This is a genomic window from Veillonella montpellierensis DSM 17217, from assembly GCF_000426745.1.
Taxonomy (GTDB): domain Bacteria; phylum Bacillota; class Negativicutes; order Veillonellales; family Veillonellaceae; genus Veillonella; species Veillonella montpellierensis.
Map to the genome: position 1 here is coordinate 57672 of NZ_AUFY01000007.1, position 57671 is coordinate 115342.

Annotated in this window: 53 protein-coding genes (2 of these 53 cut by a window edge); 45 read left to right on the forward strand and 8 right to left on the reverse strand. The window is 38.0% G+C overall.

Going from position 1 to position 57671, the window contains the following annotated elements; translation table 11 throughout:
- The 8 genes from K357_RS0103455 to rpmF all read left to right on the forward strand — a co-directional run.
- Window positions 1-397: the 3' end of a phosphoribosylaminoimidazolesuccinocarboxamide synthase gene (locus K357_RS0103455; RefSeq protein ID WP_028257471.1), read on the forward strand. 470 nt of this gene lie to the left of the window's left edge; 397 of the gene's 867 nt are visible here — the last part of the coding sequence; the start codon falls outside the window, past its left edge; its stop codon occupies window positions 395-397.
- Window positions 398-974: 577 nt separating this feature from the next.
- Window positions 975-2162, forward strand: a complete 1188-nt coding sequence (locus K357_RS0103460; RefSeq protein ID WP_028257472.1) for an SAM-dependent methyltransferase — start codon at window positions 975-977, stop codon at window positions 2160-2162.
- A gap of 215 nt (window positions 2163-2377) precedes the next feature.
- Window positions 2378-3592, forward strand: coding sequence for a pyridoxal phosphate-dependent aminotransferase (locus tag K357_RS0103465; protein ID WP_028257473.1), 1215 nt, complete (start codon window positions 2378-2380; stop codon window positions 3590-3592).
- A 567-nt stretch (window positions 3593-4159) separates the two neighbouring features.
- Window positions 4160-4714, forward strand: coding sequence for a LemA family protein (locus K357_RS0103470; protein WP_028257474.1), 555 nt, complete (start codon window positions 4160-4162; stop codon window positions 4712-4714).
- 18 nt (window positions 4715-4732) lie between these two features.
- Complete coding sequence (locus K357_RS0103475) at window positions 4733-5512, forward strand: TPM domain-containing protein (protein ID WP_051212051.1); 780 nt, start codon at window positions 4733-4735, stop codon at window positions 5510-5512.
- 267 nt (window positions 5513-5779) lie between these two features.
- Window positions 5780-5914: a rubredoxin gene (locus tag K357_RS0103480; RefSeq protein WP_028257476.1), complete on the forward strand. Its 135-nt coding sequence runs from the start codon at window positions 5780-5782 to the stop codon at window positions 5912-5914.
- Window positions 5915-6013: 99 nt separating this feature from the next.
- A complete protein-coding gene (locus K357_RS0103485) occupies window positions 6014-6535 on the forward strand; it encodes a YceD family protein (RefSeq protein ID WP_028257477.1) in 522 nt (173 codons plus the stop codon).
- Between the two features lie 35 nt (window positions 6536-6570).
- Complete coding sequence (rpmF, locus tag K357_RS0103490) at window positions 6571-6747, forward strand: 50S ribosomal protein L32 (RefSeq protein ID WP_028257478.1); 177 nt, start codon at window positions 6571-6573, stop codon at window positions 6745-6747.
- Between the two features lie 1047 nt (window positions 6748-7794).
- Here the strand turns inward: rpmF and K357_RS0103495 are convergent.
- From K357_RS0103495 to K357_RS08705, 4 genes are all read right to left on the reverse strand, one after another.
- Complete coding sequence (locus K357_RS0103495) at window positions 7795-9885, reverse strand: TonB-dependent receptor plug domain-containing protein (RefSeq protein WP_028257479.1); 2091 nt, start codon at window positions 9883-9885, stop codon at window positions 7795-7797.
- Window positions 9886-10150: 265 nt separating this feature from the next.
- Window positions 10151-10942, reverse strand: coding sequence for an ABC transporter ATP-binding protein (locus K357_RS0103500; RefSeq protein ID WP_028257480.1), 792 nt, complete (start codon window positions 10940-10942; stop codon window positions 10151-10153).
- Complete coding sequence (locus K357_RS08700; RefSeq protein ID WP_081658389.1) at window positions 10939-12012, reverse strand: FecCD family ABC transporter permease; 1074 nt, start codon at window positions 12010-12012, stop codon at window positions 10939-10941. The genes K357_RS0103500 and K357_RS08700 overlap by 4 nt, the downstream gene beginning before the upstream one ends.
- Entirely contained in the window at window positions 12002-12988 is a 987-nt protein-coding gene (locus K357_RS08705; protein WP_051212053.1) for an ABC transporter substrate-binding protein, read from the reverse strand. Before K357_RS08705 ends, K357_RS08700 begins: the two co-directional genes overlap by 11 nt.
- Before the next feature lie 419 nt (window positions 12989-13407).
- Here K357_RS08705 and fapR point away from each other — a divergent pair, with 419 nt between their 5' ends.
- From fapR to uvrC, 17 genes are all read left to right on the forward strand, one after another.
- The gene (gene fapR / locus K357_RS0103515) at window positions 13408-13968 is read left to right on the forward strand and encodes a transcription factor FapR (protein WP_028257481.1); all 561 of its coding nucleotides are present in this window, start codon (window positions 13408-13410) and stop codon (window positions 13966-13968) included.
- 4 nt (window positions 13969-13972) lie between these two features.
- Window positions 13973-15001, forward strand: a complete 1029-nt coding sequence (plsX, locus tag K357_RS0103520) for a phosphate acyltransferase PlsX (RefSeq protein ID WP_028257482.1) — start codon at window positions 13973-13975, stop codon at window positions 14999-15001.
- A complete protein-coding gene (locus K357_RS0103525) occupies window positions 14985-15980 on the forward strand; it encodes a beta-ketoacyl-ACP synthase III (RefSeq protein ID WP_028257483.1) in 996 nt (331 codons plus the stop codon). The genes plsX and K357_RS0103525 overlap by 17 nt, the downstream gene beginning before the upstream one ends.
- 12 nt (window positions 15981-15992) lie before the next feature.
- On the forward strand, window positions 15993-16937 hold the full coding sequence (gene fabK / locus K357_RS0103530) for an enoyl-[acyl-carrier-protein] reductase FabK (RefSeq protein WP_028257484.1): 945 nt from the start codon (window positions 15993-15995) through the stop codon (window positions 16935-16937).
- Between the two features lie 21 nt (window positions 16938-16958).
- Complete coding sequence (fabD, locus tag K357_RS0103535) at window positions 16959-17900, forward strand: ACP S-malonyltransferase (RefSeq protein ID WP_028257485.1); 942 nt, start codon at window positions 16959-16961, stop codon at window positions 17898-17900.
- Between the two features lies 1 nt (window position 17901).
- Window positions 17902-18645 carry a 3-oxoacyl-[acyl-carrier-protein] reductase gene (gene fabG, locus K357_RS0103540; protein WP_028257486.1) on the forward strand — a complete coding sequence of 248 codons (744 nt, stop codon included), beginning with the start codon at window positions 17902-17904 and terminating at the stop codon, window positions 18643-18645.
- Window positions 18646-18691: 46 nt separating this feature from the next.
- On the forward strand, window positions 18692-18922 hold the full coding sequence (locus tag K357_RS0103545) for an acyl carrier protein (protein WP_004693441.1): 231 nt from the start codon (window positions 18692-18694) through the stop codon (window positions 18920-18922).
- 75 nt (window positions 18923-18997) lie between these two features.
- Window positions 18998-19954, forward strand: coding sequence for an NAD(P)H-dependent flavin oxidoreductase (locus K357_RS0103550; protein WP_028257487.1), 957 nt, complete (start codon window positions 18998-19000; stop codon window positions 19952-19954).
- A 36-nt stretch (window positions 19955-19990) separates the two neighbouring features.
- Window positions 19991-21235 (forward strand): beta-ketoacyl-ACP synthase II, encoded by a 1245-nt coding sequence (gene fabF / locus K357_RS0103555; RefSeq protein ID WP_028257488.1) that lies wholly within the window; start codon window positions 19991-19993, stop codon window positions 21233-21235.
- 27 nt (window positions 21236-21262) lie between these two features.
- Entirely contained in the window at window positions 21263-21979 is a 717-nt protein-coding gene (gene rnc / locus K357_RS0103560; protein ID WP_028257489.1) for a ribonuclease III, read from the forward strand.
- 210 nt (window positions 21980-22189) lie between these two features.
- Complete coding sequence (locus K357_RS0103565; protein WP_081658390.1) at window positions 22190-23323, forward strand: elongator complex protein 3; 1134 nt, start codon at window positions 22190-22192, stop codon at window positions 23321-23323.
- Window positions 23324-23378: 55 nt separating this feature from the next.
- Window positions 23379-26933, forward strand: coding sequence for a chromosome segregation protein SMC (smc, locus tag K357_RS0103570; RefSeq protein WP_028257491.1), 3555 nt, complete (start codon window positions 23379-23381; stop codon window positions 26931-26933).
- Window positions 26933-27850: a signal recognition particle-docking protein FtsY gene (gene ftsY, locus K357_RS0103575; protein WP_028257492.1), complete on the forward strand. Its 918-nt coding sequence runs from the start codon at window positions 26933-26935 to the stop codon at window positions 27848-27850. The genes smc and ftsY overlap by 1 nt, the downstream gene beginning before the upstream one ends.
- 5 nt (window positions 27851-27855) lie before the next feature.
- The gene (locus K357_RS0103580) at window positions 27856-28251 is read left to right on the forward strand and encodes a hypothetical protein (RefSeq protein WP_028257493.1); all 396 of its coding nucleotides are present in this window, start codon (window positions 27856-27858) and stop codon (window positions 28249-28251) included.
- Between the two features lies 1 nt (window position 28252).
- Window positions 28253-30427 carry an excinuclease ABC subunit UvrB gene (uvrB, locus tag K357_RS0103585; RefSeq protein WP_028257494.1) on the forward strand — a complete coding sequence of 725 codons (2175 nt, stop codon included), beginning with the start codon at window positions 28253-28255 and terminating at the stop codon, window positions 30425-30427.
- Between the two features lie 108 nt (window positions 30428-30535).
- A complete protein-coding gene (gene uvrA / locus K357_RS0103590; RefSeq protein ID WP_028257495.1) occupies window positions 30536-33385 on the forward strand; it encodes an excinuclease ABC subunit UvrA in 2850 nt (949 codons plus the stop codon).
- 134 nt (window positions 33386-33519) lie between these two features.
- The gene (uvrC, locus tag K357_RS0103595; protein ID WP_028257496.1) at window positions 33520-35361 is read left to right on the forward strand and encodes an excinuclease ABC subunit UvrC; all 1842 of its coding nucleotides are present in this window, start codon (window positions 33520-33522) and stop codon (window positions 35359-35361) included.
- A 414-nt stretch (window positions 35362-35775) separates the two neighbouring features.
- Here uvrC and K357_RS0103600 read toward each other — a convergent pair whose 3' ends face one another.
- Complete coding sequence (locus K357_RS0103600) at window positions 35776-37146, reverse strand: MATE family efflux transporter (RefSeq protein ID WP_028257497.1); 1371 nt, start codon at window positions 37144-37146, stop codon at window positions 35776-35778.
- Window positions 37147-37536: 390 nt separating this feature from the next.
- Between K357_RS0103600 and K357_RS0103605 the strand changes: the two genes are divergently transcribed.
- From K357_RS0103605 to K357_RS0103650, 9 genes are all read left to right on the forward strand, one after another.
- Entirely contained in the window at window positions 37537-38331 is a 795-nt protein-coding gene (locus K357_RS0103605; protein ID WP_028257498.1) for an ADP-ribosylglycohydrolase family protein, read from the forward strand.
- 306 nt (window positions 38332-38637) lie between these two features.
- Window positions 38638-39300: a YjbE family putative metal transport protein gene (locus K357_RS0103610; protein ID WP_028257499.1), complete on the forward strand. Its 663-nt coding sequence runs from the start codon at window positions 38638-38640 to the stop codon at window positions 39298-39300.
- A gap of 177 nt (window positions 39301-39477) precedes the next feature.
- Window positions 39478-40158 (forward strand): TerC family protein, encoded by a 681-nt coding sequence (locus K357_RS0103615; protein ID WP_038113508.1) that lies wholly within the window; start codon window positions 39478-39480, stop codon window positions 40156-40158.
- Window positions 40151-41593, forward strand: coding sequence for a 23S rRNA (uracil(1939)-C(5))-methyltransferase RlmD (gene rlmD / locus K357_RS0103620; protein WP_071838033.1), 1443 nt, complete (start codon window positions 40151-40153; stop codon window positions 41591-41593). The genes K357_RS0103615 and rlmD overlap by 8 nt, the downstream gene beginning before the upstream one ends.
- Before the next feature lie 359 nt (window positions 41594-41952).
- A complete protein-coding gene (locus K357_RS0103630; protein WP_028257502.1) occupies window positions 41953-42603 on the forward strand; it encodes a DNA-3-methyladenine glycosylase family protein in 651 nt (216 codons plus the stop codon).
- Between the two features lie 2 nt (window positions 42604-42605).
- Window positions 42606-43748: a DNA cytosine methyltransferase gene (locus K357_RS08715; protein WP_051212055.1), complete on the forward strand. Its 1143-nt coding sequence runs from the start codon at window positions 42606-42608 to the stop codon at window positions 43746-43748.
- Complete coding sequence (locus K357_RS0103640; protein ID WP_028257503.1) at window positions 43749-44612, forward strand: hypothetical protein; 864 nt, start codon at window positions 43749-43751, stop codon at window positions 44610-44612.
- A gap of 2 nt (window positions 44613-44614) precedes the next feature.
- Window positions 44615-45595, forward strand: a complete 981-nt coding sequence (locus K357_RS09335; RefSeq protein ID WP_028257504.1) for an McrB family protein — start codon at window positions 44615-44617, stop codon at window positions 45593-45595.
- Window positions 45595-46896 carry a 5-methylcytosine restriction system specificity protein McrC gene (locus tag K357_RS0103650; protein ID WP_028257505.1) on the forward strand — a complete coding sequence of 434 codons (1302 nt, stop codon included), beginning with the start codon at window positions 45595-45597 and terminating at the stop codon, window positions 46894-46896. The genes K357_RS09335 and K357_RS0103650 overlap by 1 nt, the downstream gene beginning before the upstream one ends.
- A 350-nt stretch (window positions 46897-47246) precedes the next feature.
- On the opposite strand, the gene K357_RS0103655 is transcribed toward K357_RS0103650, so the two are convergent.
- The 3 genes from K357_RS0103655 to K357_RS0103665 all read right to left on the reverse strand — a co-directional run bounded on the left by K357_RS0103655 (window position 47247) and on the right by K357_RS0103665 (window position 49129).
- Window positions 47247-47450, reverse strand: a complete 204-nt coding sequence (locus K357_RS0103655; protein WP_028257506.1) for a helix-turn-helix domain-containing protein — start codon at window positions 47448-47450, stop codon at window positions 47247-47249.
- 14 nt (window positions 47451-47464) lie between these two features.
- The gene (locus tag K357_RS0103660) at window positions 47465-47659 is read right to left on the reverse strand and encodes a hypothetical protein (RefSeq protein WP_156004883.1); all 195 of its coding nucleotides are present in this window, start codon (window positions 47657-47659) and stop codon (window positions 47465-47467) included.
- 210 nt (window positions 47660-47869) lie between these two features.
- Complete coding sequence (locus K357_RS0103665) at window positions 47870-49129, reverse strand: hypothetical protein (RefSeq protein WP_028257508.1); 1260 nt, start codon at window positions 49127-49129, stop codon at window positions 47870-47872.
- A 266-nt stretch (window positions 49130-49395) separates the two neighbouring features.
- Between K357_RS0103665 and K357_RS09770 the strand changes: the two genes are divergently transcribed.
- The 11 genes from K357_RS09770 to K357_RS0103720 form a co-directional block, all read left to right on the forward strand.
- Complete coding sequence (locus tag K357_RS09770) at window positions 49396-49536, forward strand: hypothetical protein (RefSeq protein WP_162138911.1); 141 nt, start codon at window positions 49396-49398, stop codon at window positions 49534-49536.
- A gap of 295 nt (window positions 49537-49831) precedes the next feature.
- Window positions 49832-50347, forward strand: coding sequence for a hypothetical protein (locus K357_RS0103675; protein WP_028257509.1), 516 nt, complete (start codon window positions 49832-49834; stop codon window positions 50345-50347).
- Between the two features lie 74 nt (window positions 50348-50421).
- Window positions 50422-51189: a phage antirepressor gene (locus tag K357_RS0103680; protein WP_028257510.1), complete on the forward strand. Its 768-nt coding sequence runs from the start codon at window positions 50422-50424 to the stop codon at window positions 51187-51189.
- 5 nt (window positions 51190-51194) lie between these two features.
- Window positions 51195-51635: a DUF7768 domain-containing protein gene (locus tag K357_RS0103685; RefSeq protein ID WP_028257511.1), complete on the forward strand. Its 441-nt coding sequence runs from the start codon at window positions 51195-51197 to the stop codon at window positions 51633-51635.
- Entirely contained in the window at window positions 51628-53883 is a 2256-nt protein-coding gene (locus K357_RS0103690; protein ID WP_028257512.1) for a phage/plasmid primase, P4 family, read from the forward strand. The genes K357_RS0103685 and K357_RS0103690 overlap by 8 nt, the downstream gene beginning before the upstream one ends.
- 140 nt (window positions 53884-54023) lie before the next feature.
- A complete protein-coding gene (locus K357_RS0103695) occupies window positions 54024-54305 on the forward strand; it encodes a VRR-NUC domain-containing protein (protein WP_028257513.1) in 282 nt (93 codons plus the stop codon).
- Entirely contained in the window at window positions 54286-55647 is a 1362-nt protein-coding gene (locus tag K357_RS08730; RefSeq protein WP_038113510.1) for an SNF2-related protein, read from the forward strand. The genes K357_RS0103695 and K357_RS08730 overlap by 20 nt, the downstream gene beginning before the upstream one ends.
- Window positions 55637-56059, forward strand: coding sequence for an RNA polymerase sigma factor sigma-70 region 4 domain-containing protein (locus tag K357_RS0103705; RefSeq protein WP_028257514.1), 423 nt, complete (start codon window positions 55637-55639; stop codon window positions 56057-56059). Before K357_RS08730 ends, K357_RS0103705 begins: the two co-directional genes overlap by 11 nt.
- 130 nt (window positions 56060-56189) lie before the next feature.
- On the forward strand, window positions 56190-56543 hold the full coding sequence (locus tag K357_RS0103710) for an HNH endonuclease (RefSeq protein WP_028257515.1): 354 nt from the start codon (window positions 56190-56192) through the stop codon (window positions 56541-56543).
- Window positions 56544-56548: 5 nt separating this feature from the next.
- Complete coding sequence (locus K357_RS0103715; RefSeq protein WP_244869371.1) at window positions 56549-57208, forward strand: terminase; 660 nt, start codon at window positions 56549-56551, stop codon at window positions 57206-57208.
- A gap of 2 nt (window positions 57209-57210) precedes the next feature.
- Window positions 57211-57671, forward strand: partial view of a site-specific DNA-methyltransferase gene (locus tag K357_RS0103720; protein ID WP_028257517.1) — the start only. It continues 808 nt past the right edge of the window; the window shows 461 of its 1269 coding nt (coding positions 1-461); its start codon is at window positions 57211-57213; its stop codon lies beyond the right edge, outside the window.

The following is a 57671-nucleotide window of genomic DNA, read 5'->3' on the forward strand; positions in this document are numbered from 1 at the left end:
TATGGAAGAAGGAGAAGCGTGGATTAATCAATTTTTCCCTGGCAAGGGTAAGGAATACATGGATAAGTTGGCGAAATTATCTCTATTGCTTTATTATAAATGTGCGGACTATGCTTTAACACGAGGCATTATTATTGCGGATACTAAATTTGAATTTGGCCTTGATGAACATGGAGAAATCACATTGGGCGACGAGATTTTAACACCTGATAATAGTAGATTTTGGCCACTAAAAGGCTATGAAGTGGGACATGGTCAACCGTCGTATGATAAACAATTTGTTCGCGATTATTTGAAGGCACATCCATCGGATACTTTACCACAGGAAATTATCGATAAAACAATTAATAAATACAAAGAGGCCTATTATTTATTAACAGGGGCCGAATTTGAATAATAGATACTATCATACGATAGGTATTATTAAGCGAAGTACTCGTCCTTTATAAAACAGATTGCTTAGGGGCTGTAAGGAGATTTCAATCACATTTCCTTACAGCCCTTTTTATAGGTTTATGTATATGTAGCTATAAACATGTGTAAATTTGACGATGTACAATGATTGGGACTAGTTAGTATTCGATAGTTTCCTAATTTACACATAATTACTGATACCTAGCAATTTTAAAATAGCGGTTGTATAATAGTTTGTGTAAATGAAAATTGATATCATAAAATGGAAAAATAGAATAGATGATATATCTAATCGATTAGTGATTGTAGTGATAATTGATATGAAATTTGACGACCGTAATATATATGATAAATCTAATATATATGAAAGTTTAGTGTTGTCATATATACGATTATGATTTATAGTTAGTTGATATTTTTTAATCCTTGTTTGAGCATATAAACATATAAAAATTTTTAATAAATATATAATTTTATTCTACCTATTCATTTATTAAAAATAGTTTTATTATATTGATAGACTAAAATTAATTATCAGATAATGAGAAGGTGACCTATATATGTTAAAGAAAGCAATACTGAAAAATGCATTAAAATTATGGAAAAAGGCTAATTTCAACGTAAAATATTGGGATGGAGAATTAGTATCCTATGGAGACAACCCTAAGTTTACAGTGATATTTAATCAAGAACCATCTACAGAAGATTTGCATACAGATTTAGTTCTTACAATCGGGGAAGCGTATATGAAAGGCATCGTCGATTTTGAAGGTAGCATGGATGATATTATTAAAACTATGTATGATAATAATCATAGTACGCTTACTATAAAAGAGTTAGAAGACAAGTTAAAGCTATTTGCAGTAGATGAAAAACAGGAAATAAAAGCAGAAAAAGATAATATTCATAGTCATTATGATTTAGGAAATGATTTCTATCGTTTATGGTTAGACCCAACTATGTCTTATTCGTGTGCATATTTTGAAAACGATACAGATACGTTGGAAACAGCACAATTACAGAAAATTGATCATAGTTTAGGCAAACTTAACTTAAAACCAGGTGAGCATTTATTGGATATTGGTTGTGGTTGGGGCTGGCTAGTTATTCGCGCTGCACAAAAATACGGAGTTAAGGCTACGGGGATTACTCTTAGTGAGGAACAATATGCTGGTGCCACTGAACGAATTAAAAAATTAGGCCTAGAAGACTTAGTCGATATTAGATTACAAAATTATATTGAAATTGATCATACTAAAGAACAGTTTGATAAAATTATCAGTATTGGTATGTTTGAACATGTAGGTAAAAAACGATTGGCTGCCTATTTAGCTAAAGTTAACTTAATGTTAAAAGATAAAGGTGTATTTTTACTTCATGCTATTATGTGCCAAATGGAAAGTGAAAGTAATCCATGGATTGTTAACTATATTTTCCCGGGCGGATATATTCCAAGCTTAAGCGAAACATTGACGGCTGGATCTAACATGGGGTATCAAGTACAACATATCGAAAACTTGCGCCGCCATTATGCTAAAACCTTGGATAAGTGGTATGAAAATTATAAACAAGTAGAAGAAAAGGTTATCCAAACATATGGTAAAGAATTTAGCCGTATGTGGGGACTATATTTGTCAGGCTGTGCTTCTGCATTTAGAATGGGAAATATTGATATTTATCAAATCTTATATACCAAAGGTACTAATAATGATATGCCAATGACCTATGGGTATATGTATAACAAATAAAACTATATTTTTGTTTTGACGATTCTTAGATTTTTTCATGATAGACTATGCGTAGTGTTGCTTAGTAGTATGGTACAAAGGCAAATGGTTTTGAAAGAATGATAAACTATTTTTGGTAAATAGTGTATAATAAGAGATAATTTATTATAGTTTGTTAAGGTATGATTTGTTTTAGTGCCAATCGATTACCCATTGTGAAGTTAGGACTGATATTCGTGAAAGAATTTAATAAATCGCAGAAGTTGGAACATGTAGCCTATGATATTCGTGGCCCCGTGTTAGAAGAAGCCAATCGCATGCGTGCTAATGGAGAAAGCATATTACGTTTGAATACAGGAAATCCCGCAGAATTTGGTTTTGAAGCACCAGATGAAGTGATTCGCGATTTAATTCTTCATGCTCGTGAAAGTGAAGGATATTCTGATTCAAAGGGTTTATTTTCTGCTCGTAAAGCCGTTATGCAATACTGTCAGCTTAAAGGGTTTCCTCATGTTGATGTAGATGATATTTATATGGGAAATGGCGCATCTGAATTAATTTCCTTATCGTTGCAGGCCTTGCTAGATAATGGCGATGAAGTGTTAGTGCCTATGCCAGATTATCCATTATGGACTGCCTGTGTTAGCTTGGCTGGCGGTAATGCGGTTCACTATCTTTGCGATGAACAAGCGGAATGGAATCCTGATATTGAAGATATGCGTAGCAAGGTGACAGATCGGACAAAAGCTATTGTTGTCATTAATCCTAATAATCCAACGGGTGCTTTATACTCGAAAGAAGTGTTAGAAGAGATTATACAAATTGCTAGAGAACATGGCCTTATTTTATTGGTGGATGAAATTTATGACCGATTAGTTATGGATGGACATGAACATATTGCATTGGCTAGCTTAGCTCCGGATTTGTTTGTCGTATCAATCAATGGTTTGTCGAAATCACATCGCGTAGCTGGTTTCCGTGTAGGTTGGATGGTGCTATCTGGCCCTAAAACACATGTAAAAGGATACATTGAAGGCATTAATATGCTCGCTAATATGCGCTTGTGTTCCAATGTGCTAGCCCAGCAAATTGTGCAAACATCCTTGGGCGGGACTCAATCTATTGACAAGCTCTTGTTGCCGGGAGGACGCATTTACGAACAGCGTAACTTTATCTATGAAGCGGTGAATGCGATTCCTGGTTTATCGGCTATGAAACCGAAAGCAGGGCTCTATATTTTCCCTAAAATTGATTTGACCATGTACGATGTGCAAGATGATGAACAATTTGTATTAAACTTTTTGAAACAAGAAAAAGTTATGCTCGTTCATGGGCGTGGGTTCAATTGGAAAGATTCAGATCATTTCCGCATTGTCTATTTGCCAACTGTAGAAGAATTATCGCAGGTACAAAGTAAAATGGCACGATTCTTGCAACAATATAAGAGATAGTATAGTCTGTATCATTGTACTGGATATCGATGATTTGAGGGTAACGCTACTGGTGAGTGGCGTTGCCCTTTTATTACTCTTGGCGTAATTGTTAGTGTTAATTCTATGTTGCCACAGTAGACTAACTTTCAATGGGGGAGAAAATAGGCTATAGGACAAAGCGGTTCTTTTCAATGTCGGTCAAACTAGAGTACACCTAGTGCTATCGGCATTTTATCTTTTTAGTGACCGTAAAGGGTGAACCAATGTGTTGAAAAACAGCTGCAAGACCTTACTTTTACTGGTCTAATATGATGCGATACATACAATGAGCGGATGGGAACTTGTTGAAGCAATGTGATATAATAAATCTAATATGAAAGATTGCGATACTATATATGATATGGATAGAATGATAGAGTAGTATATTATAAGTTATATCTTTAGTGCAGGGTGTTTACTAAGTAGTGAAGTAATCCTGAATAGATACTAGTTTATTGGACTTAGTATACTAGGTATGAATTACTCTAGCATATAGTCTATACCATTTCTCGTAGTATAATTGTATAAGAAAGTAGGTTGGTATATATGAAAAAAACATGGCTAATTATTATTGGTGTCATTGTATTAGTTGGTATTTGGTTAGTTAGTGGCTACAATGGGTTAGTCGCTATGGATGAAGCTACTAATAATCAGTTTTCTCAAGTGCAAACACAGTTGCAACGACGTAATGATTTAATTCCTAATTTGGTAAGCACCGTAAAAGGATATGCTGCGCATGAAGAAAAAAGTATTCAAGCCGTAGCCGATGCGCGTGCTAAATTAGGAGGGGCGAAAACAGTTGATGAAATGGCACAAGCTGATGGTGAATTATCTAGTGCGTTGAGTCGATTGTTGATGGTAAGCGAAAATTATCCGAATTTGAAAGCGGATCAAAACTTCCGTGCCTTACAAGATGAATTGGCTGGTACAGAAAATAGAATTGCGGTGGCACGTAAAGATTATAATAGTTCTGTTAAAGAGTATAATCAAGCAATTCGCACATTTCCAAAATCTATCTATGCAGGTATAATGGGCTTTACACAAAAAGATTATTTCCAAGCTGAGCAAAATGCTAACGCGGCTCCAAAGGTATCTTTCTAACTATGAGGAGAGCGTTATATGATACTAACAAATAAGAAGTGGCGTTGGTGGGGATGTATTGCTCTATTGGTAGTAATTTTTTCTTGTTGTCATGGCATGGGACAAGCGGCGATTCCTGCTAAACCTAGTGCGGGCACTTATGTGGTCGATCAAGCACAAGTGCTATCAGAAACAACGAAACAAACTATCAATGCCATGGCGGCTGAACTTGATGAGAAAACATCGGCACAAGTGGCCGTTGTTACAGTTGACTCATTGGACGGACATACAGCAGATGACTATGCACTGTCTATATTGCGTGATTGGGGCGTAGGCACTAAGAAAGATAACAACGGGTTAGTATTCTTGTTAGCACCTAAGGATAAACGCGTGTATATTAGCGTTGGATATGGATTAGAAGGAATACTTAATGATGCGAAGGCTGGACAAATTATCGATGACTATGGGCTAGCTTTATTTAAAAACAATAAATTTGATGCAGGCACGTTAGCCGTGTCAAAAGTATTGATGTCAGTGATTGCTCAAGATAAAGGCGTTGATTTGACGGGTCATGTAAAAGTTAATAAGAAATATATGGCATCGCCACAGGCACAGCCTCTTTCCATATGGGAACTGCTGATAGGTGGACTCATCGTTGGGTGTTTAGTAGTGGTTGACTTTAAATTCTTTGGCGGTACCATAACGTACTTAATTATTTCCCTCATACTATCTGGCAGAGGCGGTGGCTCTAATCGTGGGTCTGGTCGAGGTTTTGGCGGCGGATCCGGTGGTGGCGGTGGCGCTGGCCGTGGATGGTAACCATGATAGATTATTTTGCACTAGGTATACAGAATAGAATATGAAAAAAACATTAATATGGGTATATATAACCAATGATTGCCCGTATAACAGGTAAATAGAATAGAATATTCGTAAAAGGCATATTCAAATTCATATAAATATATGTATAAAGTATTGGAAAATTTCGATATTATTGTTATACTAAGGTTAGATAGTAAATAGTTTATAAAAGTACTTAGATAAGTATCTTTAGGATATGTTATATGGATGAAGGGAGTTCCTATTATGAAAAAGTACGTATGTGTCGTATGTGGTTGGGTATATGATCCAGAAGTAGAAGGTATGGCTTTTGAAGATCAACCAGATGATTATGTTTGCCCATTATGCGGGGTTGGCAAAGATCAATTTGAAGAAATGTAATCGAAAAAGCTGCTAGAGATTTTCTCTAGCAGCTTTTTAATGGCGTATATTGACAAATAGACGCTTAATCGATATAATATCATAGTCGAGGTAAAAATTATGAAACTGCAAGTAGAGCAAGCAAAAGAACATATGGGAAAGAAATTTCCTTATAGTTATACAGAACCAGCTATTGTGCTTGGGGATGTAACTGCTTTTCCTTGGAGCGGTCATGATATAACCATTAGTGGTGAGTTTTGGTATGATGGTCAGAACTATATTGTTACTGGTACAGTAGGCACTGTAGGCACCTATGAATGCACTCGCTGTTTAACACCGGTGGAACATAGAGCTACAGTCCCTTATGAAGAAGTATTTGTTCCTTTTTCAAAAGAAATAAGAGGTATTAGTGCTGATGTAGAGGCCACTTCATTTGATGGAGAATGCATTGATTTAACAGAACTCATACGGGATACATTAATCATCAATGAACCCTCTCAAGTGTTATGTCAGGATGATTGCAAAGGATTGTGCGTTCATTGCGGAGCAAATTTAAATGTTTCACCTTGTTCTTGTGAATCCTTTGTGGTAGATCCTCGATTGGCAGTGTTACGAACATTGCTTGATACAGATGATGATTAATTTAACCTAATGATTATGTTAAGGAGGTGCAGATAATGGCAGTACCAAAACGTAGATTATCAAAATGTCGTCGCGACCGTCGTCGTGCTAACTGGAAATTGGAAGCTCCTGGTTACGTAGCTTGTCCACAATGCCACGAACCAATGATGCCTCATCGAGTTTGCCCTACATGTGGCTATTATAAAGGAACTCAAGTAGTTGCTAAAGCGTAATACGCCGATATGTATAATCCTTGTAAGCATAGTGCTTACAAGGATTTTTTGCATACTATCGTTGTATGAGTCGTAGCATATCTCGTATACTCTGTAAGAGACAAGAAAATTGATGAGAAGTATTATTTTCACAGCATGCACATTCGTTATACTTTGGGGAATGGATGATATATGTTTTGTAGAGAAACCTTATTATATTGGCTTGTTATAGAAAGGAATAAAAATGAATAAAATAAAAGAGGCTCGCTTAAAAGCGAGTCTCACAATCAGAACAACAGCTGAAAGCTTAGGTATCCCCCAACGCACATATGAATCGTGGGGGGCAACGTAAGCCTACAGAATATGTTTTACGTCATCTTTTAGATGACATAGAAAAGTTAGGAGAAAAAAGGACTATCGAATATGATAGTCCTTTTTTTGATGGCAAAAACTAATTGTATTATATTGATATTTAGTGAATGAATTTTAAATATTGAATTTTGGCCATTAAGTTATTTTAAATAGTTTTATTACATTTTAATGAAATTGGGTTTTACAGTAAAATATATTCAACATATGAGAAAGAGAAAAATATGTTATACTTGATAACTGAAGAAAGTTAGCGATAGATAATAATTATTCATGGTACTTTATCATTGTGGCTTTGAATATATAATGCATTTATATGATTGGATTGGACAGCATAGTGTGATTCGACCATTTTTATTGTATAAACTACAAATAAGTAATCTCTATGACCTGTGAAACAATTCTAATAAAAAGCCTGCCTTGTACATTGCACAAGGCAGGCTTTTGTATGTTTTGTAAATAAGATTAGTATTTTTTTATTATGGATGTATGGGTATGAGATATATGTATTTTAATTAATAGATTTTTATATGATTTATCTATTAACCCTGTGTACTATTTATCAAGTGGGAAGATTAGTAGGAACATATCAACTGATAATAGATCGTAAGAGATTCTATTGATGAAGATAGCTAGTAATTTCAAGATTTATAGAAAGAATGTGTGGATTGAGTCAATTTTTCTAATACGGATGTTTTATCAGAACTTCCATTCAGCACCAATATTCCATTGATATCCATCTAAATAAATATCTTTCACTTTTTTGTTTAAGATATTATCAATGCCAGCATATATAGAAAAATTAGTATTGAATTTTTTGTATACGGATAGATTTAAGGTATTATAGCTATATTGATTATTGTTATAAATATAGTTGCTATAGATTTCATTCCACAATACGGCATGTGTTCCTTGTTTTTTTAGATTATCGTACTCTAGCATAATTTTTGTTAGATGACGTACACGGTTATCTAGTCGCTCGTGCGTATTTTTATTGATAGCGTCAATAAAGTTATGAGTGAATTTTATGGTCCAATGTGGATCTAAGTGGCGACCAACCATAAATTCTAAGCCGTTTATTTGAGCTTTTTCAATATTTTGATATTGATAAACAAGATGAGGCCGTCTCATTGGAGGACGAGCAGGTGAAGAAGGTTGATTTGGAGTACCGTGAGGCATTCCTGTTGAAGGATGAGCAGAAGAAGAGTCTGGTTGTGCTGCGATTAGATTAGTTATTAAATTGTTGTAATAGGTAATCTTACCAAAGCTTTTCCCACGATCTTCTTCAATGCTGAAATCAAAGCTACGAGATTTTTCAGGATTTAAATTTTCGTTCCCAAGAATAGTAACAAATCCATGATCCCAATTCATATATAGTTCACTAATGCTTGGAGCCTTATAGCCATAGCCATAATTTGCTTTGAATCGCGTGTGAGGAGTTATAGTATATGTGATGCCTAATTTGGAGGTAGCGTTGCTACCAAATTGACTATTGTAATCAAAACGAACAGATGGAGTCACAAATAATTTAGAGTTAATGTGCCACATATCTTCAATATAGGCTGCTAATGTAGTAATAGTATGTTTTTTTAGCAAGCCTCGTATTTTTGAAACACGGGTACCTTTGTAAGTACTAGTTTGAATATTTCCACCTGCAGTAATCGTATGCTTATCGTTTACATAGGATGTATTTTTTCCTTCTAAAGCCCAAGTATAATAATTGGCATAATCAATATCGTTAGGATAGAAAATATCTTTTTTTATATCATTCGTATATTTAGTTTCTTTATCCATTTGATTAAAATAAGTTTGAATCTGATAATCGTTATTTTTAGTTTTTCCTGTATAAGTGACATCAAAACTATAACCATTATTATGGAAGATATTAGCGTAATTCTTCTTAGAGTATTTGTTGGTAGATTTTGTTTTAACGTCAGCAAATGTGGTTTTCATTCGCTCTGTAAAATAATTATATCCAACTCGCAACTTATTTTTATTAGTGTTTTGTAAGTCATAAATGAGATCTAGATTATAATAACGTTGTTGTCCAAAATAATGTTGATCATAACCTTCAAATACTTTGATTGTTTTCATAGGTCCATGTGCTTCTTCTACTTCTCCAGATGCATCATGTTTTTGAGGTCTAACATTAGTCAGACGCGTATTGAAAGAAAGTTGCCAAGGTCCAACCTTTCCTGTAGTATAACCAAACGCTAGATTCTGATTGTCTGACCCGGTAGAAATATTAAACCGCGTTTGTTCTGTATGTGGGATTTTAGTGATTATATTAATAACACCACCCATTGCATCTGAACCATAGAGAGAACTGGAAGGTCCACGTACAATTTCGATGCGATCAATGATATCTATATTATTGCGATTCAAGGCGTATACATTGGTGGTAGAGCCGCTATCTTCGCCAGCAATACGTTTACCATCTACTAATAGTAGCGTATGCCTGGTGTCAAGTCCACGAATCATTACTTGATTACCGGTCATCCCTGCTTTTGTGACACTAATGTTATCAGCCATACGTAATGCTTGCCTTACGTCGGTGGCTGAAAATGTATGAATTTTCTCTTGGTCGATTGTTTCTACAGCTTGCGGAACGATTTTGGCTAATTGTTCTGTTCTATTAGCGGTTACAACAATACTATTTAATTGATGGTTGTTTGGTGTAACACTATCCATAGCAGATACTGAAGATGTATAACAAATGGAAGTACCAAGGGCCATAAAAATGCCAGCGTGAAGTATTCTTTTTTTAGACTTATAAGATAAATAATTCATTTTTTACATCCTTTCTATGATAGAAAAATAAGTTATGGAATGTCTATACTTATAAACATAGATTGGAACTGTGATAGTGAATACTTACAATATTGCAATTTTCTATATATACTACATACTTTAATCTTGTTTTGTTAAATACTTATTAGTATAGTTGATAGTAATGCTTATTATATAGTTGTCACCTTATGGTATACTTTCGAGATAGATTATATTATAAGAAGATTTTTTTATAGTTTGTAAATACCTGATTTGGATAGGCAATTTATATAATTTCATAAGGAATACAAACTGGATAGGATATATCTTTTTGCTGTCGCCATAGAATATCTACTCGCAACCCAAACCACTTGGCAATGGCATCTTCTGTTATGAGTGTGGAGGGAGGACCATCTCCAACGATTGTGCCATCCTTGATAGCAATAATGCGATGACTATATTTACATGCTAAGTTTAAGTCGTGTAAGACCATGATAATGGAAATGTTTCTCTTTTTATAGGTTGATTCGATTAGTTTCATTAGTGCTAGTTGATGATATCCATCTAAATATGTAGTAGGTTCATCTAGTAACAGTATCTGAGGTTCTTGAGCTAAACTTAGGGCTAGCCATACTCTTTGTCGTTCGCCACCAGATAATGAGTATAGAGGAGTGTGGCGATACTGAAATACATCTGTTGCACGCATGGCATTATAGATAATCTCTATATCTGCATCATTTATATTTTTGAAAAAGGGTTTATATGGATTGCGTCCCATGGTTACTAATTGCTCTACTGTCATATCTTCAGGTGCTAGTGTTATTTGTGGTAGCAATGCAATTTTTCTTGCTACTTGTTTAGAAGATTCTCGATAAATGTCTCTTTCGTCCAGTAAGACAGTACCACTGTGAGGTTTTAGTAACCGTGCCATTGATTTTAAAAGAGTGGATTTTCCTGAACCGTTAGGACCAATAATTGAAACGATTTCTGGCTTAGTAAATGTTAGTGTTAAATTCTGGAGTACTACTTTTTTGTTGTAGGTAGCAATTAGTTCGTTAATTTCTAGTTTTGTACTCATCGTTTTCCTACTCCTTTTAGTAAATATAAGAAAAAGGGGGCCCCTAGAAAACTCATTAATATGCCAACTGGAATTTCTGCAGGAGGCATGATTAATCTTGCAAAAGTATCAGCAAAAATAATTAATACACCGCCTAATATTGTAGTGGTGGGTAAAAGATAACGATAGTCTGAACCAACTAGTAATCTCGTTACATGTGGGACAATTAACCCAACAAATCCTAGCATTCCAGCCACACTGACTGCAGAGGCGGATAACAGTCCTGCTAATATGAGCAATATGAGCCTAGCACGCTCCACATGTAACCCTAATGTTTTTGATACTTCGTCACCAAGATTTAGTAGCGTTAATGATTGAATAGAGAACATAGAAGCAATAATACCAATAATAGTATAGGGTAAGATTAGCCAAATATCATTCCAACTTCGGCCTACAAAACCACCAGCCATCCAACTAACAGTACCCTGAATACGATCCGGGAAAAATACAGCTAGAATTGTATTAAATCCCCCTAAAAATGTGGCGACTGCAACACCAGCTAAAATTAAGCGTAATGGATTTAAACCACCTTGCCAAGAAATACCATATACTAAAAAAGCTGCTAGTATAGCACCTAAAAAAGCACCTATGGGGACTAAGGATACAAAAGAAGGAAATAGAATCATAATAACCATAGCAGCTAAACCAGCGCCCGAAGTAATTCCAATGATTCCTGGATCAGCAAGTGGGTTTCTTAAAATACCTTGTAAAATACATCCTGCTAATGCTAAATTCATGCCTGTTAAAAATCCGATAATGATGCGAGGTAGTCGTATATTATAGAGAACCTGTGCAGTTTTTGGAGAATCTCCATATATTATTATGTTATATAGATCGGTCCATGAAATAGAAATAGCACCTAATTTTATACTTAAAATTAAGCCTAGCATAAAAAGAAAAATTAATATAGGAAACATAAGTACAGAAGTTTTCTTTGTGCTAAGGCCATAGTCAACATAGCAAGTAGCCCTCTTTTTATAAGATTGTTTTTTCTTAGATCTTTTAGTGTCATATATATTATTATTTTTCATACAATACCTTTTCTGCTGCCCACATTACTTCATCCATTCTTGCGGTTGTAACAAATGTAAATAAGTTGCTTGGGAGTACTTTGAAATTTCCTTTTTGAACTGCTGGAATATTATTCCACGCAGGAGTGCGAAATGCATTTTTAAAGTTGTCAATTTCCTGTTTAGAGTTCCCGTAAACAACTAGATACACTTCATCACAATCTAATAATGCCATCGTTTCTAAGTTTAAAGGAATGAATCCAGACATGATATCGTTGGATTGGGAGGGTTTATTTTTATTGAGTATAAATTGATCAGCCACATTTTCGGCACCAATTTGCTTAAATAAATCACCTATATATGTATTAGATGTTGCTAATTGATAACTAGTAGGACTACCAAAAACAATTATTATTTTTTTCTTTGGTGTATCTTTGTGTTTACTCTGAATATTCTTTAAAACTTTCTGATAATGCGTAACTAATGATTGTGCTTTTTCCGTATATCCCGTTATGTATCCTACGGTGAGAATATGATTAAAACTGTCATTTAAACTATTAGACACATGGAAGATAGTAGGAATATTGTTGGCTTGAAAAATGGGTTTTGCTGCTGTTTGAAATGGAAGGTTAACTCCTAGTAATAAATCTGGATCTGATTGGATAATTTTTTCTATATTGGGAGTTATAGCCGTATTCATGACATTTCGCTTATTAATTTCTTTTTGCACAGAATTAGGTAATTCTTTAGAGTTAACTAGTCCTACAGGTTCGATACCTAAAGCAAGCAATAATTCACTATCTGATGAAGAAATAGCCACTATACGTTTAGTAGGAATATTAACTGTAATGGATCCATTATAGTTGTCCGAAATAGTCGTAATTGTAGTTGCATTTGTTTTGCTCTGAGAATTAGAATGACTTATATTTTGATAATATAGAGAACAAAGGCCTAAAAAAAAAGTGAGGATAGCTAAACAAAGCATTTGCTGATTCATAATAGGCTCCTGTGAGTATTGGAAATAGAATTAAATAATGATAAATTTTATCATTTACAGATAATTATATTTTAATATGAGGAATATGTCTAGATTTTGTTATATTGATTATTAATAGGGCATGATCAATGTATATCTTACTGAAATATATAGAAAATATTAAAAATTATAAAAGTAAAATAGTATCTAGTAAGTGAAAAGAAAAGTTAAATTAATTTACATATAGATTGAGGTAGACTATATATAAGTCCAATTTTTTGATAGGCTTAAATAAAAACTTGTTGATACGTATTATATTCTTTTATTAATTTAGAGATATAAAAAATTTATTATAGTACAATTCTTGTGACTTGCCTTATTCTCAAAATTTTGTTATAGTAAGTAGGAAGTATTATTACTAGGTCATAAAAGGTGGTCTCATGAGTCGGTTAAAAAAACAAGAGCGACAACAGCTGTTAATTGAAAAACTAAATACAGTGCCTTTTGTTACAGATGAAGAGTTAGCAAATACATTTAACGTCAGTGTGCCAACAATTCGTTTGGACCGATTGGAATTAGGGATTCCCGAATTGCGTGAGCGGATTAAAGCTATGGCTCAGGAACATACCGTCGGTTCAACGTTGGCTAACCATGCAGAAGTGGTTGGTGATCTTGTAGACTTGATAGAAGGCGAACAAGGATTATCCATATTAAGAACAACAGACAGTATGCTAGATCAATCAGGCTATATTGATCCTCAATACTTGTTTGCTCAGGCTAATTCGTTGGCTAAAGTGGTAATGGGAGTGCCATCTGCTGTAGCAGGCGTAGGTAATATTAAGCAAAAAACGCTTGTGAAAGCAAATTGTAATTTAGTAGCTAAAGCAGAAGTGGTTCGGCGACGAGGTACTAAATACTTTATATGGGTTACCATTAAAAATCGAGTGAAAGAAGTCTTTAGAGCTAAATTTATTATGGAGTCCGTAGAAATTAAGGTGTAAGAATATGAAAATAGCAGTAGATGCAATGGGTGGAGATTTTGCACCCTTAGAAACCGTACGAGGTGCTATTGCAGCAGTGAGTGAACAGGATGATATTCATGTGGTCCTCGTGGGGAATGAAAAACAGATTTTCGAAATCTTAGAAGCAGAAGGCGAACGAAATAATAGCAGATTGTCAGTACATCATGCTAGCGAAGTTATAGAAATGGACGAGCATCCTGGAGTCGCATTGCGTAAGAAAAAAGATTCTTCAATAGTAGTGGCTACATCGTTGGTTAAAAATAAAGTGTGTGATGCGGTGGTGGCACCTGGAAGTACTGGAGCTGCTGTAGCAGCAGCACTGTTTGGATTAGGACGCATTAAAGGCATTGATAGACCTACAATTGCTACACCGATTCCTACGAGGAAGGGCATTACCGTTATGTTAGATTCTGGTGCTAATGCGAATAGCAAACCTAAACATTTAATTCAAGGGGCTATTATGGGTACCGAATATGCTAAATTATTGCTTGGTAAAGATAATCCCACTGTAGGACTATTAAATATAGGAGAAGAATCTACTAAAGGCAATGATGTGGTGTTAAGTACCTATCCTGTGTTAGAAAATATGAAGAGTATTAATTTCTATGGCAATGTGGAAGGACGGGACATTCCAAAAGGCACTGTTGATGTAGTTGTATGCGATGGCTTTGTGGGAAATGTAGTCCTTAAATTTGCAGAAGGCTTAATTACGCAATGTGTGGAATTGATTAAAGATGCTATTATGTCTGGTGGTATTTTTGCTAAATTGGGCGCATTGATGGTTAAGCCGGCTTTAAAAAAACTAGCGAAACGATTAGATTATACAGAAAATGGCGGAGCTCCTTTGTTAGGCGTTAATGGCGTTTTCCTAATCTCTCATGGTAGTTCGAAAGCGAAAGAAATTAAAACGGCTATAACGATTGGTAATGATTTAGTAAAACGTAAAATTATTGAGCATATCGCTGATCGTATCGGTAAAGAAGGAGCAAATGATAATGAGTATGCTGAGTAAATCAATTGGCATTATAGGAACGGGCCATTTTGTGCCTGATAATGTAGTGACAAATTTTGATTTAGAAAAAATGGTAGATACGACGGATGAATGGATTCGTACACGTACAGGCATTAAAGAACGACGTATTGCTCCTGAAGGAATGAATACATCGGATATGGCTACAGAGGCTGCAAAGCGTGCGTTAGAACGTGCCCATATGACAGCGGACGATTTAGATATGATTATTGTAGCTACACTGACGAGTGACATGTCGATTCCTTCTTGTGCTTGTTTAGTACAGGCTAATTTAGGAGCTACAAAAGCGGCTGCCTATGATTTACATGCAGCATGTTCTGGCTTTGTATATGGATTGATTACAGCTGCTAGTTATATCAATACAGGCGTTTGTAAAAATGTATTGATCATTGGTGCCGAAATTCTATCGCGTGTAGTGAATTGGAAAGATCGAAGTACATGCGTTCTCTTTGGTGATGGCGCTGGTGCTGCGGTGGTATCTGCTGTTGATGAAGGCTATGGAATTAAAGGCGTCGATTTTGGTTCTGATGGCGCTGGTGGTATGGCTTTATGCATCCCTTCAAGTGGTACTAAACTGATGCCTAATGATCAACGAATTGAGGAAGGCTTAACGTTTATTCATATGGAAGGCCCTGAAGTTTATAAATTTGCCGTTAAAACAATGGGAAAAACAGTGTTGACGTCGTTAGATAAAGCAGGGATGGCATTGGAAGAACTTGATTATTTTATTCCACATCAAGCGAATAAACGAATTATCGACTCTGCTGCGCACAAACTAAAATTACCAGCAGATAAGGTATTTGTAAATTTGCCTAAGTATGGAAATACATCTGGCGCATCGGTGGGGATTGCTCTTGACGAAGCGGTACGGAGTGGATTAATAAAAACAGGTGATAATGTGGCATTAGCTGGCTTTGGTGCTGGATTAACATGGGCTAGTTTAGTTATGAAATGGTGTTAAGGAGGAACAATAATGATTAAAACTGATATTTGTGATTTATTACAAATAGAATATCCTATATTGCAAGGCGGTATGGCTTGGATTGGCACAGCGGAATTAGCAGCAGCTGTCTCTGAAGCAGGTGGTCTTGGCATTATCGGTGCCGGTCATATGCCTCCTGACGTGTTTCGTAATGAAATCCATAAATTAAAAGAACGTACGAGCAAACCATTTGGTTGTAACATCATGTTGATGTCCCCTTTTGTAAAGGAAGTTATGCAAGTTGTATTGGATGAACGAGTTCCAGTAGTAACTACTGGTGCAGGCAATCCGAGTACCTATGTACCAGCTTTAAAAGATATTGGTAGTAAAGTTATACCTGTTGTGGCATCGCCTCTATTAGCAAAGCGTTTGTTGCGTGGTGGTATTGATGCAGTTATTGCAGAAGGTACTGAATCGGGCGGACACGTAGGAGAAATTACCACTATGTGTTTGTTACCACAAGTATTAGATGCAGTGAATGTACCTGTTATAGCAGCTGGCGGTATTGCTGATGGACGAGGTATGGCAGCAGCTTTGACAATTGGTGCTCAAGCTGTACAAATGGGAACGCGTTTTGTACTTTCAGAAGAATGTATTGCTCATAGTAACTATAAAGAAGCCGTGTTGAAAGCAAAAGATCGTTCTACCATTGTTACCGGATTAACAACAGGTCATCCTGTACGTATTTTACAAAATGCCTTAGCACATCAATATCAAAGCTTAGAATTCAGTGGTGCGCCTAAAGAAGCATTAGAAAATTTGGGAACAGGCACACTTCGCGCAGCGGCTATTGATGGCAATGTTAAAGATGGTTCTGTGATGATTGGTCAAATTTCTGGCATGTTGCAAGATATTAAACCATGTAAGGCAATTATTCAAGATATTATGAGAGAAACAGAAATGGTTCTTTCTAAGGCACAATCATTAATACGATAATCGCTATAAAGGAGTTATATTATGAAAACAGCATTTGTGTTTCCAGGACAGGGATCCCAAAAAGTTGGTATGATGCAGGACTTATATAATGCGTATCCGATTGTAAAACAACGATTTGAAGAAGCTGATGAAGCATTAGGTTATTCTATTACAAAGCTATGCTTTGAAGGACCGGACACAGAACTTGTGAAGACTGCTAATACACAACCAGCTATTTTAACAGCGAGTGTAGCCTGTTATGAAGTGTTAAAAGAGAAAGGCTATACACCTGATATTGTCGGGGGACATAGCTTGGGCGAATATAGTGCCCTAGTAGCAGCAGGCGTACTAGATTTTAAAGATGCCGTATATTTAGTTCATAAACGTGGTCAATATATGCAGGAAGCGGTACCATTAGGAGAAGGTTCCATGGCTGCAATTTTAGCATTGCCTCGGGAAAAAGTTATTGCTATATGTGCTGAAGTTGATGCAACAGTAGGATCGGTACAAGCAGTTAACTTTAATTGCCCTGGTCAAATTGTTATTGCGGGCGCAACGAAAGCTGTAGAAATAGCAGCAGAAAAAATGAAAGCTGCCGGTGCTAAACGCGCCGTTATTCTACCAGTCAGTGCACCATTCCATAGTCGATTAATGGAACCAGCAGCACTTCGTTTAGAAGAAGAATTAAATACAATTACAATACATGATGCACAGATACCTGTTGTGGCTAATGTGACAGCCTCTATTTTGACAAAAGGCGCTGATATTAAGAAGTCTTTGGTAGTGCAAGCTGCACATCCTGTATTGTGGGAAGATTGTGTAATGCAGATGGTTAACTATGGTGTGGAAGTGTTCGTAGAAGTAGGACCAGGCAAGGTGTTAACTGGTTTCACTAAGAAAATTAATAAAGCTATGCAACTATCCAATGTGGAAGATATTGCATCATTAGATAAAACTCTTGAATTTTTAGAAGGGGTTCGATAAAATGCATTTAGAAGGTAAAGTAGCTCTTGTTACAGGAGCATCTCGTGGTATAGGTCGTGCCGTAGCCATTGGTATGGCTAGAAATGGAGCCGATGTGATTGTCAACTATAGTGGGAATGTAGAAGCTGCTCAAGAAACAGTGGATGCGATTACAGCACTAGGACGCAAGGCACTTATGATTAAGGCTAATGTGGCGAATCCTGAAGAAGTAGCAGCTATGGTTGAAATGGGTCATACAGAGTTTGGCCATATTGATATACTCGTAAACAATGCAGGAATTACTCGTGACGGCTTGCTTATGCGTATGAAAGATGAAGATTTTGACGATGTTATCGATATTAATTTGAAAGGTGTTTATTTAGTTACTAAAGCAGTTTCTAAGATCATGATGAAACAACGCTCCGGTTCGATTGTCAATATGACATCAGTAGTTGGCGTCATGGGTAATGCGGGGCAGACTAATTATGCTGCTTCTAAAGCAGGCGTTATTGGATTTACAAAAGCCTGTGCGAAAGAAATGGCGTCACGTGGTATTCGTGTAAACGCTATTGCACCGGGTTTTATTCATACTGATATGACAGACGTATTATCTGATAAAGTACGTGAAGCTATGATTCATGAAATTCCATTAAAACGCATGGCTGAAGCCGATGAAGTGGCTAATGTAGTCATATTCCTTGCCAGTGACTTAGCAGGCTATGTAACTGGACAAGTGATTAATGTTGATGGTGGCATGGTTATGTAATTCCATCATATAGATACATTCCTATTTGAAAGGAGGTGAACCACCAATGAACACTTTTGATAAAGTTAAAGCGATCGTTGTGGAACAATTAGGCGTTGATGAAGCTGAAGTTACAATAGATTCTACATTTATCGATGATTTAGGCGCTGACTCCTTGGATATCGTTGAATTAATTATGGCATTTGAAGAAGAATTCAACGTTGAAATCCCTGATGATGTTGCTGAAAAAATTAAAACCGTTAAAGATACAGTAGAATACATTGATTCTGCTAAATAAGCTTAGTAGCTTACTCATATACTGGATGGGAGGTTTCGGCCTCCCAAAAGGTTTAGTTAACAGGAGGAATTGATAGTGAAGCTCCCTGAACTTCGCATTGGTAATTTAATTGCGAAAGTGCCTATTATTCAAGGCGGTATGGCGATTAGATTATCTACAGCTCGCTTGGCAGCAGCTGTTGCTAATGAAGGCGGTATTGGCCTTATTGCGGCATCTGGTATGCCGTTTGATGAATTACGATATGAAATACAATTAGCTAGAAAATTATCACCTACGGGGATTATTGGTATAAATGCGATGGTAGCAGCCACTCAATTTGCAGGGCTCGTTAAAACCGCCATCGAAGAAGGCATTGATTTGGTAGTAGCTGGTGCAGGCTTCTCCAGAGATATGTTTGCAATGGGTAGAGAATCTGGTACACCAATTGTGCCAATTGTTTCCTCTGCTAAATTGGCAAGAATTTCTGAAGGATTGGGTGCTTCTGCAGTGATTGTAGAGGGCAGCGAAGCGGGTGGTCATTTAGGTACTGACCGCTCCTCAAGAGATATTGTGCCAGAAGTAGTGGCAGCAGTGAAAAAAATTCCAGTTATTGGTGCTGGTGGCGTACTAGAAGGTAAAGACATTGTAGAAATGATGAAATTGGGAGCAAACGGTGTACAAATGGGTAGTCGTTTTGCTGCTAGTGAAGAATGTAATGCATCGGATGAATTAAAAAAGATGTATGTACGTGCTACAGAACCAGAAGATATAGTGTTAATTCAGAGTCCTGTGGGATTACCTGGACAAGCCATTAACAATAAATTTGCTCAATCTGTTTTAGATGGTACAGTACCGCCACCTACAGTGTGCGATAACTGTTTAAAACATTGTTCACATAAATTTTGTATTATTCGTGCTTTATCTCGTGCACAACAAGGTGATGTTGAAACGGGTCTAGTATTTTCTGGTAATAATATGCGTAAAGTAGAGAAAATATTATCAGTGAAAGATATTTTTGCAAAATTATTAAAAGAAGTTGCTGAAATTGATTAATATATAGCAATAATTCCTAATTAAGAGGTGGAAGAAGTGAAAAAACGCGTTGTAATTACTGGTTTAGGTGCAATTACACCTGTAGGTAATGGTAAAGAAGCATTTTATAATGCCCTATTAGCTGGTAAATCTGGCATTGGGCGCATTACTCGATTTGATTCGACAAATTTTGCAACACAAATTGCAGGGGAAGTTAAAGATTTTGATGTCACTGACTATGGTATTGATAAAAAAGAAGCTCGTCGAATGGACCGTTGTACAGCATTAGCTGTTGGCGCTGCGGTTATGGCTGTTGAAGATGCAGGACTTGATTTAGAGAGAGAAGACCGCGATCGTTGTGGTACTGTTGTTGGTACTGGTATTGGCGGTATTAACTCCATTCATGAAGTATATAAAACATTATTTGATAAAGGACCAAGTCGTGTTAGTCCATTTGCAGTACCGATGATGATTGCCAACATGGTTTCTGGTCGTGTATCCATTCGCTTAGGATTAAACGGTCCATGTATTACCGATGTAACTGCTTGTGCATCAGGTACTAACTCGATTGGTGATGCATTCCGTGTCATTGCCTATGGTGATGCAGATATTATGATAGCTGGTGGTACAGAAGCAGCTGTGGAAGAAGGCGCTGTAGCTGGCTTTGCTTCTATGAAAGCCATGTCAACACGCAATGATGAACCAGAAAAAGCATCTCGTCCATTCTCGGCAGATCGTGATGGATTTGTTATGGGGGAAGGTGCTGGTATCGTAGTTCTTGAAGAATTAGAACATGCAAAAGCACGAGGCGCTCATATTTATGCGGAAGTGGTTGGCTATGGTAGCAATGCAGATGCGTACCACATTACAGCACCAGCACCAGGCGGAGTGCAAGCTAAAAAATGTATGGCTATGGCCATCAAAGATGCGGGGATAGCACTTGAAGATGTTAACTATATTAACGCACACGGCACATCTACTGGTTTGAATGATAAGAATGAAACATTAGCTATTAAAGATTTATTTGGTGACCATGCGTACCATATCGCGGTTAACTCTACTAAATCTATGACTGGTCATTTACTAGGTGCTGCTGGCGCAATTGAAACTGTAGTAGTTGCTATGGCAATTGAAACAGGCAAAGTACATCCTACTATCAATTTAGAAAATCCAGATCCTGAATTAGACTTAGATTATGTAACAGAAGGTGCTCGTGATTTAGAAGTAACCTGTGCTCTTTCAAATTCTTTCGGATTTGGTGGTCATAATGCGACACTTTGTGTACGTCGCTATGAGGACTAATTGAAGGCCCGGAGAAACCATAAGGCGATGATAGCTCGAGCTCGTGAAGCTGCTCTTCATGAGCTTGTAGTGCGTTTACATCTTCCTGTTACAGATGTTGGTTTATTAGATCGAGCGTTTACTCATACGTCTTATGCGAATGAACATAAGGAACGGTCAGTTCAACATAATGAACGGCTTGAATTCTTAGGAGATGCGGTACTTGATTTAATTATTGGAGAATACTTGTTTAAAACATATCCTCAAATGACTGAGGGTGAACTAACAAAAACAAAAGCGGCTATTGTTTGTGAGTCATCACTAGCGTCTTGTAGTGGTGCTCTAGGCTTTGGCAAGTATTTGTTGTTAGGAAAAGGGGAAGCTACGTCTGGTGGCAGACAACGGGCCTCTATATTAGCAGATACCTTTGAATCTGTAGTTGGGGCCTTATATTTACACACATCCTATAAAGTAGCTACCGAGTTTGTTTTGAGTCATTTGCAAGGATATATTAAACAAGCCATATTAGGCAATTTAGGAAAAGATTTCAAAACATTATTGCAAGAATTTGTACAACAAGATGGGGAGAAACATATTCAGTATTCCCTAGTTGGAGAATCAGGACCGGATCATGATAAAGTATTTCTAATGGAAGTGTGCATTGATGGCATTTCTTACGGCAGTGGATCTGGTAAAAATAAAAAAGAAGCTGAGCAACATGCAGCACAAGAAGCATTAGAGCATATAAAAAACTCAACCATATAGTAGTAAATCATACAATTTGCATGTATATTATGGATATTTCATAGAATAAGTACAATAGTATAGAGAAAATATATGAGGTGGCATACGTATCATGTTACCTCATTTTTTATTGTAGGCCTCTATTAGGCTAGATGCTCTATATGGCGTGTAGCGATATAGGGATCAGTGTATAGATAGGGGATAGATGAATTATGAAAGTAGTAGTCGATAATGAAAGATATAGTAAAGGACTTTGATAGGAGTCAACCTATAGTAGAAAAGAATAGTGTAAGAAATAAGAAAAATAAGCATAAAATTATTCCGTTTTTTATTCCTCATATTGGATGTCCACACATTTGTGTGTTTTGCAATCAGCCTCATATTACAGGACAATCTATGCCAGTTAAGGCGTCTATGATCGCACAAGTGATAGAAGAATATGTCACATCAATAAAGACGGATACGCATTGGGAAGTGGCCTTTTTCGGAGGGAGTTTTTCTGCCATTCCGCGGTCGATACAAAAAGAATTGTTAACACCTGCATACGCTGCTTGGAAAGAAGGCTTGATTGATGCAATTCGTTGCTCTACCCGTCCTGATGCAGTAGATGATGAAGAACTTGATTTTTTATATATGCATGGATTGAGGACTGTTGAATTAGGTGTACAGTCGATGGATGATGAGATATTAGTACGGTCAAAACGTGGGCATACGAGTGAACAAGTAAAAGAGGCAGTACAACGCCTACGGCAACGAGGATTTCAAGTAGGATTGCAATTATTACCAGGACTACCTGGAGAAACGTGGACTACGCTCATTCGTACAGCCGTTGCCATTTCCGCATTACAACCAGATTTTGTGAGAATATATCCCGTGTTAGTCATTGAACATACAGAATTGGCAGATATGTATAGAGCAGGATCCTATACACCACTATCTATAAAAGAAGCAGTGGCCTATAGTGCTTTTTTAAAGTCTTGGTTTGAAATGCATCACATTCGAGTAATTAGAACAGGATTACAAAGCACGGAAGACTTGGATGCAGGAACTCATTTAGTAGCAGGACCCTATGAACCAGCCATGGGTGAATTAGTGATTAATCAGCAATGGAAAGAGAGACTGTTACAATGTATAGACCAGTATATGGAGGTATATAATGATAGACCACGTACTATTACTATCGGGTATCCTAGTCGATTGACATCGCAAGTTCGTGGTGTAGGACGGAAGAATATGATAGAATTACAAGCCAAATATCCAACCGTACAATGGGTGTGGCGAGAAACAGATGTGTGTCACTTGGATCGTATGATTACCTGTACGATTGATGGGAGTACCTATATATTGCATCGTTTTATGCTATAATTAAAGGATAGAAAGTATTCGTTATAATAAGATTGATTTGGAGGAATGGTAGGGTATGCAACTTCTGCGGTTAGAGATGAAAGGGTTTAAATCCTTTGCTGATAAAACTGTAGTCACATTTTCACCAGGCATGACTGCCATTGTAGGTCCTAATGGTAGCGGTAAAAGTAATATTACCGATGCCATACGCTGGGTATTAGGAGAATCAAATATTAGAAATTTACGCGGGCAAAAAGCGGAAGATATTATTTTTTCTGGTACTGAACGACGGCGTTCCCTAGGTGCAGCGGAAGTAACACTGGTATTTGATAATACAGATGGACAATTGGGTGAAGAACTGGCAGAAGTCGCTCTGTGTAGGCGTATTTATCGTACAGGAGAAAGTGAATTTTTTATTAATAAACGCGCTTGTCGACTAAAAGATATTCACCTATTGTTGGCAGATACTGGTTTGGGAAAAGATTCCATGGCGATTATTGGTCAGAATCGGATTGATGCTATTTTAAATAGTAAACCAGAAGAAAGACGACTTATTTTTGAAGATGTAGCTGGCATATCTAGATTTAAACTTAATAAAGAAGATGCATTGCGACGGATTCATGGGACTGAACGGAATATGGAACGGATACAAGATATTCTGATTACCTTAGAAGAACAATTGGATCCATTACGTGAAAAGGCAGACAAGACAAGACAATACATGGCTTGGAGCCGCGAAAAACGATTGATTGATGGAGCACTCGCATTTCATAATTACAAGACCGCAGATCGTTTATACACACGGTTTGAAAATGATAATTTATCATATATTGCAGAAATAAATGAATTAGAAGCAGAAAAAACGCGGCTAGATGCGGATCGACAAGACTTACAAAGTGAGATGAGTCGGGGGCAGGAACAACTGAAAGAATGGGAAGCATCGTTTGCCTCTCAGCAACGAGAAGAAGCACGCTTAGCGGGAGAACGTAAGTTACTAGAGGAACAATGTAAAACGGCAGAACGAGATAAGACGAATTGTGAGCATCGTATTAGTGAATTAGAAGCTACAAGAAAAGCAGAAGTACAGCAAATTCTCATTTTACAACATATGTTGACCGATGAACGACAGACCTTAGAAAGACAGCAAAATGAGACGGTAATGCTAGAAAATAAGTATCGAGAAGCGTCTATTACCTTGCAAGAAGCACAAGAAAATCTACGACAATATCAAGAAACATCAGATTCTCGTCATCAACAACACATTGAACTTGTGGCGGCTATGGAAACGAATAAATCTGATATGAAATCGCTTGTAACTCGTATCGAAGAAAGTAAAGAATTAGAAAAAAATATAATAGCTGAAACGAAAGATTTAGAAATTAAGTTGGCTAAGGCGAGAGCGGAACATGAACAGATTACAGAACAATATGAATCGAGTAAAGCCAATAGAATCAGCTATATAGAACGAGATAAAGCACTGACTAGCCGGATGAAAGATATGAATCAACAATTGCAAACGATACGGCGAACGCTACAGAAAACAGAAGGTCGTTTAGAATTATTGACACAATGGGAAGAACAACATGAAGGCTATGTAGAAGGCACTAAAAATATTTTAAAAGCAACGGCGCCGTGGAGAAATCAGGTTAAAGGTGCTGTAGGCGAGTTGTTTACGGTGCAAGAAACCTATGCTATGGCGATTGAAATAGCATTAGGCGGTAGTATAAATCATATTGTTACTACCTCCTCATCAGTGGCGGCGGATTGTGTACGCTACCTAAAAGATACACAAGGTGGACGCATTACATTGCTTCCTATGGAAACGGTGCACGGTCGTGTGATACATACAGAAGCGTTACAAGAAGAAGGTGTTAAAGGGTTAGCCGTTGATTGTATTCACTTTGATGAAGCATACAGAGGCATTTTTACCTATTTATTGGGACGCATTCTCGTGGTAGATTCTATGACACGAGCGATTGAGATTCAAAAAAAGTATCATCAACAATTGCGAATTGTCACCTTAACGGGGGAACAATTTTCTCCCGGTGGTTCTTTAACAGGCGGTACTAGTAAAAAAAGAAAAGGATCCGTGGTGGCTCGTAAAGAAGAAATGCGTCACTTAGAACAAACGATGACATCCCTACAAGAACAGCAAGCACAATTAGTAGAAACGCTAGCTGCTTCTGAAAGGGAACAGGAGGCATTGCAACAAGACCGCAAAGAGATAGATGATAGACTTCAACAGTTGCATTTAGTATATACATCGGGTGAAACAAAGATCGATACGTTGACGCAACAGAGAAAGAGAAACAAAGAAACCTTAGAAGCACACAGAGAGAAATGTGAAGTATATACTAAGACAATCAAACAATTGCAAGAAACCGTCGATCATTGTCAAGGTGAAATAGATGATATACTCTCTTCTAATCGGGAGCAAGACATGTCGCAACAGATGATGGCTAAGGTAGAGGAATTACAAGCTATACAGCAATCAGCCTATGAATCATTTACAACGATGCGTATATCTTGTGAAACGTTAGAAAAAACGATACATGACCGCGAGAAGGAAATGCAACAAAAGGAAGAAACTCTTGTTTCTTTAGCAGAGCGCATGGCACCCTTAGCTAACGAAGTCTCATCCTTAGAACATCGTATGATAGAGGTATTGCCACAACAGATGGAAGAATTACAAAAACAATTAGAACAAGTAGCTTCTGAAACGAAACGATTGGCAATAGGACGCCAAGATGCCTATACTATGGCTACCAATAGACAAGCCTCTATGGAAGAGATGATAGAAAAGCAGCAGACGTTAGATAAACGATATAAGCGCGTGCAACAACAATTATTAGACATGGAAAGCCGCTTAACGCGCTATAAGCTAGATTGTGAACGATCGGTTGCATCGCTGGATGAATTAGGGTTTACCTTAGAAGAGGCACAAGCGATTATGATGAGTGGATCGGTTAGTGAATGGAAAGCAAGTCAAGCTGATTTATTGGCTCGTATTACAGAATTAGGACCTATTAATCCAGCGGCCATAGAAGAATTTGAAGAAGCTAAGGAAAGACATCACTTTTTACAAACCCAGTTGGATGATCTTGATACAGCTAAACATCAGTTAGAAGATGTTATTGTTGAAATGGATACGGCTATGAGTACGCAACTAGTGGACGTGTTACATGTAGTAGGTGAGCAATTTCAACGTGTGTTTAGTCAACTTTTCAATGGTGGTACAGCACAAATTGTACAAACGGATCCAGATAATATTTTGACCAGCGGCATTGATTTTTACATTCAGCCACCAGGGAAAAAACGGCAACAATTGACATTACTTTCTGGTGGAGAACGGGCATTAACGGTGATTGCCTTATTATTCTCATTTCTTTTCTATCGGCCAGCTCCATTTTGCGTATTGGACGAAGTGGATGCGGCACTTGATGAAGCTAATGTGGAACGATTTAGTCAGTATTTGCGGCAGTTGGATCAGGCCACACAATTTATCGTTGTTTCTCATCGTAAAACAACGATGGAAGCAGCCGAAGTCTTACAAGGTGTTACTATGGTAGAACAAGGTATATCACGATTGTTAACAGTGGCCTTTGAAGATGTTAAGGAGGATTTAACATAATGGCATTTGGATTTTTGAATAGTATAAAAGAAGGATTAGAAAAAACACGGAAACAGTTTGTGAGTAATGTAGAACATGTGATTATTGGATACGCACAAATTGACGATGAATTTTTAGATGACTTAGAATCTGTTATGTTGACAGGTGATCTAGGAGTTAAGACAACGGAATATTTAATGAAAGAAATTCGCCGTGGCGTTACAGAAGGTATTATTAATGATACTCGTGATGTTATGCCATTTATGGAAGCACGCATTTCGGAAATATTAGATAGTCAAGAAGAAGAATTACCTCTACATCATCCAGAAGTTATTTTGGTAGTAGGCGTTAATGGGGTAGGTAAAACGACTACCATTGCTAAGCTAGCACATTACTATACAAAACAAGGGAAAAAAGTTGTTATTGCTGCAGCGGATACATTTCGTGCGGCCGCAGCGGAACAATTATGTGTATGGGGAGAACGAGTAGGTGTTCCTGTTATTAAACATAAAGAGGGGGCAGATCCAGCTGCCGTTGTCTATGATGCGATGGAATCGGCCCTAGCTCGTAATGCGGACATCGTGATTGTAGATACGGCTGGCCGATTGCATACAAAAGTTAATTTGATGGAAGAACTTAAAAAAATTGGTCGTGTTGCCAGCCATCATGTAGAAGGAGCTCCTCATCAGACGTTATTAGTATTGGACGGTACAACGGGTCAAAATGCGGTAAGCCAAGCTAAATTGTTCGGGCAAGCGGTCCCTGTGAACGGCATCGTAGTTACGAAACTTGATGGCACTGCGAAAGGCGGTGTTGTGATTTCTATTAAAGAAGAATTAGGCGTACCCGTTCGATGGATTGGCGTAGGTGAAGGTATGGATGATTTACATCCTTTCAATGCAAAAGATTTTACAAATGCATTATTTGATAAGGTGTAACTACTATGAGTCAACCTACACATACCATCAATCACACCTTTTTGTTAGACTATGTGAGCCGAGAAAATACACATCATAAGTGGCATATTACTGATGAAAACATTCAGCGTATCGTGGCCATCATTGAATATTTTGATGTGAACCTATATAGACCGATGACGCGCTTATTGTTGTGTAATTGGCATGAGATTAGTGAACGCCTTGCCAGATATACTGATAAACAGTGGCACTCAATCGAGCAAATTGAAGAAGAAATACACAAGAAACTCGATCGAGTTTCCATTGCCATCCTCTTAGAAGTGTTTGATGGTGACGATACACGACAACAATATGAAAGTCAAACATCATCAACGGTAGAAGAACAATTGGCGTATATTAGAAATATACATAAAGACGGATAGTATGAATCAACAAGATATAGAAAAAATCAATCCTTTTAAAGTAGTAGCACCCTTTGAACCCATGGGCGATCAGCCAGCGGCGATTGATTCATTGGTGAATGGCATCAATCGTGGCGATTGGGCGCAAGTGTTATTAGGTGCTACAGGTACGGGTAAAACCTATACTATGGCAAAGGTGATTGAAGCAGTGCAAAAACCTACGTTAATCATCGCGCATAATAAAACATTAGCAGCTCAACTATGCAGTGAATTTAAAAGCTTCTTTCCCAATAATGCAGTAGAATATTTCGTTTCCTATTATGACTTTTATCAACCAGAAGCGTATATCCCATCTAGTGATACATATATTGAAAAAGATGCTTCTATTAATGATGAAATTGATAAATTACGCCATAGTGCTACTATGAGCTTATTTGAACGACAGGATGTGATTATTGTCGCATCGGTTAGTTGCATTTACGGGTTAGGAAATCCAGAGGATTATAGCGAATTAGTGTTGTCATTGCGGTTGGGGCAAGAAAAAAGTAGAGAGGAAATCTTACATAAGCTAGTAGATATTCAATATACACGCAATGATATCAATTTTACGCGCGGTACGTTCCGTGTAAAAGGGGATACGATTGAGATTTTTCCCGCCGCCTATAGTGAACGAGTCGTGCGTGTAGAGCTGTTTGGTGATGAAATTGATCGGCTCTTAGAAATTGATGCACTTACAGGAGCCATCATTACAGAACGAAAGCACATTGCTATCTATCCTGCATCGCATTATGTAACAACGAAAGATAAGCTACATACGGCGATTCAAAGAATTGAAGATGAATTAGATGCACAACTTGCCATGTTAAAAAAAGCCGATCGCCTATTAGAAGCACAACGATTAGAACAGAGAACACGCTATGATATAGAAATGATGCAAGAAATGGGCTATTGCTCGGGCATTGAAAATTATTCACGCCATATGTCAAATCGACAGGCTGGTGATGCACCGTATACATTAATTGACTATTTCCCCGATGATTTTTTGATTATCGTTGATGAATCGCATGTAACGGTTCCTCAAATACGTGCTATGTATAATGGGGATCGAGCTAGAAAAGAATCGCTCATTGAATATGGATTTAGATTGCCCTCGGCACTCGATAATAGACCTCTCACATTTGATGAATTTGTTCAGCGAATCAATCAAATTATCTATGTATCGGCTACGCCTGGACCTTATGAAATGGAAGTAGAAACAAATGTGGCGGAACAAATTATTAGGCCTACAGGATTATTGGATCCATCTATTGAGATTAGGCCGATACAAGGACAAATGGATGATTTGCTAGGAGAAATTAAAGCCTCTGTTACACGTGATGAACGGGTTCTCATTACTACGTTGACTAAAAAAATGGCGGAAGACTTAACAGATTATTTAAAAGAAATGGATATTCGTGTTCGCTATCTTCATTCAGATATTGCCACGATTGAACGGGCTGATATCATTCGCGATTTGCGAGCAGGCGTATTTGATGTGCTAGTAGGCATTAATTTATTGCGAGAAGGACTTGATATGCCGGAAGTGGCTCTCGTGGTGATTTTAGATGCAGATAAGGAAGGTTTTTTACGGTCCGATACAGCTATGATTCAAACGATTGGACGCGCTGCTCGTAATGAGCATGGACGAGTGATTATGTATGCAGATCGTGTTACGGGGTCGATGAAACGGGCGATGACAGAAACAGAACGCCGCCGTCATATACAAGAGGCGTATAATGAAGAACATGGCATTGTGCCTACTTCCATTCGTAAGGATGTTAAAGATTTAATTGAACTGACTAAATTTGATGAAGAGGCAACCTATGCAGATGGTACATCGAAACTGGGACAACCAATAAAACAGAAGGCACAATCACATGACACATCTACGGTACATACGGATCAAGTGGATGCTGAGCCATATGAAGCATCTGATAGAGTAGCACTGCCAGATATATCACCAGAGGATTTGTATAATCAAATTGAAAAAGTCAATCAGGATATGCGCAATGCGGCGAAGAGGTTAGAATTTGAACAGGCGGCTATGTTGCGCGATCAGTTGAGTGTATTACGCCAACAGTGGGCCCATATGCATGAAGCCAAGGATAGTCGGATTCATAAACCTTCTAAGCGTAGAAAGTCACCTAAGAAAGAGTAGTATATCCCTATAGGAATATAGTTATCCCTATGTAGGTTACTAGGTATATAACGATGTAAAGATTAGTAGAGAAAGGACATGATGTATGTATACATCATTATATCAGTCATGAGAGACGAATTAATTATAAAAGGAGCAAGACAACATAATTTAAAGAACATAGATATTTCATTACCTCGCAATGCGTTGATTGTATTGACTGGCTTGTCTGGATCGGGTAAGTCATCGTTAGCATTCGACACGATTTATGCAGAAGGTCAACGGCGATATGTGGAGTCCTTATCGGCTTATGCACGACAATTTTTAGGACAAATGGATAAACCAGATGTGGATTATATTGAAGGCTTATCTCCAGCTATTTCGATTGATCAAAAAACGACGAGTCGTAATCCGCGATCTACTGTGGGTACTGTGACAGAAATTTATGATTATTTACGATTATTATTTGCGCGTATTGGACATGCCCACTGTCCAAGTTGTGGTAAGCCAATCACATCGCAGACGATACAACAAATGACAGATGATGTAATGAGTTTACCAGAACGGACAAAAATTATGGTAGAGGCACCCTTGATTCGTGGCAAAAAAGGAGAGCATAAAGCCTTATTGGAGCGTATGCGTAAAGAGGGCTTTGCCCGTGTTTGTATTGATGGTACCGTATTTCCTTTGGATGAGGATATTCAATTAGATAAAAATAAAAAACATGATATAGAAGTAGTCATTGACCGTCTTGTGGTGAAACCAGGTATTGAAACTCGCTTAGCCGACTCGATGGAAACCGCTGCACAATGGGGCGATGGACTCGTATTAGTGCAAGAGGTAGATGGATTGCAGCATATGTATAGTCAACATTTTGCATGTCCCGATTGTCATATTTCGATGCCTAAGATTGAACCACGCATGTTTTCCTTCAATAGTCCTTTTGGTGCTTGTCCTGCTTGCGCTGGATTGGGAAGTACTATGGAAGTTGATGAACAGCGCGTCATACCAGATAAGACAATACCATTTAGAGATGGGGCGGTAGTTGCGTTAAGTGCCAATCCTAATGCTTGGTTTATGCGTCAATTAGAAGGCTTGTTAGTACAACATGGGTATAGCTTAGATAATTCATTTCAAGACCTTTCAAAATCATTGCAGAAACAAGTTATGCATGGATCTACAGAAAAAGTTACGTTTGACTATGAAAATATGCGTGGTGAAGTAAAGAGCTTTCATACAGAGTACGAAGGTATTTTGCCGATGATAAAACGTCGTCACAGTGAGGCTACAAGTGATTCTCTTCGTGAAGAATTTGAAAAATTTATGTCTGTGAAACCTTGTACTACTTGTCATGGAGCGCGATTGAAATCAGAAGCACTATCCATTTTAGTAGGGCATAAGACGATTGAAGAAGTAACGAATTTTACCATTCAAGAAGCGGTCGCTTTTTTTGATCAATTAGTATTAACCGATCGCGAATTAGTGATTGGAGAACAGATTTTAAAAGAAATTAAAGCACGGTTAGGCTTTTTAAATAATGTGGGATTAGATTATTTAACACTTAGCCGTAGTGCAGGTACTTTGTCTGGTGGTGAGGCACAACGCATTCGGTTGGCTACACAGATTGGGTCTGGACTAGTGGGAGTATTATATATCTTGGATGAACCTTCTATCGGGCTACATCAACGTGATAATGATCGCTTAATTGCTACTTTACAAGGTCTGCGTGATTTAGGTAATACTGTATTAGTTGTTGAGCATGATGAAGATACTATGCGTGCAGCAGATTATTTAGTGGACATTGGGCCAGATGCAGGAGAACATGGTGGACAAGTAGTAGCAGCAGGTACGGTAACAGAAGTGATGAACTGTAAGAATTCTATTACAGGTCAATATTTATGTGGTCATCGGTATATTGCATTACCAGAAACTAGGCGAAAAGTTGGCAAGGAATGTATTGAAATTCGTGGAGCTAAAGAGAATAACTTACAGAATATGACGGTTAAATTTCCTATAGGCGTGTTGACTGTTGTTACGGGCGTTAGTGGGTCAGGTAAATCGACGTTGGTTAACGATATATTATATAAAGCCTTATCAAATCGTTTACATAGAACATATCATCCTGTAGGATCCTATAAAGACATTAGAGGAATAGACTATGTAGATAAAGTGATTAATATTGACCAAAGTCCTATTGGGCGTACACCACGATCAAACCCTGCTACGTATACGGGTGTTTTTGATGCCATTCGCGAATTATATAGTCAAACGCCAGAAGCTAAAATGCGTGGCTATAAGCAAGGACGATTTAGTTTTAATGTAAAAGGTGGTCGTTGTGAAGCTTGTCGAGGCGATGGCATTATAAAGATTGAAATGCATTTTTTACCAGATGTGTATGTACCTTGTGAAGTCTGCAAAGGGGCTCGTTATAATAGAGAAACCTTAGAAGTGACGTATAAAGGCAAGTCCATTGCCGATGTGTTAGATATGACCGTAGATGATGCAGTAGAGTTTTTTGCCTCAATTCCTAAAATTTATCGTAAATTAGTGACCTTACAAGAGGTAGGGTTAGGTTATATTCGATTAGGACAACCAGCCACTACTTTGTCGGGAGGCGAAGCACAACGTGTTAAATTGGCTACAGAATTAGCACGCCGTAGTACAGGAAAGACCGTATATATTTTAGATGAGCCAACGACGGGGCTTCATGCAGAAGATATTAGAAAGCTTTTATATGTATTGCAACAATTAGTTGATGCAGGGGATACAGTCATTGTTATTGAGCATAACCTGGATGTGATTAAAACAGCAGATCATATTATTGACTTAGGGCCAGAGGGGGGAAGCCGTGGTGGCAAAATTGTGGCCACTGGTACACCAGAAGAAATTGCTATGGTAAAAGAAAGTTATACAGGGAGATTTTTAGGCCCTGTATTAGAACGAACTAAGGCGTATATGAAAGAAAATGCTAACGAGTAGATAATTATCTATGTATTATTTTACGATGGTGGATTACAATCTAGTACTATCTATAGGGCATGTTGCCTTGCATCAATCGATAGGCATACCTGCTATTAGACAGTAGCCGTAGCTTTCATGAAAGGAGGGAAGCGATGATAACGAATGAATTATTAGAAAAGGTACGTCATTTACCGACAACGCCGGGAGTGTATTTATGGCATGATGCATATAAACGCATTATTTATGTGGGAAAAGCGATTAATATACGCAATCGTGTGCGTTCCTATATTCGGCAAGATAGTAATCGCTCTCCTAAAGTGGCAGCTATGATGAAGCATGCTGTGGATGTGGAAATTATACAAACAAAAACAGAGATGGAAGCATTAATTTTAGAATGTACCTTAATTAAAGAACATCAGCCTAAATATAATATTATGCTGCGAGACGATAAGACCTATCCGTATATAAAAGTCACGGTAGAGGAAGAATTTCCTCGTGTGTTTATGACACGGCAGATGAAGCGGGATGGGGCTAAATATTTTGGCCCCTTTACAGATGTTACCGCCGTACATCAAACATTAAAAATCATTCATCAAACATTTCCCATTCGCACCTGTAAATCGATGCAAGTAGATAGACCTTGTTTGCAGTACCATATGGGATATTGTAAGGCTCCCTGTGCAAAGTATGTTACGGCTGATACGTATAGAACCTATATTGATCAAATCATACAACTCTTTGAAGGAAAATCAATTTCTTTAGTAGATGATATACGAAAAAAGATGGAACAGGCTGCAGAAGAATTAGATTTTGAAACAGCCGCTGTATATAGAAATCAGTGGCAAAGCATTCAAAAAATACAAGAGAAGCAAAGAATGGTTACACAACGCGGTGATATGGATGTGCTAGGAATCGCTTCTGATGATCATTTAGTATGCGTACAGTTATTTTTTATACGGGCTGGACGCGTATTGGGTAGACAAAATTATTTTACTCATACGAATGGCGATAGTGAAGAAGTGATTATGACAGAATTCATTAAACAATATTACGGGGCGTCTACATTTATTCCGAAAGAATTATTATTACCTATGATGAGTTCTGAACAAGCGTTATTGAGTGAATGGTTTTCTCATAGAAAAGGGCAACAAGTAGAAGTATCAGTACCGCAACGAGGCTATAAAAAAGATGTATTGCAAATGGCAACGGCGAATGCGCAGTCATTTTTACAGGAAAGAAGGCGACAGTGGCAACATCAGATTGATAAAACGGAAGGCGCTGTAAAACGGTTAGCACAAGTGCTGGATTTGCCGCGTTTGCCAGAGCGGATGGAGTGTTTTGATATTTCTCATACGCAGGGAGCTGAAACGGTGGCCTCTATGGTAGTATTTGAAGGGGGCAAACCAGCGAAGAAAGAATATCGACGATTTAAACTGAAAACGGTACAGGGCAAACCAGATGATTTTAAGTCGATGGCAGAAATTATGGAGCGCAGATATGGCAATGAGGTGGATTGGCCCAAACCAGATTTAATTATCATTGATGGCGGTAAAGGTCAATTACACGCATCCATACCATTAATTCGCCAAGTAGGCGTTACCGATGTACCAGTTATTTCGCTGGCCAAGCGCATTGAAGAAGTTTTTGTGGAAGGGCAATCAGAAAGTATCATCTTATCACACCATTCTCCTGAATTACAGCTATTACAACAAATACGAGATGAAGCACATCGATTTGCTATCACCTATCATAGAAAATTGCGCGGTAAGAGAAACTTAGTCTCTGTGTTAGATCATATTGAGGGGATTGGACCAAAACGTCGGAAAGGATTGCATAAGGCGTTTCCTACATTGCAAGCCATGCGAGAAGCTAGCGTAGAAGAATTGGCACAGGCAGAAGGAATGAATAAGGCTAGTGCGGAAAAAGTGTATCAATTCTTTCGTTTATCAAAAGTGGATAAACAAGAAGTATTAGATAGAAAAGCTAAGATATGATGGCTATAGACGGATAGGTTTTACATACTTACTATTATAGTAATATGATGCATGACCGTAGTATGATCATGTATCCATTTCAAGCTCTAAGTTACATATTACATGACCACCGTATGATGCAATTAGTACTATATATGCATCATACGGTGGTCTTTTATATATCTGTGATTAATAGAGAAATGAAAGTGTCGCTAACGGAGTAATCTTGTCTCATAAAAATATGTAACTTTTATATATCTGGCATTAATAGAGGATGAAAGGGCGACTAGGTCATTGACTAGAAAAATGGCAATAAGTGACATAAAAATCACCTATCTCAGTATACTAGCGGTGTATGAGTCGTAGTATACAAATTAGATAGGTGATTATAAAATCTACAGTATTGTAAGAGTATAATTGGAGGTATAGAAACGATTATTGTATCCTGTTTTTATGAGATAGTGGGAAAATCTTGTGTTGAATATAGTAGGTACGGAACGTGAATAAAACACCGGCCATGATGACACTGCTCAATAGACCTACCCAAATACCATAGGGACCAAATGATGGAGTGCGACTAAGAAAATAAGCAATTGGTAAGCCGACGCCATAATAGGAGAAAATGGCAATATAGGAAATGATTTTCACATCTTTATAGCCTCGTAAAATGCCTTGTAATGGGGTGCCGAATGCATCGATGACGGCAAAGAATACGGCATAACTTAAGAAACTAATGATTAATGTGGCTACGGTACTATCATTGGTAAACATATGGGCGATAGTTTCCATATGGGTAAATGTATAAGAACATATAGCGATGGCAATGACAATGGCCAATCCACGAGCTACATAGGAGTAGTGCAAGGCGTCTTTAGGCCGATTAGCGCCTAATTCAAAGGCGACGGCAATCGTAGAAGCCATGCTAATACTTAAAGGAAAACAGTAAAATAAATTAGTAAATCCTAACGCAGCTTGATGAGCAGCTACATAATTGGTGCCAAAATGAACCATGAGGAGACCAGCAATAGAAAAAATACTTACTTCCATGAAAATAGATATACCGATGGGGATACCCATTTTTAATTGTTCTCGAATATAGGTCCATTGTGGTGAGACCCAGTGCGTGAAAATTTTATAATGGCGAAAGGCTTTATTGTATGTAAGAATAGCGCAATAGATGAGAAAGTTAAGCCATACAGAAAGAGCGGTTGCGAAACCAGCACCCATTCCGCCCAGCGCAGGCAACCCAAATCGCCCAGCAATAAAAATATAGTTAAATATGATATTAATAATACAAGTAAATACAGTGACATACATAGAGTAGTGTGTGTATCCATGAGAATCTACCGTGTTTCTAAGAACACATACCCATAGCAAAGGAAGAATAGCAAACGCGATACCACCTAAATATTTTAGAGCGACTACATAGGCATCATATTCCATATGTAAAAAGGTTAGAAAATTATCCATACATAAGCCACAAACAAGCAATAGGAAAATTCCCATAGCAGTAGCTACATATAAACCGTGCTGAATAATCGTGCGCATAGATTCTAACTTATTAGCTCCTAATAAATGAGATATAATAGGAGTAATCCCTAAGAGAATTCCCATGCACCCTGTATAAATAGAAATCCAAATATTATAGCCAATGGATACACCGGCTAAATCAGCTGTACTATATTGACCACTTAAAAATAAAGCTACGAAGGATCCAGCCAATAAGGAAAACTGTGTAATAGCCATAGGCGTAAATAGTTTTAAAAACTGAATGATCTTTTGTAGATACGTATAGGTTTGTTTCATATATAAGTATTTTGTATAGTCTATAACTATACAGTCCTTTCTAATAGATTGATAATAGGCAAACAAGAAAAGGACTTAGTTGTCACATTGTTACATAGAAATGATGACAATAGTAAGTCCTTACAATACATATTATTGTAACAAAAAATAATCATTTCTGCAATGAATTGATAGGCCGATACAGTGTATTTCTCTGTAGTAGTCAAACATGTATGACACATGTTACTATCAATACATATGGCATATGGAGAAGTATTCTAGTAAGTTCAATGATGCATTGAAACTAAGAATTATATAGTATTGCTTTAGTATTTACATATTATAGTGGTTTTTATATAATAGTATTTACATATTTTTCATATATTATTTACATGTTAAGGAGGGGATACTATGATTGGTGCAGTTATTGGTGATATTGTGGGGTCACGTTTTGAATGGCACAATATCAAAACGAAAGAATTTGATTTTTTTGGTAAACGATGTCGATTTACTGATGACACAGTGATGACCTTAGCTGTTTGTGACGCATTAATGACTTGCGACAACTATGATGAATTATCATCGTATGCCATTAAGAGCATGCAAGAACTTGGTAAAGCATATCCACGTGCAGGATATGGGAAACGTTTTAAAGCGTGGATAAAAAGTAAAACACCAGAGCCATATAATAGTTGGGGGAATGGTGCAGCTATGCGTGTCGGTGGATGCGGTTATGCAGGGGAGTCGATAGAAGAAGTAATGAATCTGGCACAGACAGTGACGGCTGTGACGCACGATCATCCAGAAGGCATTAAAGCGGCCAAAGCGGTAGCGGTTGCCGTATTTTTAGCGCGTACGGGCAAGAGTATGGATGAAATATATACATATATTAATGATACCTATTATTCTATCGATTTTACATTAGATGCGATACGAGATACCTATAAGTTTGATGTTTCTTGTCAAGGCAGTGTACCACAAGCATTCGCAGCTTTTTTTGAATCTAAAAATTTTGAGGATGCCATTCGTAATGCCATTTCTATCGGTGGTGATAGCGATACGATTGCAGCTATTACGGGTAGTATAGCAGAGGCCTATTATGGTGTACCAGATGCTATTAGACAACAAGCAGGTACATTTCTTGATGAACGATTAACTCGTATTTTAACAGCCTTTGAAATTAAATATACTGCTCATAAAAAGTAGAATCGTATAGGTAGTGTATAGCGTATGGCATGAAGATACTTACATCTAACGTAGGTGCTATAGGCATTATATGCTAACGTCTTGTCATATGCAGTCATAGAGCGTTAACGAATGACAATGCAGTACAAATAATTGTAGGTATGCCTATGGGTATGTTGATACCATTATCCGTGTTGATAAGGGTATAACTACTGTAGGCATACTATTTTTATATGTGACGGGCTATGAATCATGGTATAATAAAACTATCGATGATGTTCGATGTATGGGAGTGGATACGCCATAATTATGGATGGAGGATACAACATGGAAATGTTTTCGTTAACCGGGTTATTAGTATTATTGCAAATTTTAATCATTGATATTTTATTGGCCGGCGATAATGCGATTGTTATCGGTATGGCGGCTAAAAATTTACAACCAAAATATCAAAAACGTGCTATTTTTTGGGGCACTGTTGGTGCCATCCTATTGCGCTTGGTAATGGCATTTCTTTTTATAGAAGCAATTAATACAATTCCTGCATTGCGATTGGTCGGCGGTGTGTTGTTACTTTGGATAGCCTATAAATTATTATTAGATCAAAACTCAGAACATACAGTACAAGCAAAAGATAGTTTATTAGGAGCTATTACAACGATTATTATTGCTGATGGTATTATGGGTGTTGATAATGTGCTAGGCGTTGTAGGCGCTGCGGATGGACACATGACCTTTGTAGCCGTTGGCATGTTGATTACCGTACCTATTATTGTATGGGGGAGTACCTTATTTGTAGATCTCATTGAACGGTACCCTATTATTTTATATGTAGGTGGTGCTATATTAGCTTGGGTTGGAGCAGGTATGATGTTAGAAGTCCCAATTGTAGAAAGCATGCTATCGGCGTATCAAACCATCATTAGCATTGCTTGTGTTATCCTAGTGGTCGGTGCTGCCATCATTACCAATCGTTTGAAAAAAGCATAAATACCTATCTATAGGTGATATAATCGATAGAAGTACATCGCTCATTAGATTGTGCGTATAGTGATACTATGCGTAATGGTATATAATAAATATATACTACATGTGTAACGCTCTCTTTACGAGGCTATGGTAAGTGGATGTTACAGCGACAAGTGGATAGAATAGAGAGGAAAGAGTATGACTGAATTTTTAGAAATCGCCACGTGGTTAGTCATTGGTAAAATCATTATTATTGATATTTTGTTAGCAGGAGATAATGCGGTTGTTATCGGTATGGCTGCTGGAAAATTGCATCCAGATTTACAGAAAAAAGCTATCTTTTGGGGGACATTTGGTGCTATTGCCTTACGATTGTTGATGGCGACTGTATTAGTAGAAGCCTTACATATTATTCCGGCCTTACATATCATTGGTGGACTCGTACTGTTATGGATTGCTATACAACTGTTAGCAGATAGCGATGAAACCAAAGATATTAAAGCTAGAAACTCGTTGCGTGGTGCTATTATCACAATTGTTATGGCTGATGCGATGATGAGTATTGACAATGTATTGGCCGTTGTGGCGGCGGCACAAGGGCATTTAGAACTTGTTATTGTAGGCATGTTGATTACCGTCCCTATCATTATTTTCAGTTCCGCTTTATTTGCCAAGATTATTAATCGATTTCCAATTATTCTGTATGCCGGTGGTGCTTTATTAGGTTGGGTTGCAGGCGAAATGATTATAGAAGATGCCTTATTACAACCCTACATTATAGGGTATGAAATATGGATTAAGGTGCTTTGCATCATTATAGTATTACTACTTGCTTCTATTGTTAAGTATAAAAATAGAATTGGTGAAAGTCATGACTAAGCATATGAAAGTACGTAAAAAAACAAAAAAAAGTAAATCTACATGTACAAGCACTGGGACGGCGAATCACTTGCCAGCTCCAGTGCTTGTTGGCCATACCTATATCGTATCTGTTCATGGCATGGGGACTAGTGGTGAAGGAGTAGGACGCATCGATAACTTTACTATATTTATACCTTTCGCCTTACCACATGAAGTGGTGGAATGCCAAATTCAAGTGGTGAAAAAGAACTATGCCACGGCAAGGTTGATTCGTGTCATAGAACCTAGTAAAGAACGAGTAGAGCCTATGTGTGACATATATGGCAACTGTGGGGGCTGTCAATTGCAACATATTTCCTATCATGGCCAATTAGACTTGAAGACACAAAAAGTAAAGGATATGGTGGAACGTATGGGACATATGTGTCCTGACGTGGTGCAACCTACATTGGGACCTACTAGCCCATGGCATTATCGGAATAAAATGCAAATGCCTGTAGGCGGTACAATCGATACGATTCGTATGGGATTTTATGCAACGGGATCACACGATATCGTGCAAGGTACATCGTGTCATATTCAAAGAGAAGAAAATAATCAGATTGCACAGGTTTGCTATGATATTGCATGTCAATTACAGATTGAACCATATAATGAAACTACGGGAACAGGTGTTTTGAGACATATTGTTGGACGTATTGGTCATGATGCATGGATGATTATATTGGTAACGGCTACTAGTACATTGCCTCAAGCGGATACATGGGTATCGATGATTCGTGAACGATTGCCAAAAGTTACATCGATTGTACAAAACTATAATCCTAAACGGACAAATGTGATTATGGGGCCCACAAACACCTTATTATATGGCAATGAAACCATTGAGGATACTATCGATAATTTAACATTTACCTTGTCACCCCATTCGTTCTTTCAAGTGAATCCAGAACAAACACGCGTTCTATACCAAACAGCCTTAGAATTGGCAGAGTTAACTGGTAATGAAACGGTTATCGATGCGTACTGTGGAACGGGAACGATATCGTTACTATTGGCTAAACAGGCAAAGCGTGTTATTGGTATTGAAATTGTAGAGCCAGCCATTATTGATGCGAGAGCAAATGCCAAGACCAATGGCTTTTCTAACTGTGAATTTATTGTTGGTGATGCGGCAGACGTAATGCCACAACTGTATAAAAAAGGCGTTCGCCCAGATGTGATTGTCTTTGACCCCATTCGGGCAGGCTGTAAAGAACCAGTATTGCTAGCAGCTGTAGCCATGCAGCCTAGTAGATTGGTATATGTATCCTGTAATCCTGCGTCTATGGTGCGTGATATAGCAATTTTAAAAGAATACGGCTATGTAACAAAACTCATTCAACCAGTGGATATGTTCCCTATGACGAGTCATGTTGAGTGCGTAAGTTTGTTGACTAAAGTACAGAATTAAAAGTGTGTAAAAGCTTAGTAAACATAGGTTTTTCGAAGACTTGATGTGGCCAAAATTTGAGATGGAAAAATGGCCTGAAAACCGTATAAAGTCTGAGGCTTTTTGAAGGTTGTATAGATAAAACTGTTGAAGTAGGTTGTATCGACAAAAATGTTGAGATACTTTTTAGACGATATTTAAGTGGAAAAATAACCTACTTAACATATAAATATAAGTGCAAAACATAGTAGACTATTTTAGAGGTAAACGATTATGCCAGGCGAGGTAAGAGCGATGCCTGCTCATAAAATAGGAAAGCTTTGGAAATTTAAGAGGTCTGAGCTGGAAGAGTGGGTAAAGAGTGGAGATAGCGCTTTGAAATGAATAAAGCACATAAAATCACTTTGGTCGCGGACAGCAAAGCGATAGTATATCTAAAGACAAAAGATAGAAGAATTGCATGGCTGATAGATAAAATTGGATATATCGAATGTTCTTACCATGACAATCAGTACGATTTTGTAATAGAAGAAATAATTGGACAGATGCTTTCAAACAAAGTTGCAGCAATTATTACTAAAAGACTAATTGGTTTATGCAACGGTGATGTAACTCCAAATCACGTAAAGGCATTGAGTTATGAGCAATTGCGTTTAATTGGTTTGTCTAATTCAAAGACCAACTATATTCAAATATTTACTGATGCAGTCTTAAATTGTGACATTAATTTGGCAGAATTAGACTCCTACGATGATCAAGAAGTGATACAAAGGCTAACAGCTATCAGAGGCATTGGTCCATGGACTGCCAAGATGTATCTGTTGTTTGATCTTCAGCGATTAGACATTTTACCGACAGAGGATGCTGCATTCTTACAAGCATACAAATGGCTGTATGATTTAGATGAAATATCAAAGCAAGATTTGTCCCCAAAATGTTCTATATGGAGCCCTTACTCATCTATAGCTGCAAGGTATTTATATAGAGCGTTGGATAGTGGACTTACAAAAATTGAAAGATATGAGGAATAATTATGTTAAAACATTTGTCGTTATTTGCCGGGTGTGGTGGTATTGATTTGGGATTTCAATGGGCTGGATTTGAGACAGTAGCAGGTGTGGAAATCAAGCAGTTTGCTTGTGATACGTTAAAGATGAATCATCCCAATATTAAAGTTTTCGGCCCACCTGATTGTGATGGTGATGTCAGAAAGTTTTCCCTTGAAACGTTAAAGGAAATGCTTGGGGATACTGAAATTGATATTATCAGTGGAGGCCCCCCTTGTCAGCCTTTTAGCGTGGCGGCTTCTCAACGTTTTTTTAAAGATGACGAGAGGTATAAAAGAAAAGGAGACCTGGATAGTGAGAAAGGAAATCTGCTGCCTGAATATATCAGGCTCATTAATGAAATTCGTCCAAAGGTATTTGTGATTGAAAATGTTGCAGCACTGATTTCCTGGAATGATGGCAAATTCCTTTCTGAATCACTAAAAGCCTTGAATCCAGATTATGTATATTCAACTCCATGTGCTGTTCATGCACATGTTTTTGGAGTTCCACAGTACAGAGAGAGAATGATAGTAATTGGTACTCGTATTAAAGGGAAAATTCCAATGTTTAATGATGAGACAGTAAAGATGGATAGAATTTTTACCGTGGATGATGCATTAGCAGATTTTCCGAGCAATCCTCTTAACCATCAGCTTAGGAAACATACTCCTGAATCAATCGCGAGATATGACAAGTTGAAATATGGTGAGCGGGATTATAAAGGAAGAGTTGACCGCTTAGACCCTCATCGGCCAGCAAAAACAGTAATTGCTGGTGGTGAAAATGGTGGAGGAAGATCACATCTACACCCTTATCTACCGCGGACAACTTCTCCGAGAGAATGCGCTCGATTTCAGACATTTCCTGATGATTTTGAATTATGCGGCACAATGTCAAGACAGTTTACACAAGTAGGAAATGCGGTTCCCCCGTTGTTGGCATATTTTATTGCCTCTTATGTGAAGTCGTACATTTTGGATATGGATGTTGATTTTGACGCAGATCTCAGAAAAGTTCAGCATCCAGTTGTGAAAGAAGTTCCAAAGCATATTGTAAAGTTTAATGCAATTGGAGGGAACAAAGAACCTAAGCAATTAACATTGATGGATTATATGGGAGAAGTGTAAATGATAGAATGGCAATTTGAACACTTCAAGACTTTTACTCCCTATGAAATAATTCAGCAAGCCGCGGCCTCTCTTTTGTTATTTGAGGGCGAGAATACAGACGGTGCGAATTCTAAAATGAGCCGTCTTACAGATGAGCTTACGTTGAATACTGGACATCCGGCATGGATGCCAGATCGAGAGAGTGGAAATCTTGATATTAACAACGAAGGGTCTGTTTTTAGAAACAAGGCAAGACTGTTTAGTGCTTTTTATATTTGCGTTCCGCCAGACTTGCTTAAAACTGAAGGTTATGGAAAACAAATCATGATGACAGGATTTGGAAGAGCTTTAGCCGAAGGCAGAGTTAGTGAACAAGAATTCTATAAATATATTATTAAGACATTTGCTTATCCGCATCTTGCGTATTCTGATTGTGAAGCCTGGGTGGAATCTGGACGTCGAATTAGACCGCTGTTGTTGATAATAAAAGCGTTAGTGACTTTGTTTGAAAAGAAAGGAAGAGACGCTTCATATATAACCGCAGCAGAGATTTACTCTTTTCTGCAACCTCTTCCTACAGAGGATTGTAGTGAGGCAGTGGACAAAATTATTGATGCTCGAGAGGTTGGAAATGGCTCCGCGTTTAGTTCGGATAAGGTAAGAAAAATCAATGAGATGTTAGCTTTCTTAGCTATAGCAGGATATGTGTATATAGATTCAACAGAAAGAAATGAGGATAAATACTGGTTGAATCTAATAATGAAACATCCAAAAGAAAAGACTTTTTTTTACCTTCAGAGATCAGCTGGCGGGGCAGGAACTGGAACAAGTAAAGAAAAAGTTAATATTGTTGACATATATAAAAGTTTATGGGAGGAGTAATAATGCCAAATAAAGTAGAGCAATTTTTACAACAGGCAGAGTTTAGTGCCGTAAGCATAGAAAATAAAATTGAAAATACAGATATCAATCAGTTGGTAGATGTGGTTCTAGGTAGAAGTGATTGTATCTTGTTTGGACCTCCTGGAACAAGTAAAACTTTCATGATTGATTCTCTGGCTGATAGATTAGGAAACAATCTTGGTCTGTTTAAAATAATCCAGTTTCACACAGGTTATTCTTATGAAGAATTTATCGAAGGTATAGTTCCGGATGTAGATAAAGGTGGCTTTAAATATGAAAGTGGTGTATTTTTAAATTTTTGTATTGAGGCGGCAAAGAATGAGTATAAGGATAAGATTTGTTTATTTGTAATTGATGAAATAAATAGAGCAAATGTAACTGCTGTTTTTGGTGAAATAATGTATCTCATGGAAAACAAGGGTAGGCGTTCTTTGAAAACATCAAAACAAAAAATAGATTTTATAATTCCTCAAAATGTTGTGATTGTAGGTACTATGAACACAGCGGACAAAACATTGGCTAAGTTAGATTTTGCATTTAGAAGACGTTTTAGATTCTTGGCAGTATATCCGTCTGATACAGTGCTACATACTATAGTTTCTAAGGCGTCTTTTGCACCTGAACTTGACTTGACAATCGAGGAGTATGTGGATTGTTTTAATATTTTGAATGCAAAAATTACAAGGCATCCGCTGTTAGGTAAAAATCTTACGTTGGGGCATGTGTTATGGATTCGCAAGAATGACATGATTACTCCATATACAAAAGAAGACATTGGAAGAATATTTACTGAGACTATTTTTCCTCAAATTGAGAGTTATTGCGGATTTAATAAAGAGGTATTAGGTGCTTTGCTTGGACCAAAACTCAGGGACAAAATTATGTATGGATATTCTATTAACTGTGATGAAGTTATAGAATTCTTATCTGGGTTAAAGAATAGCAAGGCGGTGAATGCATAGTGTTACTAAATATAAAACAATGGGAAAGTAAGTATCTTCGTGATTTTGATGCTGTAAAAAATGGCGAGATGTCGGAAGAAATATTATATCGAATTGTTACTGCAATGTATTTTGACTACGTCAGTACAAATGGAATAGAACCTTTTACTATTTCATATGGAAGAGGAAAAGGCTTTTGCATGAATGCCAATTCCCACGTGGGTGTAATTGTTTATGACGAAGTAACGTTATTTATTAATTCAATGATTCCAGAGTTGACACTTGGCAAGATTTTGTATCTTCAATCGCAAGCAGAGGACGTCTCATCTGCAGCAGACACGAAAAAGGTTATTGTCGATAATTTGAACGATGAAGAGAACATCGCTGCTGTAGATTACTTTGTTGTTTCATTACTTCAAGCAACAGAGGAGATTTATGCGAATGGTTTGTTAACGGAGATTGACTGTAACAATACTATTAGTCAGAGAATAACTGGAAGACTAAATATTCAGAAACAGGTCGATAAGAATCCGGCTTATGATTCATTTCATGTTCAAAAATCAGAATCCGTAAAGAATATTCTAATTAACCAGGTGATTAAAAAGGCACTTCTGTTTTCAGCTGAATTGACCCAATTAGAATGGATTCGACCACTTTTGTTATGTGCCGCTGATTATTTCGAAGATGTGGAAATAATCGATGAAGTGGTAAAAGACGAATTTCCAAATGTAAGTGATGCCACAGCGTTGTCAAGAGATGACTATGAGAAAGCATTACGTTTTTCAAAATTCATCCTTTTGGGCTATGACCCTTTAGCTGGAAGCGGGGCGTCAAATTTCCCAGAGTTTCTTCTAGATATGAATGAAGTGTTTGAATTCTATGTTAACGTAGGTCTAAAACGAATCTATAAAGATGGATTTGAAAAAAAGAAGACTTTTACATTAGGGGTTGGTCCTGTAGACATTCCGATTGATAAGAAAAATATAGAACTGGATGGCTATTATGATAAAGACTCCCATCGAGTTGTTATTGATACAAAGAATAAGTACCGAAATGTATTAGATAGGGATGTGCCAGATTTTATTGCTGCAAATCCAGATATCTATCAGCAGTATTATTATGCGTCTCGTGTAAATGCAAATAGCATTGTTCTCGTATATCCAGCAAGTAGAAAGAGAACGGCACCAATCGGCCAATATCAATTAAATTTTGCCGGAAATAAAGATATAAATTTATACTTTTGGGCTTTGCAGATAACAGCTACACCAAAAGAAAATAAGAGAGCTTTAATTAATCTTGCTAAGTTTATTGAAGCTCTGTGAGGTGGGCTACTCCTATGTCAAGATTTTGTGAAAACTAAAATGAGATTCCTTGGATATAAAAAAATGCTTGATTAAGTAATTTTTAACTGTTTTTGTAGCTTCTTTCGGTAGAACTTTTCAAACTCCGCAATGGACATATAATTGCAATGGCCTTATATCCTAACGGTGTTGTAAAAAGACTCTATATACTCGAAAATCAGCTTTTTAGCCTAGTTGTAATCATGGATATATACCCACTTATAAATCTGTAAGTAGTGTCAAGTACTTTACAACGAAAACATTGACCACTGTTATATATTTTTTTAAAATTAAAGTCATCAGTGATAGATACAATCATAAAACCGTCTCAATTAATCTTTTATAGTTTCCATGATATCTTCTAATTTACAATCCATAGCTTCACAGATTTTAAGTAGAACATCGGTAGTGATATTTGCACCCTTACCAAGTTTTGCAATAGATGCTGCACTGATTCCAGCCGCTTCCTTTAAATCGTTTTTATTCATTTCTTTGTCTATTAACATTTTCCATAATTTGTTATAGCTGATTCGCATTTTATATTCTCCAATTAATCTGTAACATCCATAAGGAATCCGTATCTGCCTGGTTCAAAACCTTTTGTAAAGGTGATAACATTGGCTCCTGTGGATTCAAAGTCTATATCCGGAACATTATTCATATTATCAAGAAGTATTACTTGGCCACAATCTTGATGATTTGTGAAGAAGGTGTATAAGGCTGTTCTCATGCTTTCAGGGGACAAATCAGATACACCTTGGTCTAATCCCAGAAGAGGCGTATCTATCACAAGGAATCCGGGGTCGTGGACTGCTTTTTTTGCAAGATATTGCCTGAAGGTCATTGCTGTAATCTGGTTATTTACATTAATATTATGTCCCTCCTGTTTGTTGGACAGTCGGTGGGGCAGAAGTATCGGTTATTAGAGTATCTTTAGTATCCATTACGAATGCTCCTACAACTTAATGGTTAAAGTTTCGTTATTTGTCATGTTGACATTAGTATTTCCGTTTTGAATGATATTAGTTTGTTGTTGAATAGTGGTATTTTCAATCTTGGTATCATCTTCAGGAAGAGGATATAAACGTATATATAAGTTGCGCATCTCTGTCCTTAATCGAATCGTTTCAGGACGAAGCACTTCTCGTAGCTGTTGGCCTTCTTCTGCTGATTCATTTCTAAACCATAGGAAATTTTTGGAATGATGTAAGCGTAAGAATTTATCAGAAATATAATATGTGTATTCATCGAATACTTTCATAATATCATTTAACAAAGAACGAAGCGTGAAATTACTTATTTCACGAATTTCGTATTGCCAATCATGATTAAAAGCAGAAAGTTCATCAGAAAGTGACAGTTTAGTGTATTGCCCAGTAGGATCGGTATCAATACAATATTTTAATAGAGGCTTAGCCTGTTTTCTGATTTGTTTTAAATATTGGAGGTCTTCTTTATTTAGCTCATCAATATTTAATGTTAGTTTTTTTGTAGATACAGGTTCAGTATAGTTTTCTATAGTTTCTGCCGATTTACTAGAGTCGCTGCTCATGATTACGTTTATTGGAGAACTTATAGTATTACCAATATTACTAATATATACCCATTGGGATTTTGTGCTTTTTTGCTCATGCCAAGCTTCAAATGTTGCACGCCCTTTAGTATTATCGGCTCGCTCATTTAAAATGAAATTCAAAACGGAAAGTAATAAGAAAGGAAGCTCGACCTTTGTAATACTTTGTATGTCCTTTTTCGTTATATTCGTAGTTGCTGAAATCATGAAATTAGTATTATCTTGGATTTCAGTATCATTTTGCAGCATTTCTAGAATAGCCTTAACTAGCCATTCAGCCTTTTTCTCATTAATAAATTTTTCTATAAACCCTGTTATTCTTTTTAGAAGAACAGGGTCTTTTTTATTTGTTAGAGTTCTAAAAGAGTTGATAACTAAAGGATCAGTGAATGGAATATAAGTTGTCCCGTAATCCTGGCAAGTTTTGAACATTGTAGTGCATTTACTAAAAGTTGAACCTTGTGCATTATCAAAACAATTACCTGTCACTACTTCGACTAACCCCATCATTACATCGGTGTCTTTCAAACCGTCAGATCCACCTTTAAGTTTATTTCTAGCTTTTGTTCGTGGTTTTCTTGCTTGAAGGATCAGTGAAAATAGTATTCCTCCGCAAAGATATGGTGTATTTATTGGGGTCATCTTTACAACCTCCTTAAATTAGTAAGCTTAGAAAGCTTAGAAAGCTAAAAACAGCATTTTTACTTGTTGACGGAAACCTTAGCTACTATAGGTTTATAAGTGAAGATTGAGATAGCGTAGTTCAGTTTTACCGTATTAGTCACTTTAAAATTATTATATCTTAAAAATATGTGTAAATCTACATTCTGCAATATAAACTACGTAAATGCGAAGAAATACTCGTGAAAATAATAAAAATCTTCAAAAAGAAAGTGAGGTGGATGGCAATGGCTAAGAACTCAAAGCAAACATCCAAAACAGTTGTTTCTAAAGCAAGTAAAGTTCTTCGTGATGGACGCTACAGTAAGACATCAAAATCTGTAGCAGGAAGTGCGTTAGCACAGACAAGAGCAAGCAGACGTAAGTAAGTATGGTAATTATCGTGGCCAGTGACAGATTTGATAATCAGCCTGTCCACTTCCCGTTAGGGAAAATATTAAATAATAAATATCGCCAAGGCCTGATTAGCTATAAGGGCATTGGGATACAGATATCGGTACCATCTATAGAAAATCTATGGATGAGTACGGATAGAAGTACCCTTAGTTCCTTATGTCTAATTTAGGCGTCTTAGACTTTTTAGGTCGGTACTTCTATAGGTACCGGCCTTTATTTGTTTCCTATGCCCCTCTGCAAGAACCAGGCAGAAAGGGTAGGAACACTATGAAGATTAAGATGCGTTACGAGAATGCATACCAGACCATTGAAGTTGAAACAACGGAGCTTGAAGAATGGTTGAACATCTCTATCTCAGAAGATGAAAGTGAAGAGGATTACGAAAAGAGAATCCAAGAAGAAATTGAAGTTCAATTCAATAGACCCGACTACAACAGTTGGCATAAGTTTGACCGTCATAGAGGGAATAGTAATGCACAACTTAATGATGATGCTGATAGCTTGGATGTTTCTGAACCTTTGATGGATGAAGTTATTGATTCTAGGATTTTTTGCAAAGAATCTATTGAGCGTGAAAATCAGTGGGAGTATGAATCTGTTTGTAAAAAAATTCGTGAAGTCTTAAAGCCTGATATAGCAGATATGGTTATTGCTATTGTACTTGACGGACAAACTGTGGGTGAATATGCAGCCTCTATCAAGGATAGTGCTAATAATGTCAGTCATCGATATAGACGTGCTCTCAATACATTAAAAAAAGTTTTTTCAAAAACGTCCTTTTGACCCTTTTCCCAAGGCTACTAAGTAGGAGGGAAAAGACCCTCCAATCATTTGATTTGATTAAGGAGGTAATTCGAATGGAATTACAAGTATTTAACAATGCTGAGTTTGGCTCTGTAAGAACCGCAACGGTAAATGGTGAGGTTATGTTTGTCGGTAAGGATGTGGCAGCTATCCTCGGGTACCAAAACGGTAGTCGAGATATTAACCGTCATGTTGCAGTAGAGAATCGACTCAAGACCATGATTTTTGATGGTAATCAGAATAAGGACACAACTCTTATTAACGAATCGGGACTTTACAGTCTTATCCTGTCCAGTAAGATGCCGAATGCTAGAAAGTTTAAGCACTGGGTAACGGCAGAAGTTCTTCCGTCTATCCGCAAGCATGGTATGTATGCTATTGATGAGATTTTGGAAAATCCAGACTTTGCCATCGCGGCTTTTACCCGGCTTAAGGAAGAACGGGAGAAACGAAAACAGTTTGAATGCTTAAGTTTAGCTCAGCAACAACAAATAGCGGAAATGCAACCAAAAGCAAGTTACTATGATTTGATTTTGCAGAATACGAATACTGTACCGATTACACAAATTGCAAAAGATTATGGAATGAGCGGTCAAAGATTCAATGCGTTACTTCATGCTCTCGGTGTTCAGTATAAGTTTAGAAAGACCTGGCTTTTATATCAGCATTATGCAACGTGTGGCTATACGCAGTCCAGAACCTATGCTATCGATGAGAACAGAAGTGTGATGCATACCTATTGGACGCAAAAGGGTAGATTGTTCCTATATGACCTTCTTAAGAGTGAAAATATTTATCCGCTAATCGAACGGGAGGACTAGGCTATATGAGCATTGATAAGTTTAACTCTGAGGGTTATTACGACCCGACCACCTATGAGGCACTTACCAATATTTATCGTGAGGAAACGGTAGCTGATAAAAAGGCTGCCTACCTTCCCTTGGTATATGTATGTAGCCCCTATGCAGGTGACGTGGAAAACAATGTAGCTAATGCTAAGAAATATAGTCGTTTTACAATGGATAGTCATGCCATTCCTGTAACGCCACATCTTTTGTACCCACAATTTATGGATGATGCCAATGACTCAGAACGAGAACTAGCCATGCACTTTAACTATGTACTTCTTGGTAAATGTACAGAGCTTTGGGTCTTTGGTGGTATTGTAAGCCGGGGTATGGCTCATGAGATTGGTCTTGCCAGGAAGCGGAGAATGAAGACCAGATGGTTTGACCATGCCATGACGGAGGTAGAGGCATATGCTTGATTTTACACTTTATACAGCAGACTGTACCGGTAACAGTGGGAATTGTCTGTATCCTAATAAGATGTGTATTACAGATAAAGACTCTTTTAGCAAGGCTACGAAAATGGATCATGTGACGGCCAAGTATAAAGGTTACTACCGCAGTAAAGACAATTTTGAAGAGTCGGATTGTATTCCCTTTGATTGTGATAATGACCATTCGGAGAACCCGGAAGAATGGCTGACGCCTTTTGATATCGCATTATCGATTCCGGAAGTCGCCTTTGCAGCCTCCTATAGCAGACATCATAACTTGGCGAAGGGAGATAAAGTCGCAAGACCTAGGTTTCATGTATTCTTCCCTATTTCAAAGGTGACTGATGAAGAAACGTATGCAGCCTTGAAACGAAAGGTTGCCCAGGTTTTTCCGTATTACGATACCAACGCTTTAGATTCCGCCAGGTTTCTCTATGGCAATGATTCTAACAATGTAGAAATCTATGAAGGCAACAAGACAATTATTGAATATCTGGAAGAAGATGAGTTTGCAGATTTTGATGCGGCTACAGAAGAAATCAAAGAAGGCAGCCGTAACAGTACCATGAGCCATATTGCAGGGAGAATTATTAAGCGGTTTGGCAATACAGCTGAGGCTTATCAGTTGTTTCTTAAAAAAGCTGAACATTGTAATCCGCCATTGCCGGATAGTGAACTTCAAGTTATCTGGCGCAGTGCATCCAAGTTCGGTGATAAGGTCAGCTTGCAGGAAGGATATATTCCGCCCGAACGGTACAATTCCGGATGCAGGTTAAAGCCCGAAGATTTTTCTGATGTAGGGCAGGCACTGGTTTTGGCTAATGAATATAAAGATATTCTTCGCTATTCTCCGTCCACGGACTATATGGTCTATAACGGGAGCTTTTGGGAAGAATCGAAACCGAAGGCACAAGGTGTTTCACAAAATTTGACGGAACGACAGCTGCAAGAGGCTGAAACCGAAATGCAGAAAGCCATGGAGGAGATGGTTAAGAATGGCGGTATGGAGATTTTAGTGTCGGTCGGTGCGAAAAAGGCGGCTCAAATGATGAGTAAACCGCAGGTTCATGCCTATGACATGTATGAAGATGCGGTAGCGTATAAGAAGTATGCCATCAAGCGAAGGGATTCCAAGAATATCGCAGCTACCTTAAAAGAGGCACGGCCGATGCTGGAAGTAGAGCAACGTACTCTGGATGCCGATGAGTTTCTGTTAAATACACCCACTTATACCTATGACCTTCGCCGGGGCATCCATGCTCCCCTGGAACATAAGCCGGAGCATTTTATTACGAAACAGACAACGGTTGATCCGTCAGAGGTTGGGGCTGATATCTGGAAGGCGGCACTGGATACATTCTTCTTAGGTGATGAAGATCTCATCGAGTATGTGCAGAAAATGGTCGGATTATCCGCTATCGGTAAAGTCTATGTGGAAGCCCTTATTATTGCCTACGGAGAAGGACGAAACGGTAAGTCGACTTTCTGGAACGTGATAGCCAGAGTCCTAGGTACCTATTCGGGAAACATCTCCGCCGATATGCTGACCGTAGGATGCCGGAGAAATGTCAAACCGGAACTGGCAGAGGCTAAGGGAAAACGGATGCTGATTGCGGCGGAACTTGAAGAAGGTATGCGTCTTAATACCGCCAATGTAAAACAGCTTTGTTCGACTGATGAAATCTATGCCGAGAAGAAGTATAAAGATCCTTTCTCCTATACGCCGACTCATACACTGGTACTGTATACAAATCATCTGCCAAAGGTAGGCGCCATTGACAAAGGGACATGGCGAAGACTTATCGTTATTCCTTTCGATGCCAAGATAGAAGGCAGTGCGGATATTAAGAATTATGCGGATTATCTGTTTGAGCAGGCAGGTGGGGTCATTCTTGCCTGGGTCATTGAGGGAGCAAGAAAGGTGATTACGGACAACTACAGAATAGAACCGCCACAGAAGGTGCATGATGCCATTGAGCATTATAAGGAAAATAATGACTGGCTTTCAAATTTTATAGCTGAGCGTTGCGAAGTAGATGCAAAATATTTTGAGAAATCCGGTGACGTATATAACGAGTATCGTATTTTCTGTAATCAGATGGGTGAGTATGCAAGAAGTACATCCGATTTTTATACCGCCTTGGAAGTAGCTGGTTATGACAGGTTTCGAGACAGAAAAGGCAGATACATCAAGGGGTTAAAATTGAAAGCTGACTTTATAGAAGAAACGTAATAACTATAGGTGTGTCACTTTATGACAGCTATTTACTATCCTTTTCTATAGAGCTAAAAAATAAGTCTATATATAAGTATAGGAAATGACAGTCGTAGGGTGGCACCACCCTTAATAAATTACTGATGGAGGTGGCACGAATGCGTGAAAAAGACATAGAACAAAAGCTTGTACAGACTGTAAAACTGGCAGGCGGTATGTGCCTTAAATTTACATCTCCCGGGTTTGATGGCGTGCCTGACAGATTGGTACTTCTTCCCTTGGGGAGAATGGCTTTTATTGAACTTAAAGCTCCCGGGCGGAAACCGAGAGCCTTACAGAAACGAAGAATCAAGCAACTGACAATGTTAGGTTTTTCTTGTTATGTAGTGGATAATCGGGAGATGATTGGAGGTGTCATTGATGCAATACAAGCCTCATGAGTACCAGCAATATGCTACGAACTTTGTACTCAAGCATCCTGTGGCGGCAGTATTCCTTGATTGCGGTATGGGGAAGAGCGTCATAGCCCTGACAGCTATCTACGATTTGATGTTTAACTCATTCGATGTGAGTAAGGTTTTGGTTATTGCTCCATTACGGGTTGCCAGAGATACATGGCCCAGTGAAATTAATAAGTGGAATCACTTGAAAGGGCTAACCTATTCGGTTGTAGTAGGGAGTGAAACGGAAAGAAAAGAAGCACTCAGAAGAAAGGCAGATATCTATATTACTAACCGTGAAAATGTGGAATGGCTGGTGAGTAAGAGTGGATTTCCTTTTGACTTCGATATGGTTGTCATTGATGAATTATCGTCATTCAAGTCAGCATCGGCGAAACGATTCAAGAGCCTTTTGAAAGTCAGATCTAAGGTTAAACGGATTGTTGGCTTGACGGGAACACCCGGCAGTAACGGACTCATGGATTTATGGGCAGAGTTCAGACTGCTTGACAGGGGAGAACGGTTGGGACGATATATTACCCATTATAGAAATGCCTTCTTTGTGCCGGATAAACGAAATCAGCAGATGATATTCTCCTATAAGCCACGCCCTGGTGCGGAGGATGCCATCTACCGTCTGATAGCGGATATGACCATTTCCATGAAATCAGTGGACTTTCTTAACTTACCGCCATGCATGATGAACGAAGTGGAGGTCACCCTTTCCGATAGGGAACGTGCGGTGTATGATGCCTTTAGAAAGGAAATGGTGGTGGCGTTAGGTGACGAAGAAATTAATGCAGCCAATGCGGCTACGCTTTCGGGAAAACTCTTGCAGATGGCTAACGGTGCTGTCTACAGTGAGGATAAAACAGCCGTACATATTCATGATCGTAAGCTGGATGCGCTTGAAGATATTATCGAAGGTGCTAACGGCAAACCTGTACTGGTAGCCTATTGGTATCATCATGATTTGGAGCGAATACGGAAGAGGTTTCATGTTCGTGAAATAAAAACCTCAAAGGATATCAGGGATTGGAATGAGGGTACTGTTCCTGTGGCCGTGATTCATCCTGCCGGTGCAGGTCACGGCTTAAATCTACAAAGCGGCGGTTCTACACTGGTATGGTTTGGACTTACCTGGTCCTTGGAACTCTATCAGCAGACCAATGCGAGATTATGGCGACAAGGGCAGAGGGATACTGTTGTTATTCATCATATTATTGTCAAAGATACGATTGATGAAGATGTCATGCGGGTGTTACGGATGAAAGCGAAAACACAAGACGATTTGATTCAGGCCGTTAAAGCAAGAATCGGTGGAGGTCATGATGGAGTCTAAGGAATTCTTGAATCGGCCCTATGTTTTGCAACGAAATATTAGCATCAAAGAGCAAAAGGTCTTGTATTATAAAGAGCTTGCCTGTTCTGTATCGCCCCCGGGATTTAAAGAACATTATGCGGCTTCACGCAATACGGAAGCACCCTTTGTAAAGTATCTGCAAAAAGCGGAAGACCTGGAGCATGAAATTAAAGCTGATTATCTGGAGCTGGCAAGAGTAAAAGCAGAAATCGACAGTGCCATTGATGTTATTCAGGATGAGAGTGAGGCTATGGTTCTTCGATATCGCTATATTATGCTGCTATCTATGAAGGAGATTGCCGAGAAACTGCATTATACACCCCGGTGGACACAAATGATTCATGTGAGAGCGGTTACGCATTTTGAAACACTTCACCCCAGTTCACCCTAGTTCACCCCACTTCATCTAGAATTCGCAGCCTGGGGTGTGATAGTATTAGGCTAGAAAAATAGACAAAAGCAAAAAGCCTTCACAGGAGTAATCCTATGAGGGCTTTTATTGTAGCAAGAAGGAGGAAGAGATGCCGAGAAAACCAAGGCGTCCCTGTGCTTATCCGGGGTGTGCGAGATTGGCAGAAGAAAATAGTACGTACTGTGATGAACATAAGAAAGTCATGGATAAACAGTATCAGACCTATGAGCGTCCTACCGATATTAACAAAAAGTACGGTAGAGCATGGAAACGAATTCGTGACCGTTATGTTAAAGCTCACCCATTATGTGAGATGTGCCTTCAACATGGCAAGGCAGTCCCTGTAGAGGAAGTCCATCATATTGTACCACTGTCAAAAGGAGGAACGCATAGTACAGATAACTTGATGTCCTTGTGCCAGTCATGTCACACAAAAATTCATCTTGAGATGGGAGATAGATAAGATGGATGACGGTCGGGGGCGGTCGCATCTCTAAAATGGTTTTATGTGGACAACGGCGTGGGGTCTTACGTATAAAAACGGCGAAATCAAAAGGGCAATTGAAGGAGGTGTGCAAAATACCTACAAAATCAAATAATATTGGAGGCCGTGGAGGAGCCAGACCGGGTGCCGGACGAAAGAAGTCGGCTGTTAAAGATAAAGCAAACAATGGGAATCCGGGAGGTAGGAAATTAGAGGTCTTGGATATTCCCGAGGTGGAAGGTGTGGATATGCCGAAACCGCATGATTTTTTATCGGCTGAGCAGCGTGATGGTTCACAGCTGCAGGCATCGGAAATTTATGAGGAAACATGGCGGTGGCTCAAGAAAATTGGCTGTGCATCTAAAGTATCGACACAATTGATTGAACGATACGCCATGTGTTCCGCACGTTGGATTCAGTGTGAGCAGATGACTAATAAATTGGGATTTCTGTCCAAACATCCAACGACACAAAAGCCGATACCATCATCGTTTATTAATATTGGTATTAACTATATGAACCAGGCGGTACGGCTTTGGAATGAAATATTCCAAATTGTAAAAGAAAACTGCAGTACCGATTATGATACAGCACCGCAGGATGATTTGATGGAACGACTTTTAAGAGCCAGGGAAGGAAGGTAATAATGAGTAAGACGACAACAAAAATGCAGCTGGTATCGGTTTCTAAGCTTATCCCTTATATCAATAATGCCAGAACTCACTCTGCAGAACAAATTATGAAACTTCGTTCCAGTTTACGAGAGTTTGGTTTCATCAACCCTGTGATTATCGACAGCGAATATAACGTCATTGCCGGACACGGCAGAATTATGGCTGCAAAAGAAGAAGGCATCAAAGAAGTTCCGTGTGCCTTTGTTGACTATTTAACGGAAGCACAGAAAAAAGCTTACATTTTGGCAGATAATAGAATGGCCATGGATGCAGGATGGGATGAAGAATTGCTGCGCATTGAAATTGAGTCACTTCAAGGGGAAGGTTTTGATATTGGATTCACGGGTTTTGATGAGAGTGAGCTTGCTGATTTGTTTGGCAAGGATGATACATCTGACGTGAAAGACGATGACTACGATTTATCTGCAGCCCT

Bases quoted from the DNA above. Each gene is read 5' to 3' on its own strand.
- K357_RS0103695 (WP_028257513.1), top strand. From the start codon at position 54,024: ATGCGTGAAAAAGACATAGAACAAAAGCTTGTACAGACTGTAAAACTG.
- K357_RS0103710 (WP_028257515.1), top strand. From the start codon at position 56,190: ATGCCGAGAAAACCAAGGCGTCCCTGTGCTTATCCGGGGTGTGCGAGA.
- K357_RS08700 (WP_081658389.1), bottom strand. From the start codon at position 12,012: ATGAAAAATAATAATATATATGACACTAAAAGATCTAAGAAAAAACAA.
- K357_RS0103665 (WP_028257508.1), bottom strand. From the start codon at position 49,129: ATGACCCCAATAAATACACCATATCTTTGCGGAGGAATACTATTTTCA.
- K357_RS0103470 (WP_028257474.1), top strand. From the start codon at position 4,160: ATGAAAAAAACATGGCTAATTATTATTGGTGTCATTGTATTAGTTGGT.
- plsX (WP_028257482.1), top strand. From the start codon at position 13,973: ATGAAAATAGCAGTAGATGCAATGGGTGGAGATTTTGCACCCTTAGAA.
- K357_RS08730 (WP_038113510.1), top strand. From the start codon at position 54,286: ATGCAATACAAGCCTCATGAGTACCAGCAATATGCTACGAACTTTGTA.
- K357_RS0103480 (WP_028257476.1), top strand. From the start codon at position 5,780: ATGAAAAAGTACGTATGTGTCGTATGTGGTTGGGTATATGATCCAGAA.
- smc (WP_028257491.1), top strand. From the start codon at position 23,379: ATGCAACTTCTGCGGTTAGAGATGAAAGGGTTTAAATCCTTTGCTGAT.
- fabG (WP_028257486.1), top strand. From the start codon at position 17,902: ATGCATTTAGAAGGTAAAGTAGCTCTTGTTACAGGAGCATCTCGTGGT.
- fabD (WP_028257485.1), top strand. From the start codon at position 16,959: ATGAAAACAGCATTTGTGTTTCCAGGACAGGGATCCCAAAAAGTTGGT.
- K357_RS0103600 (WP_028257497.1), bottom strand. From the start codon at position 37,146: ATGAAACAAACCTATACGTATCTACAAAAGATCATTCAGTTTTTAAAA.
- fabK (WP_028257484.1), top strand. From the start codon at position 15,993: ATGATTAAAACTGATATTTGTGATTTATTACAAATAGAATATCCTATA.
- rnc (WP_028257489.1), top strand. From the start codon at position 21,263: ATGATAGCTCGAGCTCGTGAAGCTGCTCTTCATGAGCTTGTAGTGCGT.
- K357_RS0103680 (WP_028257510.1), top strand. From the start codon at position 50,422: ATGGAATTACAAGTATTTAACAATGCTGAGTTTGGCTCTGTAAGAACC.
- K357_RS0103685 (WP_028257511.1), top strand. From the start codon at position 51,195: ATGAGCATTGATAAGTTTAACTCTGAGGGTTATTACGACCCGACCACC.
- K357_RS0103640 (WP_028257503.1), top strand. From the start codon at position 43,749: ATGATAGAATGGCAATTTGAACACTTCAAGACTTTTACTCCCTATGAA.
- K357_RS0103690 (WP_028257512.1), top strand. From the start codon at position 51,628: ATGCTTGATTTTACACTTTATACAGCAGACTGTACCGGTAACAGTGGG.
- K357_RS08705 (WP_051212053.1), bottom strand. From the start codon at position 12,988: ATGAATCAGCAAATGCTTTGTTTAGCTATCCTCACTTTTTTTTTAGGC.
- K357_RS0103715 (WP_244869371.1), top strand. From the start codon at position 56,549: ATGACGGTCGGGGGCGGTCGCATCTCTAAAATGGTTTTATGTGGACAA.
- K357_RS0103565 (WP_081658390.1), top strand. From the start codon at position 22,190: ATGAAAGATATAGTAAAGGACTTTGATAGGAGTCAACCTATAGTAGAA.
- K357_RS0103545 (WP_004693441.1), top strand. From the start codon at position 18,692: ATGAACACTTTTGATAAAGTTAAAGCGATCGTTGTGGAACAATTAGGC.
- rpmF (WP_028257478.1), top strand. From the start codon at position 6,571: ATGGCAGTACCAAAACGTAGATTATCAAAATGTCGTCGCGACCGTCGT.
- K357_RS0103495 (WP_028257479.1), bottom strand. From the start codon at position 9,885: ATGAATTATTTATCTTATAAGTCTAAAAAAAGAATACTTCACGCTGGC.
- K357_RS0103610 (WP_028257499.1), top strand. From the start codon at position 38,638: ATGGAAATGTTTTCGTTAACCGGGTTATTAGTATTATTGCAAATTTTA.
- K357_RS0103525 (WP_028257483.1), top strand. From the start codon at position 14,985: ATGAGTATGCTGAGTAAATCAATTGGCATTATAGGAACGGGCCATTTT.
- uvrC (WP_028257496.1), top strand. From the start codon at position 33,520: ATGATAACGAATGAATTATTAGAAAAGGTACGTCATTTACCGACAACG.
- fapR (WP_028257481.1), top strand. From the start codon at position 13,408: ATGAGTCGGTTAAAAAAACAAGAGCGACAACAGCTGTTAATTGAAAAA.
- K357_RS08715 (WP_051212055.1), top strand. From the start codon at position 42,606: ATGTTAAAACATTTGTCGTTATTTGCCGGGTGTGGTGGTATTGATTTG.
- K357_RS0103605 (WP_028257498.1), top strand. From the start codon at position 37,537: ATGATTGGTGCAGTTATTGGTGATATTGTGGGGTCACGTTTTGAATGG.
- uvrA (WP_028257495.1), top strand. From the start codon at position 30,536: ATGAGAGACGAATTAATTATAAAAGGAGCAAGACAACATAATTTAAAG.
- rlmD (WP_071838033.1), top strand. From the start codon at position 40,151: ATGACTAAGCATATGAAAGTACGTAAAAAAACAAAAAAAAGTAAATCT.
- K357_RS09770 (WP_162138911.1), top strand. From the start codon at position 49,396: ATGGCTAAGAACTCAAAGCAAACATCCAAAACAGTTGTTTCTAAAGCA.
- K357_RS0103500 (WP_028257480.1), bottom strand. From the start codon at position 10,942: ATGAGTACAAAACTAGAAATTAACGAACTAATTGCTACCTACAACAAA.
- K357_RS0103655 (WP_028257506.1), bottom strand. From the start codon at position 47,450: ATGCGAATCAGCTATAACAAATTATGGAAAATGTTAATAGACAAAGAA.
- K357_RS0103675 (WP_028257509.1), top strand. From the start codon at position 49,832: ATGAAGATTAAGATGCGTTACGAGAATGCATACCAGACCATTGAAGTT.
- K357_RS0103475 (WP_051212051.1), top strand. From the start codon at position 4,733: ATGATACTAACAAATAAGAAGTGGCGTTGGTGGGGATGTATTGCTCTA.
- K357_RS0103485 (WP_028257477.1), top strand. From the start codon at position 6,014: ATGAAACTGCAAGTAGAGCAAGCAAAAGAACATATGGGAAAGAAATTT.
- K357_RS0103460 (WP_028257472.1), top strand. From the start codon at position 975: ATGTTAAAGAAAGCAATACTGAAAAATGCATTAAAATTATGGAAAAAG.
- uvrB (WP_028257494.1), top strand. From the start codon at position 28,253: ATGAATCAACAAGATATAGAAAAAATCAATCCTTTTAAAGTAGTAGCA.
- K357_RS09335 (WP_028257504.1), top strand. From the start codon at position 44,615: ATGCCAAATAAAGTAGAGCAATTTTTACAACAGGCAGAGTTTAGTGCC.
- K357_RS0103630 (WP_028257502.1), top strand. From the start codon at position 41,953: ATGAATAAAGCACATAAAATCACTTTGGTCGCGGACAGCAAAGCGATA.
- K357_RS0103615 (WP_038113508.1), top strand. From the start codon at position 39,478: ATGACTGAATTTTTAGAAATCGCCACGTGGTTAGTCATTGGTAAAATC.
- ftsY (WP_028257492.1), top strand. From the start codon at position 26,933: ATGGCATTTGGATTTTTGAATAGTATAAAAGAAGGATTAGAAAAAACA.
- K357_RS0103580 (WP_028257493.1), top strand. From the start codon at position 27,856: ATGAGTCAACCTACACATACCATCAATCACACCTTTTTGTTAGACTAT.
- K357_RS0103705 (WP_028257514.1), top strand. From the start codon at position 55,637: ATGGAGTCTAAGGAATTCTTGAATCGGCCCTATGTTTTGCAACGAAAT.